This window comes from Streptococcus sp. 2_1_36FAA, from assembly GCF_000161955.2.
Classification (GTDB): domain Bacteria; phylum Bacillota; class Bacilli; order Lactobacillales; family Streptococcaceae; genus Streptococcus; species Streptococcus gordonii.
Map to the genome: position 1 here is coordinate 413,173 of NZ_KI391975.1, position 57,671 is coordinate 470,843.

Genomic DNA, 57,671 nt, shown 5'->3' on the forward strand with positions numbered 1-57,671 from the left:
AAGCCCGATAACCTTGTCCAGATACTTTTTCTTAATCTTTAGCGCCTTGTTAATAGCCATTGCGGATGCGATTAAGAGGAAGAAGGCCAACCAGACCAAGGCAGTAAATTTTGCTGGAAAGCTAGAACCTGCGAAAAAGAGAAAGATAGCCAGGGCTGAGACAAAAATATACAGAACCTGCCAGAAGCCATAAGATTTCACTTCCTGGTAGTAGCGATCTTTTTCATCTTCCGAGAGGACGGGTTTTATTTCCGGCTTGTCGCTGTCTTCTAAAAGCAGATAATCTGTCGTCACTTGGAAAATCTTGCTCAGCTCTACAATTTTTTCCAGCTCTGGCAACGCTTGGCCAGACTCCCACTTGGAAATGCTCTGGCGGGAGACATTGATTTGTTCAGCTAGTTTTTCTTGTGACCAGCCTTTTTCTTTTCTTAGTTCAAATAATTTATCAGCGAGTTTCATCATCGCAGCCTCCTTTTCTTTGCTAACTCTATCCTAACAGCTTTTAGTTATCTTGAGAATACAGCTTCCTGTACATTTTGTCAACCGCTGGTTGCACTTCTGTTTGCAGTTTCCAGACAGAAAATATGATATACTAGATAAGCAAAATGATACAAAAAGAAGGAAGATTATGTACGAATATTTTAAAGGAATTATTAGCAAAATTACAGCCAAATACATCGTATTGGAAGTCAACTCTATCGGCTATATTCTTCATGTGGCCAACCCCTATGCTTACTCAGGTCATCTTCATCAGGAAGCCAAGGTCTATGTTCATCAAGTAGTGAGAGAAGACGCGGAGCTCTTATATGGTTTTGCGGCCGAGGAGGAGAAGCAACTCTTTCTCAGTTTGATCTCAGTCTCAGGTATTGGGCCAGTATCTGCCCTAGCTATCATTGCTGCAGATGATAATGCTGGCTTGGTACAAGCTATTGAGCAAAAAAACATCACCTACCTGACCAAGTTTCCTAAGATTGGCAAGAAGACGGCTCAGCAAATGGTGCTGGACTTGGAAGGTAAGGTGGTAATAGCTGGTGACGATCTTTCTGCCAAGGATGCAGTGCAAGCTAGCAATGAAAACCAAGAACTGGAAGAAGCCATGGAAGCCATGCTGGCTCTGGGTTACAAGGCTGCTGAGCTCAAGAAAATCAAAAAATTCTTTGAAGGAACGACGGATACAGCAGAGAACTACATCAAGTCAGCCCTTAAGATGTTGGTGAAATAGGAGAAAGTTATGACCAAACGCTGTGGCTGGGTAAAAATGAACAACCCCTTGTATGTGGCCTATCATGATGAGGAGTGGGGCAAACCCCTCCATGATGATCAAAAGTTATTTGAATTGCTCTGCATGGAGACCTATCAGGCTGGACTTTCTTGGGAGACCATTCTGAATAAACGTCAGGCTTTTCGGGAAGCTTTTCATTTCTATGATGCCCAGAAAATTGCTCAGATGACGGATGAAGATCTGGACGATTTGTTGGATAATCCCGACATCATCCGTAACAAGATGAAGATTTATGCGACCAGGGCTAATGCCCAAGCTTTTTTGGCTGTTCAGAAGCAGTTTGGCTCTTTTAATGACTATATCTGGTCCTTTGTAGATTTCAAAACGATTGACAATCAAATTACGAACTACAAGGAAGCGCCAGCTAAGACAGAGCTGTCAGAAAGCATGTCCAAGGCTCTGAAAAAGCAAGGTTTCAAATTTGTCGGTCCTGTTTGTGTCTATTCATTCCTAGAAGCAGCAGGCCTTATCAATGACCACGAAAGTGATTGTGACTGGAAGTAGAACGATGAAAACAAGAAAATTTCAGCTCATTTTTATTTCACTATATACCATTCTATTTATAGCTAGAGGGTTGCAGTTTATTAGACAAAAATGGATGACCTATCCGGTTTACTCTCTTTTGTTTACATTGGGGCTCTTGGCTTATCGGGAGGAATTGCAGGAGCAATTTTCTTTGATTCTGCCTAAGAAGAAGGAGTTCCTTAAAACAATCTCCTTGTATATGGTTCTTATTTTTCTCCTGACAATTGCTTCGAATCTACTATCAGGATCTCTTAAACAGAGTCTAGGATTGCCCCTCCAGGGACAGAATGATGCTCGGATTCAAGCTGCGCTTTTAGAAAATCCTTATCTGTTCTTGCTTGTTGGTTGTTTTGTTGGACCAGTTGTGGAAGAACTTTTCTTTCGTCGCTTTTTCTTAGGGACTTTCTTGGCAAAATATTCAGATAGGCTCGGCCTTGCTTTGACTGTTTTTCTGTTTGCTACTCTTCATATGCATAGCTTGGTTTTGTCAGAGTGGCTGACAGCCATTTCCTATTTTGGTGGAGGATTCGTTATTTCTTTAATTTATCTGAAAAAGGACAAAAACATCTGGTATCCAATTACTCTTCATTGTTGTAACAACATTATTGCTTTTACTATTACCTTATTGACTATAAATAAATGAAAACCTAGAAGTTCAAGACCTCTAGGTTTTTTGTTGTTCTCTATATCTCCTCATTCTTCCTTCTGCATCCAAATCTTTTCCTTGATAAAGATGCGAAGCTCATAGAAAAGCACGAAGAGGGTAGAGACGAGGAAGCCAGCCATAAAGATATGGTGGAAGTAAGCAAAGACACCAATATAAACTAAGATGGAAAAAAGGTAGAGGATGACTAAATAGTGCCATTTCTTGGCCTTGCTATCTTCGATGACCTTTTTCTCCAAGCACTCATCCTCCCTGATGAGTGTGTCCAGGCTGATATCAAACTCCCGACTGATAGTAATGAGATTTCCGATATCAGGGATACCTTTTTCACTTTCCCAACGGGCAATGGCAGAGCGGGAAACCTTGAGCCTTTCCGCCAAAGTCTCCTGAGTGAGTTGATTTTGTTGACGAATGTCTTTGAGCACTTGTGAAATTTTCATGATGATCTCCTTTCTTCAAATAAAAAATTCAGATGATTTCCTTGTTCATCTTCATTATAAAAATAATGAAACCATTTGCCAATAGCATTTTCCTAACAATCCAGTTATTCTCCATAACAGATAACTTTTCAAAAGTTTTCCACAACATGTTGACAAGTCTGTCAAGCAAGTTGACAAACTATTTAACTTCTTAAAATGAAAATCAACTTTTTTGCTTGTTTTTGTGATAAAATAAAGCCAATTCCGAATAGTAAGGTAGGAGGTTCTATGAAAGCAGAAATTATTGCTGTGGGCACCGAGATTCTGACGGGTCAGATTGTCAATACTAATGCCCAATTTTTATCTGAGAAACTGGCGAGTCTGGGGATTGATGTCTATTTTCAGACAGCTGTGGGGGACAATGAAAATCGTCTCCTTTCAATCCTAGAGATTGCTCAAGGACGTAGTAATCTAATTATCTTGACAGGAGGCTTGGGGCCAACAGAGGATGATTTGACCAAGCAGACCTTGGCTAAGTTTTTAGGTCGAGAGTTGAGTTTTGACCCTGATGCTGTGGAAAAGCTGGATCGCTTTTTTGCTAGTCGACCAGATTATGCCCGAACGCCCAACAATGAGCGTCAGGCCCAGCTGGTTGAAGGCTCAACTCCTTTACCAAATGCGACCGGCTTAGCTGTCGGAGGATTGTTAGAAGCAGACGGAGTGACCTATGTAGTCCTGCCTGGTCCGCCTAGCGAGCTCAAACCTATGGTCAATAACGAGTTGGTTCCCATCTTATCCACAGGTCAAAAGTTGTACTCACGAGTGTTGCGCTTCTTTGGTATCGGCGAGAGTCAGCTAGTGACTATTTTGTCAGAGATGATTGATCAGCAAAGTGACCCCACCATTGCTCCTTATGCAAAGACAGGGGAAGTTACCCTACGACTGTCCACCAAGGCCTTGAGTCAGGCAGAAGCCGACACCAAGTTTGATGCTGTGGAAAAGGAAATTTTGTCACATAAGACTTTTGAAGACCAGTCTCTGTCAGAGATTTTCTATGGTTATGGGGATGATAATTCCTTGGCTCAGGTGGCTTTTGACTTGCTCAAGAGTCAAGGAAAGACGATTTCAGCAGCAGAGAGTCTGACAGCAGGTCTCTTCCAAGCGACTTTGGCAGATTTTGCTGGAGCTTCAGCTATTTTTTCAGGTGGCTTCGTCACCTATAGCATGGAGGAAAAGAGCCGGATGCTGGACATTCCGCTGGGAGAGCTGGAGGAACATGGGGTTGTTTCAGCTTTTACGGCTGGGGAAATGGCAGAGCAGGCTAGAAAGCTGACCGAAAGCGACTTGGCTGTCAGTCTGACAGGCGTGGCTGGACCAGATTCACTGGAAGGCCATCCAGCAGGGACCGTTTTTATCGGTTTAGCTAGTGCTGCAGGAACGGAAACGATTAAGGTCAATATTGCTGGACGTAGCCGGCGAGATGTACGAAAAATCGCTGTTCTGCACGCCTTTAACCTAGTGCGAAAGACTTTATTAAATAGTTAATTTTTGGTATAATTAAAAGATAGCCAAAAGATATTTTTAGAAAAAATAGGAGAAATTAATGGCAAAGAAACAAAAGAATCTAGATGATATTACAAAAAAATTTGGAGACGAACGCCAAAAGGCTTTGGACAACGCCCTGAAGAACATTGAAAAGGACTTTGGTAAGGGAGCGATTATGCGCCTTGGCGAGCGAGCAGAACAAAAGGTTCAAGTCATGAGCTCAGGATCTTTGGCCTTGGATATCGCCCTTGGTGCTGGTGGTTATCCTAAGGGACGTATCATTGAAATCTACGGTCCAGAGTCTTCTGGTAAGACGACTGTTGCCCTTCATGCTGTTGCTCAAGCGCAAAAAGAGGGTGGTATTGCAGCCTTTATTGATGCAGAGCACGCTTTGGATCCATCTTACGCGGCTGCTCTAGGTGTAAATATTGATGAGCTGTTGCTATCTCAACCAGATTCTGGTGAGCAAGGATTAGAAATTGCTGGGAAATTGATTGACTCTGGTGCAGTTGATTTAGTTGTCATTGACTCTGTTGCAGCTCTTGTACCACGTGCGGAAATCGATGGAGATATCGGTGATAGCCACGTTGGTTTGCAGGCTCGGATGATGAGTCAGGCCATGCGTAAACTGTCTGCTTCTATCAACAAAACAAAAACAATTGCCATCTTTATCAACCAACTTCGTGAAAAAGTTGGGGTTATGTTCGGAAATCCTGAAACAACACCAGGTGGCCGTGCTTTGAAATTCTATGCTTCTGTCCGTTTGGATGTCCGTGGGAATACTCAAATTAAAGGAACTGGCGATGCTAAGGATACAAATGTTGGTAAGGAAACCAAGATTAAGGTCGTGAAAAACAAGGTAGCTCCGCCATTTAAAGAAGCCTTCGTGGAAATCATGTATGGAGAAGGAATTTCTAAGACTGGTGAACTGATCAAGATTGCAACAGACTTAAATATCATCAAAAAAGCAGGCGCTTGGTATTCTTATAATGATGAGAAGATTGGTCAAGGTTCTGAAAATGCCAAGAAATATTTGGCTGATCACCCAGAAGTCTTTGACGAAATTGACCGTCAAGTCCGTGTCCGTTTTGGCTTGATCGAAGACGATCAAGAAGGAGAAGCAACTGCGACTGAAACTGCAGGAAAAATCACTGAAAACATTGAAGAAGTAACTCTTGAACTAGACGATGCTATAGAGATCGAGGAATAATTTTTCCAAAATAGGTCGCAAGACCGATGGTTTTTATGGTATAATAGACTACGATAGTAGTATCGGGTAGTGAAAGGAGTCCTTACATGATTACAATTTACACAGTTTCAAGTTGTACAAGCTGTAAGAAAGCAAAGACCTGGCTTAATGCCCATCAATTAACTTATAAAGAACAAAACCTCGGTAAAGAGGGAATCACAAAAGAAGAAATTTTAGATATTTTGACCAAAACTGAAAATGGCGTTGCGAGCATTGTCTCTTCTAAAAATCGCTATGCAAAAGGTCTTGGTGTTGATATTGAAGATTTGAGTGTGAGTGAAGTGATTGATATTATCATGGAAACCCCACGTATCTTGAAAAGCCCTATCTTGGTTGACGATAAACGCCTCCAAGTTGGCTATAAAGAAGATGACATTCGTGCCTTTCTTCCACGTTCTGTCCGTAACGTTGAAAATGCAGAGGCGCGTTTGAGAGCAGCTCTATAAATAGCCCATTATAAAGAAAAAGGAGTCTGAACAAGCCGATTTGCTAGTAATAGTGAATGGGCGGCTTTTCAGACCTTTTTTACTTTACAAATCTAGCGTTGACAGGAGTTATGAGTGTGGTAAAATAGGCGTAGGAGGCTAAAAAATGAAAAAGATAGTGCTATTGTTGGGCCTTGTTTTGCTTACGCTGACGGCTTGCGGTCAGAAAAAATCACATACTGCTTCGTCCGCTTCAACTTCTGAGGATAAGTTGGATACAACCTTGCCGATTATTTCAAATGCGGAAAAGAACACAGTAGTAACAAAGACCTTGGTCTTTCCAAAAACTGAGAATGGCTCGCAGCAAAAGCAGGTAGTGACTTATAAAGACGATCAGTTTTTAAGTTTAAGTATAGAGCAGGTTAGTCCAAATGCGGATGATTTAAAGCAAGCTATAAAGGAATATGGTGTAGAAGAAGCTCAAACAGTACTCAATAGATCCTTGGAAGCAGATGAACATTATCAACAAGTGAAGGATTTGCCAGGTTTCTCTATGTCCTTGCAGATTTTAAATGAGAATGAGCTCAAGCGTGTGACTAATCTGGATTTTCAAACCTTGGATGTAGATAAGTCTGCAGAAACGGAATATTTAAAAGCTTTAAAACTGAAAGAACTGCTGAAGATGAACCCAGCCCAGTATGTTGAAAATCAACTTTTGAATGGTGCAAAAGAAGAATAGTAGAAAAACGCCATTTTTGCTTATTTTATGGGCTGATATTGATTTGTAACATTTGTGAAAAGATCTGAAATATGGTATAATGATAATATTCTAACGAAAGAGGGTGTAATTGTGGGATTTACAGATGAAACAGTACGTTTTAATCTCGACGATTCAAATAAAAAAGAGATTAGCGAAACGTTGACGGATGTTTATACATCACTGAATGAAAAAGGCTACAATCCAATCAACCAAATCGTTGGGTATGTTCTCAGTGGGGATCCTGCGTACGTACCTCGTTATAACAATGCTCGCAATCAGATTCGCAAATATGAACGCGATGAGATTGTTGAAGAATTGGTTCGTTATTATTTGAAAGGGCAGGGCATCGATCTTTAATGAGAATTATGGGATTGGATGTGGGCTCTAAGACAGTGGGAGTGGCTATTAGCGACCCGCTTGGGTTTACAGCTCAGGGTTTGGAAATTATCCAGATCAATGAAGATCAGGAAGAGTTTGGTTTTGAGCGCCTTGGTGAGCTTGTTGCCGAATACAAGGTTGATAAGTTTGTCATCGGTCTTCCTAAAAATATGAATAATACTAGTGGTCCCCGTGTAGAAGCCAGTCGGGCCTACGGAGCTAAGGTGACAGAGTTGTTTGGCTTGCCGGTTGAGTATCAAGATGAGCGCTTAACAACAGTGGCAGCTGAGCGAATGCTAATTGAGCAAGCAGATGTTAGCCGGAACAAACGCAAAAAAGTGATTGATAAATTAGCGGCCCAGCTGATTTTACAGAATTATTTAGATAGAAATTATTAGAAAGATTGAGGGAGATGAATATGGCACATGATCATAACCATGACCACGAACATGAAGAGCGCGAATTGATTACTTTGGTGGATGAGCAAGGCAATGAAACCTTGTTTGAAATTCTCTTGACCATTGACGGTATGGAAGAATTTGGAAAGAATTATGTCCTTCTTGTACCAGCTAATGCTGAAGAAGATGAAAATGGTGAAGTTGAAATTCAAGCATACTCATTCACAGAAAATGAAGATGGAACTGAAGGTGACCTTCAGCCTATTCCAGAAGATGCTGAAGAAGAATGGAATATGATTGAAGAAGTTTTCAACAGCTTCATGGAAGAGTAAGAGTATTTCTGCCTTTGTCAACTAAAAAAGCAAGGCAAATCTAGAGACTGCCTCAGTTCGCTCAATGAGCGAGGCTGGTATAGATGTCCTGGATATATTTATTTCGTTCTGGTTAAAAGGAACGAATACCTAAATTTGTTAAACAGATAGTTTATTGTTAACTCGGAGTCTCAAACGTAAGCTATATGATTAATTGAAAAAAGAGAGCTGGTTGATCATTCACTCGGCTCTCTTTTTACTAGGAGTAAAGATGGAGAAGATAGAAAACTGGCTGGACAGCCGAATCGGACTAAATTTTCGGACTGGACTTGGGAGAATGGAGCAGGCAATCCGTTTGCTTGGTCATCCAGAAAAAGCCTACCCAACCATTCATGTAACTGGAACGAATGGTAAAGGATCAACAGTGGCCTTTTTGCAAAACTTATTTGACCAACATCAAAAGAAGGTTGGTACCTTTACCTCGCCTCATATGGAAACTGTTCATGATCGGATTTGCTTAAATGGGAAGCCGATTTCGGAGAGTGATTTCTCTAGGTTGGGTGATCAAGTGCGTAAGATGGAGCAAAACGCACTGTTGCCCCAGGATCAACTTTCTTATTTTGAAATCCTCAGTTTAATAGCCTTTTTGTATTTTGCAGAGCAAGAGGTGGATGTGGCCTTGATTGAGGTGGGGATAGGTGGTTTGCTAGATACAACGAATGTCATCACAGGAAGTGTCTCAGTCATTACATCTATTGGCCTTGATCATCAGGAAACCTTGGGAACGACACTTGAGGAGATTGCAGAGCAAAAAGCAGGGATTTTTAAAGTAGGCAGTCCTGCTGTTATCGGTCCTTTGCCAGAAGTTGCACGACAAGTTTGTCGAGAGCGGGCAAAGGAGTTGAATATCGACTTATATGAGTATGGCCAAGATTTTTCTCTCGAGAACAAGGAACTTCGGGCTCGTGACTTCTCTTGGCTAGATGTAGAATTGGGCTTGTCAGGGACCTACCAGGAAGAAAATGCGGCTGTGGCTGTGGAAGCTTTTCTTTTATTTATGGAGCGTCAGTCATGGAATCTAGATCTGAGTTTAGTAAAAAAAGCTTTAGCTCAAACTAGCTGGGCGGGCCGTTTGGAAAGAGTCTGCGATGGCATTTATTTAGATGGAGCTCATAATCTACCTGCAGTTGAGCGCTTGGTCGAGTTTATTAAGCAAGAAAAGGACAAAGAGATTCTGATCTTGTTTGGGGCATTAAAGCGAAAAGACTATTCGGAAATGCTTCATTATTTGCAAGAGGAACTACCTCAGGCAAGTTTGTCGTTGACTAGTTTTTCATATGGTGAAACGATAGGCGAGCAAGAAGCAGGACAACTCCCTTTTATCAGGGATTACCAAGCTTTTCTAAAAGACTATTTGCAGGATGATAATCCTCATCGTTTATTGTTTGTAACTGGGTCTCTCTATTTCATTGCGGAGGTACGTCAGTTTTTAAAAGGAGAGATAAATTGACGGTTGGAAAAGGTCTTTGTTATAATGAGGATGGAACTAACAAAAAGTAGGCAAAACATACTTCTGTGCCAGCTCTAAAACCCCCTATGATTAAAGGAGGAAGGATTATGACTTTTTCAAAAAAAGCGACGATTTTATCCCTAACAGCTATAGTAGCTCTTGCTTTGGCAGCTTGTAGCAATGGCAATAGTCAAACTCAGCCATCTCAAGCCAGTCAAGCTTCAAACTCTTCGGCATCTTCAAGTTCGACGTCAACTTCAACTTCTGCTTCAAGTTCAAGTAGTGCAACGACTTCGACCTCTTCTTCGTCAGCAACAACCACTACAAGTACAGAATTGGACGGAACCTATACAGCTACGCATGAAGGTGATCAATTGACCTTAACGATTTCATCTGGTAAAGGAACCTTGACTACCTTGGAGCGAGATGGTGAGAAAGAGATCGAGCAAGTCGAAATTGATAGCACGAATCAGCGAATGATTATTGGCGACGATGTTCATCGCTACTATATCAATGGCAATCAACTGACTGTGGAAGATATTGATCAAGAGCAGGATCAAGATGACACAATTATCTTCACTAAACAATAAGACTTCACAAGACTGGGTACTCCAGTCTTGTTTTTTTATATCTATCAGAAGACCAGTCTGTTTTTGCTTGATTTATTGAGAAGGCCCCGCTATACTTAAATATAAGAAAATTGAGGAGTAGGTGTGTGAGAAAGTTTCGCTTATTGATGTCAAAATATGGTTTCAGCATCATTGTCATGCTACTGGAACTCTTCTTTATATTTTGGCTTTTCTTTTATTTAGGTGAAATTAATAAGGATTTATGGATTCTTGTAGTCACCTTATTAACAGTTGGTACGATTTTTTCGATTGTCAATCGTTCTATGACACCTGAAAGCAAAGTAACCTGGCTTTTGGTTACTTTTATTCCAGTTGTAGGGCCTCTGATTTATCTCATGTTTGGAGAACGCAGGCTGTCTCGGAAAGAAATGAAGCAGTTGCGTAGCATGGATTCCATGAAGTTTCGTGAGGACAATAGTTATGAGCTGAGATTGGACCTGAAAAAGAAAAACAAATCAGCTTTTGGGATAGTTAAATCCTTGCTCAGTATGGACCATAATGCGGATGTTTACGATGGGACTGCTTCTCAGTATTTTGCTTTGGGAGAAGAGATGTATGCTACCCTTTTAGAAGACCTGAAATCAGCAGAAAAATTCATCTTTCTGGAATACTATATTATCGAAGAAGGTAAGATGTGGAATAGTATTCTGGAGATTTTGAAGGAAAAGGCTACTCAAGGAGTAGAAATCAAGCTTCTCTATGATGACATCGGCTGTATGGCGACTTTACCAGGAGATTATACAGAAACTTTACGTTCCTTTGGGATTGATGCACATAAGTTCAATAAGGTGATCCCGCGTATGACGGTGGCCTACAACAACCGAGATCATCGTAAAATTCTAGTGATTGATGGTCAGATTGGCTACACGGGTGGTATCAATATGGCTGACGAATACATTAATCATATTGTCCGCTTCGGCCATTGGAAAGATGGTGGGATCCGCTTAGATGGTCGGGCCGTTAAGGCGTTGACCAGGCTTTTTCTAATGAATTGGTACATCAACCGAGGTGAAATTACGGATTTTGATAAGTATCATTTAGAAAACAAAGCAGTAGAAGGTGATGGCCTCTATATTCCATATGGGAGTGGACCTAAGCCTATGTACCGAACACAGGTCGGGAAAAATGTTTACCAGAATATTATCAGTCAGGCAACGGACTATGTCTATATCACCAGTCCTTATTTGATTATTGACTATGACTTAACTGAAAATATAAAAAATGCTGCCATGCGGGGAGTGGATGTTCGGATTGTCACGCCTTATATTACAGATAAGAAGCTTATTCAACCGATCACCCGAGGATCTTATCGTGAGCTTTTAGATGCTGGGGTGCGCATTTACGAATATACACCGGGCTTTGTTCATAGTAAGAATGTGATCGCGGACGATGAACTAGCAGTAGTAGGCACCATAAACTTTGACTACCGTAGCTTGGTCCATCACTATGAGAATGCTGTACTTTTATATAAAGTACCGGCTTTAGCAGACATAAAAGCCGATTTTGAAAATATTTTTGAGGTGTCAACAGAGGTTCATGACGGTATCTTTAAGTCTACTTGGTACCAAAATCTTCTGAAAGAGATTGTTCAGCTTTTTGCGCCAATGCTTTGATCATGATAAACCTAATGAGAAGGATTTGTTTTACTCTATTGAGGGTACAAATTTCCTTCTCATTTTTTTACGAATAAAAAAGTAAAAGGAGTTTTTCATGAAATTAGAGTTTGTTCAAAGAAAGTCAGAAAGGCCGTTTTCAAAAATCTACCTAAGATTTCGGGAATTAGAAACCTTGGCAAAGTCTAAAGCGACCAAAGACAAGCAGGCCTTAAAGCTAGAAGTAGAATCTGCCAAGTAGGTCAGTCTTTCGAGAGGAGTGTAAATGGAAAACTGACAGACAGAAGACTTTTTGATATACTAGTAAAGACTATATTGAGGAGAGTTATTATGTTTGATGAATTCGACAATCAAGAGGCAGAAGTGCAACTTGAAACGAAAATAGAAGAAAAGAAAGAACAAGAAATCCAGCCAGAAGAAGCGAAAGCGGGAACGCAACTTCAAGAAGAGAGCTTGAAACCTGCGAGTGCTCCTTTTGGACAATTGTTGCTCTGGAGTTTCATAGCTAGCTTTTTCAGCGTGGCCAATCCCTTATTTGCTTCGTTGGCGACAAATCTACAGACGCAAAATCTGTATGCAGGCTGGGCAATGACCCAGGGTCAAGTAGCTTACGGTCAATTTTATGGCACGAGTGGCATGTTGTATTATGTGATGGCATGGTTGGGAAACCTCTTTATGGGAAGTCTTCTTTTTGCTGTCCTGCAATTTTTAGCCCTCTTTATAGCTGGAATTTTCCTTTTTCAGTTTATCTATCAAATGACTGGAAAAAAGGTTCTGGCGCAGCAACTGCTTCCGCTTTTTTATCTTTTGGTCATAACTCTTGGTTTTGGTGGCCTATATGCAAGTATTTTTGTTCTTCCTTTTATCGTGTGGAGCCTAAATTTCTTAGCTCGCTATGTCAATGATCAAGTAGGAGATAATGGTTTTATCTTGCTGGGAGCTATTGGAGCCTTGGCTTTCATGGTGGATCCGTTCACTAGTATTGTGTTCTATGGTTTGGTGTTTCTTGTTTGGACCATTTTTCACATTGCCCGTAAACGTTTGGCACGAGGATTTTATCAGTTTTTAGCTAGTTTACTTGGCTTTTCACTGGTCTTTTATCCGCTGGGATACTACACTGTTTGGAAGGGAACTTTTGGTGTAGCTATTAGCCAAGTGACGCATATCTTTGAAAGTCTGAGCTTACAAGTATCTAATCTTCCTGCTTTACTCATAATGAGCGGACTGTTCATAGGTCTTGGTTTCCTAACAGCCTTGGTTATGGGAATGGTATCTTTGGTAGAGAAAAATGCAAAACCTTTCCGATATTTGGGGGTTTTAGGAATTTTAACTCTGTTCCTAGTCAATATCTTTCTGCCAAGTCAGGGGAATTTCCAGTTGTTGCCGATGATTCCCTTTGTGGTAATTCTCTTGGCGATTTGGTTTAACAAGAATTTTTCAGAAGGACGTCATACGAGAAAAAGACGGACTCCTTCTATTTGGAAAAATTATTTTGTTGGAAATTTATTTTTACCTGTGTTAGCGATGGCCTTTTTAGTCGCATCACCGGTTGTTCAACGCTATCTATTATCTGGTGAGGAAGAAGCAGAACGCGCTGTGGTTAGTAAGTATATCCGTGAGGAGTCAGCTAAGGACGATAAAATCTATGCTTGGGACAGCACAGCCAGTCTCTACCAATCAACCGGCCGTTTGTCTGCGGCAACCATCTTAAGTCCTAAATTATACTTAGATACCGAAGAGAATAAGATTTTATTGGGAAATCAGTTAGATGCGAATCTGCCACGCTATATTGTGGTCAACAAAAAAGTCCCTCTACTAGGGAAAGTCAAAAAAATAATATCTTCAAATTATAAGAAAATTGGTCTAGATACTAGCCAGTTCAAGCTTTACGAGCTTAAATAATTCAATCAATATGTTGTGCCTAAAATAAAAAAAATAAAATTTTGGCACAACATATTGATTTTTTATTTTATAGTGTTATAATGTGTCATGTACGATTGGAGGATAGGAAATGATTACTTTAAGAGAAGAAACAGTGACCTGTATTCCTAATATTTATGTAGTTAAACGCGATGGACGGCGCGTGAATTTTGACGTTGACAAGATTTATAAAGCCTTGGTCAAAGCGGCCTGTGAAGTGACGCCCATGTCTCCTTTGCTTGAAGCCAAGCTTGAAGGAATTACGGAGAAGATTGTTGCTGAAATCACTCATCGTTTTTCTCAGGATGTGAAGATTTATGAAATCCAAAACATCGTTGAGCATGAGCTTTTGAATGCCAATGAATATGCTATTGCCAAGGCCTATATCTCGTATCGAACCCAGCGTGACTTTGACCGTTCTCAGGCAACCGATATTAATTTTACTATTGACAAATTGCTCAATAAAGATCAAACAGTGGTCAACGAAAATGCCAACAAAGACAGCGATGTTTTTAACACCCAACGGGATTTAACAGCGGGTATTGTTGGTAAGTCCATCGGTCTTAAGATGCTACCTCCTCACGTAGCCAATGCCCATCAAAAGGGCGATATCCACTACCATGATTTGGATTATAGCCCTTATACACCAATGACCAACTGCTGCTTGATTGATTTTAAGGGCATGCTAAAAAATGGTTTCAAGATTGGAAATGCCGAAGTAGAGAGTCCTAAGTCTATTCAGACTGCGACAGCTCAAATCTCGCAGATTATTGCCAATGTAGCTTCTAGTCAGTATGGAGGCTGTTCAGCTGACCGAATCGATGAAGTCTTAGCTCCTTACGCAGAACTCAATTACGAGAAGCATTTAAGAGATGCCAAAGATTGGGTGCTAGCTGATAAAAGAGCTGATTACGCTTGGGAAAAAACTAAAAAAGATATCTATGATGCTATGCAGTCCTTAGAGTATGAGATTAACACGCTCTTTACCTCTAATGGACAAACCCCCTTCACTTCTTTAGGTTTTGGTCTGGGAACCAATCGCTTTGAACGCGAGATTCAAAAATCAATTCTCAACATCCGTATCAAGGGCTTGGGAAGTGAACATCGGACGGCTATCTTTCCTAAGTTGATTTTCACTCTTAAGCGTGGCCTTAATTTAGAGCCAGGAAGTCCTAACTACGATATCAAACAGCTAGCGCTGGAATGTGCGACGAAACGGATGTATCCGGATGTCTTATCTTATGATAAAATCATTGACTTGACTGGCTCTTTCAAGGTTCCGATGGGTTGCCGTTCCTTCCTCCAAGGTTGGAAGGATGAGAATGGCCAAGAAGTCAATTCTGGCCGTATGAATCTGGGAGTTGTGACTGTCAACCTACCTCGGATTGCACTGGAAGCTGAAGGAGATAAGGATAAATTCTGGTCCTTATTCGCTGAGCGACTGGCTATTGCTAAGGATGCTTTGGTCTATCGGGTAGAGCGGACCAAGGAAGCAACGCCAGCAAATGCTCCAATCTTGTATCAATACGGTGCTTTTGGCAAACGCCTAGGCAAATATGATCAAGTTGACCAGCTCTTTACTCACCGCAGAGCAACAGTTTCACTTGGTTATATCGGTCTTTACGAAGTTGCAACTGCTTTTTATGGTGGAGAATGGGAAGACAATCCAGAAGCCAAAGAATTTACAGTGGATATTGTCAAAGAAATGAAGCGTTTGGTTGGTGAATGGTCAGACGAATATGACTATCATTTCTCTGTTTATTCGACGCCATCTGAAAGTCTGACCGACCGATTCTGCCGGTTGGATACTGAGAAGTTTGGCCTTGTTCCAGATATTACAGACAAGGAATACTATACCAACTCTTTCCACTACGATGTGCGTAAAAATCCAACACCTTTTGAAAAATTGGACTTTGAGAAAATTTATCCAGAAGTGGGGGCCTCAGGTGGTTTTATCCACTACTGTGAATATCCTGTCTTGCAACAAAATCCAAAAGCCTTGGAAGCTGTCTGGGACTATGCTTATGACCGGGTTGGTTACTTAGGTACAAATACGCCAATTGACCACTGTTACAAGTGTGACTTTGAGGGAGACTTTACACCGACCGAGCGTGGTTTCACCTGTCCAAATTGTGGTAACAGCGATCCTAAGACAGTTGACGTGGTCAAACGGACCTGTGGTTATCTAGGAAATCCGCAAGCTCGTCCGATGGTTAATGGCCGTCACAAAGAGATTTCTGCTCGGGTCAAGCATATGAATGGCTCAACAATTAAGTTTTCAGGAAATGAGATCTGATTAAAACTAAATAAGAAGCGGGAGTGATACAGAACATCGGTGTGATGTATCGCTCTTTTTCATTAATCATTAGGAGAAAAAATGGGAAAATATCAACTAGACGATAAAGGTAAGGCTCAAGTAAGACGTTTTCATGAAAAACATTCTACAGGAGCTAGCAATAAAAAGGCGCGAGTGACTAGCCTGCGGGAGCAATTTCTGGCAAAGGCTAGCAAGAAGAAGTAAAGTATGGTAGAAAAATGGATGTAGAATTAAGGAAACCAAGACTAGAGGATAAGGCCACTATTTTGGAAATGTTAGCAGATTTTGAAGCGACTGGTGGCCGGCATGACGGATTCTTTGGCGGAGCTGATTTTGTCTACGAGGATTGGCTGGAAACTATTCAGCTGGCTGAAGTCGGGCTGGGTTTGCCAGAAGGTTTTGTGCCTTACATTCAGCTTGTGACTTTTACTGCGGATGGTCAGGCTGTGGGTTTTCTTAATTTACGTTTGCTACTCAATGACCATCTGCTCCAAGAAGGTGGGCACATTGGTTACAGTATTCGTCCGTCTGCGCGTGGCAAAGGACTGGCAAAAGAGCAACTGAGACAAGGCTTGCAAGTAGCTAAAAGTAAAAATATAAAACGGGCTCTAGTGACCTGCGATAGGGATAATGCTGCCAGCCGAGGGGTGATTCTTGCTAACGGTGGAGTATTAGAGGATATTCGAGGTGGGAAAGAGCGTTATTGGATTGATATAGATTGAGGAAAGCCTATGAAGTTACGACGACCAACTTTGGAAGATAAAGACGCTATTTTGGAGATGATTGCTGAATTTGATGCTGCGAAGTCTTATATGCATGGTGGCATGGGCTCCGCTTGGAAGCGAGCAAAGGATTATGAGGATTGGTTAAAGATTGTAGAACAGCAGGAGGATGCGGCCAATTTGCCAGCAAGCTGGGTTCCCGCAATCAAATTTTTATCCTTTGATGAGACCGGCTTGCCTCTGGGTTTTTTAGCTCTGCGCTTGTCCTTAAATGACAAATTATTTGTGGAGGGTGGACATATTGGCTATTCTATCCGCCCCAGTCAACGCAGAAAGGGCTTGGCCAAGTTGCAACTAGAGTTAGGGCTGGCAGAGGCTAGAAAGCAAGGATTAGAACGAGTGCTGATTACCTGCGATGAAGACAACGAAGCCAGCCGACGCACGATTCTCTCTGCTGGCGGTGTTTACGAAAATACAATCGACAGAAGTCAGCGTTATTGGATTGATATAGATTGAGGAAAGCCTATGAAGTTACGACGACCAACTTTGGAAGATAAAGATGCGATTTTAGAGATGATTGCTGAATTTGATGCTGCGAATTCTTATATGCATGGTGGTGTGGGCTCCACTTGGAAGCGGGCCAAGGATTATGAGGATTGGTTAAAGATTGTAGAACAGCAGGAGGATGCTGAAAATCTGCCAGAAGGATGGGTACCAGCAATTCAGTTTATCTCGGTTGACGAGGAAAACCACCCACTGGGCTTCCTAGCATTGCGTCTCTTGTTAAATGAAAAACTCTTTGTTGAGGGTGGGCATATTGGCTATTCAATTCGACCGGGGGAACGAGGCAGGGGCTATGGGCAGGAGCAACTGCATCTGGGCCTTATAGAGGCGAAGAGAGCTGGTTTGGACTTTGCTCTGATTACCTGCGATGAAGAAAACGAAGCTAGCCGGCGAACGATTCTTGCTAATGGTGGCGTCTATGACAATACCATTCAAGGAAGCGAGCGCTACTGGATAGAGCTAGATGGAGAAGTGGCATGAACAATCCCAAACCCCAAGAATGGAAAAGCGAGGAGCTGAGTAAGGGGCGAATCATTGACTATAAGGCTTTTAACTTTGTGGATGGCGAAGGTGTCCGCAACTCCCTCTATGTCAGTGGCTGTATGTTTCACTGTGAGGGCTGCTATAATGCAGCAACCTGGTCCTTCAACGCTGGTATTCCCTATACCCAAGAGCTGGAGGAGCAAATCATGAAGGACTTGGCGGAACCCTATGTGCAGGGGCTGACCCTTCTAGGCGGCGAGCCTTTTCTCAACACAGGCATTCTCCTGCCCTTGGTCAAGCGGATTCGGAGAGAGCTTCCAGACAAGGATATCTGGTCCTGGACGGGCTATACTTGGGAGGAGATGATGCTGGAAACGGAGGATAAGCTGGAGCTGCTGAGCCTGATTGATATCCTAGTAGACGGCCGTTTTGACATTACCAAGAAGAATCTCATGTTACAGTTTCGCGGCTCTTCCAATCAGCGCATCATTGATGTGCAGAAGTCCCTTCAGTCAGGTCAAGTAGTCATCTGGGATAAGCTGAATGATGGGAAAGAAAGTTTTGAACAAGTTGATCGGGATGGCCTCATCTGATCATGGTCAAGTAGATCAAAGATGCCTATGATATAATTTTAAAAATGGTTCCTGTTATATGGGACCATTTTTTGTAAACAAATCCTTGAAACCTCTATAAAATACTCTATATTTATGCATTTTGGTTTGTTCATGACGTATTTGCTTTCTTTTTCTTAAGTTAATAAAAGATGAAGAGAAAATGGTTTGGCTCTTTACTATGATTTCTTAAAAATTTCTTAAAAATAAGGCGGAATCTAAATATTTTTGTGATATAATAGGATGGAGTAATTATGTATAGGAAGTGTTTTTAGCATGTCTCGTAAAAAAAGTAATGGAACTACTGCTAAATCAAGGCGTTTTAAAATCTTAAATGTTAGTTTATTCATCATTTATGTTTTATTAATCTCTGTCTTGATATTTTATATTTTCAGGTATAATATTTTAGCTTTTCGTTATTTGAATATTATTTCAACCTTTGTGATGATATTAGTAGCAGTTCTAGCAGCTCTTTTCATTTGGTTTAATAAGGCTCGGATTTTTACAACAGTATTATTGCTTCTGTCCTTGCTGATTGGGTCAGGGACCATGTACGCTGTCAAGGAAATGGTGGACTTGTCTACTGGTTTGAATTCTACTTCTAACTATTCTGAGTATGAAATGAGCGTTGTAGTAGCAGCGGACAGCGACATTAAAGATATAAAAAAAGTAACCAATGTTTTAGCTCCAACCAATAATGATGGTGAAAACATTGCAGCCTTAACAGATGAACTGGCCAAGACCAAGAAAGTCCAATTGACAGTGGACTCAGCAAGCTCTTATCTAGCAGCTTATAAGTCCTTGCTTGCTGGAGATGCAAAAGCTATTGTTATCAATAGTGTTTTTGAGGATACCCTACGAAATGAAGATCCTGACTATGCCTCCAAAGTTAAAAAATTGTATTCTTACAAACTAACGAAAAAGGTTGAGACTGCAACTAAGAAGCATGATGTCAATGCAGATGTCTTTAATATCTATGTCAGCGGGATTGATACCTATGGTGGCATCTCATCTGTCTCTCGTTCGGATGTGAACATCATTATGACAGTTAACCGTAAGACCAAGCGCGTGCTTTTGACAACTACACCGCGTGACGCCTATGTACCTATTGCGGATGGTGGTGCGGATCAGCCTGATAAACTGACCCATGCGGGTATTTATGGTATAGATGCTTCGGTTCATACTCTAGAGAAACTTTATGGTATCGATATTCAGTATTATGTACGTTTGAATTTCACTTCCTTCCTCAAATTGATTGACCTTTTGGGTGGTGTTGATGTGTATAACGATCAAGAATTCACAAGTCTTCATGGGAATTACCACTTCAAGGTTGGAAATGTTCATCTCAATTCTGAGCAAGCACTGGGCTTTGTCAGGGAACGGTATTCATTGACGGGTGGTGATAACGACCGCGGAAAGAATCAGGAAAAAGTCATCGCTGCTGTTATTAAAAAGCTGACCTCAACAGATGCTCTGAAGAATTACAATAGTATTATTTCAGGCTTACAAGATTCTGTTCAGACAAATATGAGCTTAGAAACCATGATGAATCTTGTGAATACCCAGTTGGAAACAGGTGGGAACTATACAGTTACGTCACAAGCTTTGACTGGAAATGGAAAAACTGGTCTGCCTTCATATGCTATGCCAGAAGCTGCCCTTTATATGCTGGAAGTTGATCCGGCAAGCCTGGATCAAATGAAGTCTGCAATTCAGACCGTTATGGAAGGGAAGTAAGCCATGATTGATATTCATTCACATATCGTTTTTGATGTTGATGATGGCCCAAAAACAATAGAGGATAGCAGGGCCTTGCTGGAGGAAAGCTACCGCCAAGGGGTGCGAACGATCATTTCAACTTCTCATCGTCGGAAAGGGATGTTTGAGACTCCAGAAGCAAAAATTGAAGAAAACTTCAAACAAGTCCAGGAACTGGCTAAAGAAATTGCGGATGATTTGACTGTTCTCTACGGGGCTGAAATATATTATACAAGTGATATTTTGGATAAGCTGGAGCAAGGAAAGATTCCACGCTTGGCAGATAGTCAGTATGCTTTAATTGAATTCAGTATGATCACGCCTTACAAGGAAATTCATACAGCTCTGAGCAACGTTTTACGCTTGGGCGTTACACCTGTCGTCGCTCATATTGAACGCTATCATTGCTTGGAAAATGATGAAAAGAAGGTGCGCGACTTGATTAATATGGGTTGTTACACCCAGATTAATAGTTCGAGTGTTTTAAAACCAAAGCTGTTTGGAGACACTTATAAATTCATGAAAAAAAGGGCCCAGTTCTTTCTGGAGAAAGATCTGGTTCATTTCGTGGCTAGCGACATGCACAATTTGAATCCGCGACCGCCTTATATGCAAGAGGCCTACCAAATCATCTCCAAGAAGTATGGGGAATCTCATGCAGAGCAGTTGTTTAGAAAAAATCAGGAATTATTGCTAAGAAGTGAATACATATAAGCTTCGCTCTTAGTATAGAGGAAGAGGAACATGAATAAAGAAAATCAACTAGTCGAAATTGACGTACTGTCTTTAATCAAGACGGTATGGAAAAGAAAATTTATCATTCTGTTGACAGCTTTAGTGGTAGCTGTCTTAGCTTTGGGTTACAGCCTCTTTATTGCTAAGCCCTCTTATCAAAGCACGACACGGATTTACGTTGTTAACCGTCAGCAGACAGATAATAACACTCTGACCAACCAAGACCTACAAGCGGGATCTTACTTGGTTAAGGACTATAAGGAAATCATTTTATCACAGGATGTATTGTCTACGGTTATTTCAGAATTAAAACTACCTGGGACAACAGCTGAATTAAGCAAGTCTGTAAGTGTTTCGGTGCCTACAGATACGCGGATTGTGTCCATTACTGTCAAAAATAGCGATCCTAACCAAGCTAGCCGAATCGCCAACACCTTGCGTGAAGTGGCAGCTGAAAAAATCATTGCTGTTACCAAGGTTTCAGATGTAACAACCTTAGAAGAGGCAGAAGTTCCAAAATCACCCTCTTCTCCAAATATTCGCCGGAATGTCATCCTAGGCTTCTTGGCAGGAGCCATGGTGATGATTGTTATTGTCTTGATTGTAGAGATTTTAGATGATCGAGTGAAAAAGCCAGAAGACATCGAAGATGTGATGGGAGCTACACTACTAGGTGTTATTCCAAATCTAAAGAAATTGTAAGAAAGGGACCTCATGGCAACGTTAGAAATTATTAAAAATAAATTGGCAGAGATGCATCAGGCGGAAGAATACTTTAATGCATTGAGTACAAATATTCAGTTGAGTGGTTCTGATATTAAGGTTGTAGCGGTTTCTTCTGTTCAGCCAAATGAAGGAAAGTCAACTATTTCCATCAACTTAAGCTTGGCCTTCGCGCGGGCAGGTTATCGAACACTCTTGATTGATGCCGATATTCGAAACTCCGTTATGACAGGGGTTTTCAAGAGCCAAAGAAAAGTAGAAGGTTTGACAGAGGTCTTGTCTGGTAATGCTGATATTAGCCGAGCTTTGGCGGACACTGATTATCCAAACCTAGATGTTTTCTTGTCAGGACAGGTATCTCCAAACCCAACAGGGCTCTTACAAGGGAAAAATTTTGAAGTCATTATGGGTGTATTGAGAGAACATTATGATTATATTGTTGTCGATACACCACCAATCGGGATGGTTATTGATGCAGCGATTATTGCTCAGCGTTGTGACGGCAGCTTCTTAGTATCAGCTTCAGGCGCAGTTAGTCGCAAAGCTGTACAAAAAGCTAAAGAGCAGTTGGAACAAACAGGAACTCCATTCCTCGGTGTTGTTCTAAATAAATTTGATGTTAAATCAGAAAAATATGGTTCCTATGGTAATTATGGCAATTACGGGAACTATGGGAATTATGGGAAAAAATAGATTATAAGGAAGGTTACTAATGGGAGAGGAGAGAAGAGAATTTGAGAATTTCAAAATTGTTATTTTTCAAAGTCTAGCCGTTTTATTTTCAGCTTATATAGTTAGCCTTTTCAAAGAAGCAGAATATACTTCTCAGACCATTGCCATTTTATATCTTCTGCATTTCATTGTTTTTTATATTAGTAATTTCTCTTTTAAATTCTACACAAGGGGTTATTTAGAAGAATTACTGCAGACTATAAAATATAACCTGGTATTTTCAATTGCAATTACCTTTACTTCTTTTATGTTGAAGGAACCTTTTTCTATCTCAAGAAGAGGAATGGTCTACTTCTTTTTGATAAATTCACTAGCTATTTATCTGATGGACTCTATCATCAAAAAATATAAACAGTCCATTTACTCAAGATTTAAAAATCGGAAAAAATTGTTTTTGATTACAGCAACCAGTCGATTGGAAAAGGCTTATGAACGTCTAACTTCATCTAAATACTCTACCCGGGAATTGGTAGGCGTGACCATTATGGATGATACGACATTTAGCCAAGCCCAGGTGGCCATCGTTGCTCCTCAAGATATGGTAGACTTTGTAACACAAGAGGTTGTCGATGAAGTCTTCATTAATCTGCCGAGTGAAGATTATGATATCGGAGATTTAGTTTCTCGTTTTGAAAGTATGGGAATAGATGTTTCGGTCAATCTAAATGCATTCGACTTTTTATCTCTAGGTGAAAAGCGGATTCAAGAAGTTGCTGGAATGAGTGTGGTAACATTTTCGACAAACTTTTATAAGCAAACCCATGTTATAGCTAAACGGTGCTTGGATATTGTTGGTGCCCTGTTTGGTCTTTTGGTTTGTGGTTTGGTTAGTATCGTTCTAGTCCCAATCATTCGTAAGGATGGAGGCCCAGCCTTCTTTGTTCAAAAACGAGTTGGGAAAAATGGCCGTTTCTTTAAATTCTATAAGTTCCGTTCTATGAGAGTGGATGCCGAGGAAATAAAAAAAGAATTAATGGAACATAACACCATGACTGGCGGTATGTTCAAGATGGATAATGATCCTCGAGTGACACCGATTGGTCGTTTTATCAGAAAGACGAGTTTGGATGAGCTCCCTCAATTTTATAATGTTTTGATTGGAGATATGAGCTTGGTAGGTACTCGTCCGCCTACTGTAGACGAATATCGTAACTATACGCCTGAGCAAAAAAGACGTTTGAGCTTCAAGCCTGGGATTACAGGTCTTTGGCAGGTCAGTGGTCGTAGCGCCATCACAGATTTTGATGAGGTTGTAAAGCTGGACCTTGCTTATATGGACGGTTGGACCATTTGGCGGGACATTAAGATTTTGCTCAAAACCATAAAAGTTGTATTTAGGAAGGAAGGTGCTAAGTAGAAGCGCCTTCCTCTGATTATATATATTTGAGGAATAAATGAAGAAAGCTGTATATATTATAGGTTCAAAAGGAATCCCAGCCAAGTATGGTGGCTTTGAAACCTTTGTTGAAAAGTTGACGGCCTGTCAGCAAAGTCAGCATATCCAGTACTATGTCGCCTGTATGCGGGAAAATTCAGCAAAGTCAGGCATTACAGAGGATGTATTTGAGCACAATGGTGCTATTTGTTATAATGTGGATGTGCCAAACATTGGACCAGCTAGGGCGATTTTTTATGATATCGCTGCGCTCAATCGAGCGATTGAAATGGCTAAAGAACAAAAAGACAAGGAGCCGATTTTCTATGTATTGGCTTGTCGAATCGGCCCTTTCATAGCAGGGATTAAAAAGAAAATCAAGGCTATTGGTGGCACCCTCATGGTCAACCCAGATGGCCATGAATGGCTACGTGCTAAATGGAGCCTTCCTGTTCGTAAGTACTGGAAGTTTTCTGAGCAACTGATGGTCAAGCATGCGGATCTTTTGGTTTGTGACAGCAAAAATATTGAATCCTACATCCAAAAGGATTATGCCAAGTATCAGCCCCAAACGGCTTACATTGCTTATGGGACAGATACCAGTAAGTCCGTCTTACGCCAGGAGGATGAGAAGGTTCGGACCTGGTTTAATGAAAAGCAAGTTTCAGAAGGCAATTACTACCTAGTGGTTGGACGATTCGTTCCAGAGAATAACTACGAAGCCATGATTCGTGAATTTATCAAGTCCAAGTCCAAAAAGGACTTTGTCCTCATCACAAATGTGGAGCAGAATAAATTTTACGATCAGTTGTTACAGGATACTGGTTTTGATAAAGATCCTAGGGTTAAATTTGTTGGGACTGTCTATGACCAAGAGTTGCTCAAGTACATCCGTGAGCATGCCTTTGCCTATTTCCATGGGCATGAGGTTGGAGGGACCAACCCTTCTCTACTGGAAGCCCTAGCATCCACAAAACTGAATTTGTTGCTAGATGTTGGCTTTAACCGTGAGGTTGGCGAAGACGGGGCCATTTATTGGAAAAAAGATGAGTTGGCTCGTGTCATTGAGGAAGTAGAAGGATTTGATCAGGCAGCAATAACTGACTTGGATTTCAAGTCAAGCCAAAGAATCCTCTCAGCTTTCACATGGGAAAAGATTGTGTCAGATTATGAAGAAGTGTTTAAAGGATAGGGAATGAAACGGATTTTATACTTGCATGCTGGTGCAGAAATGTATGGAGCAGATAAGGTTTTACTGGAGTTGATCAAAGGATTGGATTCCAAAGAATTTGAAGCTCACGTCATCCTGCCAAATGATGGTGTTTTAGTCGAGGCCTTGCGTCAAGTTGGGGCTCAGGTCAGTGTGTTGGATTATCCGATTTTACGAAGGAAGTATTTTAATCCCAAAGGCATTGCCGACTATATTCGCTCTTATAATTTCTATGCTAAGCAAATCGCCCTCTATGCTCGAGAACACAGTATAGATATGGTTCACAATAATACAGCGGCTGTTTTGGAGGGCATCTATTTGAAACGCAAGCTCAAGCTGCCTTTGATTTGGCATGTTCATGAGATTATCGTCAAACCCAAAGCTATTTCTGACTTTATCAATATGCTCATGGGACGATATGCAGACAAGATTGTGACGGTGTCCCAAGCGGTCGCTAATCATATCAAGCAGTCTCCCTTTATCAAAGATAGCCAAGTGGAAGTGATTTATAACGGTGTCGATAATACTGTCTATTATCCAATGGATGCGTCTTCTATTCGTGAAAAATTTGACATTGCGCAAGATGCAATTGTGATTGGCATGATTGGTCGGGTCAATGCTATCAAAGGACAAAATGATTTCATAGAAGCAGTCGAGCCACTTTTGGAAAAGAATGAGCAAGCGGTGGCTTTCCTAGCTGGAGGTGTTTTTCCTGGTGAAGAATGGCGCTTAGAAGAACTAGATAAGAGAATAGCTTCTTCATCTGTTGTGTCACAAATTCATCGTATTGATTACTACGATAAGACTTCTGAACTTTATAATATGTTTGATATCTTTGTCTTACCAAGTATAAAACCTGATTCCCTACCTACAGTAGTCCTAGAAGCCATGGCTTGTTCAAAACCAGTTGTTGGTTATAACAATGGGGGAATAGCTGAAATGGTAGTAGATGACAAAAGTGGTTGCTTAGTCAAACCAAATCGTCCTCAAGAACTTTCTAATGCCATTTCTCTCTTACTAGATAGTTCTGAAAAAAGAGAAAAATTTGGGCGAGTAGGATATCAGAGACAAAAAGAGCTGTTTTCTTTGGAGAGTTACATCAAGAACTTTTCGGAATTTTATGATAATTTACAATAAGGGGTATAATGGAAAATTTAATCATTTTAGACAGTGAGCTACAAAAAAAGAATGAAGAGCATTATCAGTCTCTTCATGGCGGGAGCCGAGTAGTTTATACCAACTATGAAAGTCCACTTATAAGAAGAGTACGTAATTTCAAATACATCGGTAGTGCTTTGTATCATTTTTTAATGTGGAAAATGTCCTATGATTATGCTCGGAAATTCATAAAATATGATGTCAAGAAAATTATTTGTGTAAATCCTCTTGTAGGTATCTTTTTAGGAATTTTAAATAAAAGTGGCAAGGAAATTACATTAGCAGGATTTTTGTTTGAGAATAAGAAAAATAAAATCTATTATTATTTACGAAAGCAACTTGTGAAAAAGTCTTTCCAGAATATCGGTAATATCATAGTCTATGGTTCAAAAGAAATTCATTATTATTCGGAACTCTTTCCAGAATTTCAGGAGAAATTTAAATTTATTCATTACGGCTTAGATTATGATAATCAACTAACTTATCAAGGTTCTTTACCAACTAAGTATATCTTTTCAGGTGGAGGTAGTAACCGAGATTATGAGACTTTAGTCAAGGCAGTGGAGACTTCAAACCTTTCAATGCCGTGTGTGATTGCAACTCAGCCATGGAGAGTTCCTACGCATGGTTCAAACATTCAAGTTTTATCTGATGTAGTAGTAGAAACCTTTGGAGATGTATTAGCTAAGTCTGATTTCCTTGTCCTATCGTTAAAAGATATTGATTTATCCGCTGGTCATATGGTTATGCTTCAAGCAATGTCTCTAGGAGTTCCTATCATTGTGAATGATATTCCCTCTGTTCGAGATTATGTTGATGAATCTCTGGTGACTTTCTATCCTTCAGGGGATTTTGAAGCACTAGCACAGCTAATAGAAAATTTCAATCCTATGGTTGATGATATTATTCAAAAAGTTCATAAAGCAAAGGCACTATACTTTGAACAATATACCTCTATAAAATTGATGGAAAGACTGTTAGATTTTAAATAGGAGAGACTGAATGGTAGAAAAGATTGATTTTGTTGTCGCATGGGTTGATGGGAATGATTTGGTTTGGAGAGAAAAGAAAGCCCAATACGATGGCTCAATAAACACTTTTAAAGAGGGTATGAACTCAGAGAAATCCTATCGTGAATGGGGAACTTTTAAGTACTGGTTTAGAGGTGTGGAAAAATTTGCTCCTTGGGTCAATAAGATCTACCTTGTGACTGACCAGCAAAAGCCAAGCTGGTTAGATATAAACAGTGAAAAATTGGTCTTGGTAGATCATACAGAGATTATCTGTAATGACTATCTACCAGTTTTTTCTGCCAATCCTATTGAAAGCAATATCCATCGAATCCCTGGACTCTCTGAGCACTTTGTCTTTTTTAATGATGATATGTATTTGACGGCTCCAGTTGAGCCGATAGACTTTTTCTCGGAGGATGGTTTGCCAAAGTATGTTACAGCTTTAGCTCCTATTACAACGGAGAGATATGGAACTGGTCATTTCCAAATGAATGATATGGGAATTATCACTAGTCATTTTTCGAAGAAAGAAATTTTAAATAATGGTCACTTTTTTTCCTTTAAGCATGGGATTAAACAATTAATCAAGACTTTACTTTATGGGACTACTAAGTTTATCTGTGGTTTCTGGGAGAGTCACCTGCCCTATCCCCTACTAAAATCAACAATGGACTTGGTATGGGAAAAGGAAAAAGCAGTTTTGAAGACAACCTCAGCGAGTCGCTTCAGAAGTCCCTCTGATACCAATGTTTGGCTCTTTAAATATTGGCAGATCGCTAGTGGTCAATACGCTATCGGAAATCCTAAGTTAGGGGGACTCTTTTCTTTGGATAATGCCGGACCAGATTTTTGGAAGCTACTGAATTCTGGTAAATACCAAATTATGTGTATCAATGACGGACACAACGTTCAAGATGAGGAACAGGTGATGACAGACTTCGTCAAGGCTATGGACCAACTGCTTCCAGATAAAAGCTCATTTGAGATTTAAACTGAAAAAATAAGTAAGAGAAAGAAAAAATAGATGATTTCGGTAATTGTGCCTGTTTACAATGTGGAGGACTACCTTCATTATGCCATGGAGAGTTTAGAAAATCAGACTTACAAGGATATGGAAGTCCTCTTGGTCGATGATGGATCGAGTGATGGTTCAGGTCTCTTGTGTGACCAGTATGCCCAGCAGTATGATTGGGTGACTAGCTACCACAAGGTCAACGGTGGCTTGTCTGATACTCGGAACTATGGGGTCTTGAAAGCCAAGGGTGACTGGATTACCTTCCTAGATCCAGACGACTATTTGGAACCTTGCGCCTTGGAATTGCTAGCAGAGCTACAAGGTCGTACCCAAGCAGATATGGTTAGTGGTAAAGTAGAGCCAACAGCTCACTATCATCGTTCTCAAAATTTTCACTTGGATCAGCTTGATCTAGACCAAGTTAAGGTCTATGACAAGGCAAAGGCTCTAACTGAGATGCTCTATGGAGATCTTGTAACAGTCTCTGCTTGTGGGAAACTCTATCGGAAAGAGCTTCTTGAGAAAGCTCCCTTCCCCAAGGGGCGCATCTACGAAGACCTCTATGTCATCAGTGAGCATCTCAACCAAGCCCAATCCGTGGCCTTGTTTCATCTTCCGATTTACCATTATTACCACAGACCAGGTAGCATTACTGCCTCGGCCTTCACGCCTAAACAATACGAGTTTTATGAAGCAATCGATCATTTAAAAGAGGTTGTGAATGCAACCTATCCTGAGAATTCGGAACTCCAAGCAGCCATTATTTCTCGCTTCTTTACAGGAAGTCTTCTTATCTTTACGATGATTCGTGACGGAGATCCAGCAGAGTTCAAGCGACTTCAGGAGAAGATAAGACCATATTTACCTCTTGTCTTGAAGAATGCTAGAGTTAGTAAGAAACGTAAGATTCTCTATGTCTTGATTAGCAGGTATCCACGCCTCTATTATTACTTTAAAAAGTGGAAAAAATAAACGACTGAATGAAAAAAGTTCAGAAATTAGAAAAGGAAAATGAAGATGTTAAAGATAGAACGTGATAAATTGCTCGTGACAGCAGTTTTATTTGTGATAATTTCTATAGATATGATAAACACTTCAATGTTAGCACCTGTATTACCTAGTATACCTAATTTTGTTCCTTTCTTTGCAATCATGTTACTAGCTGTGCGTTTTTTATATATTCGTAACTATTCTTTGAGTTTTTTAATATTTGCACCTACCCTCATTTTAGTTGGAAGTATGGTTTATTATAAGGCAGGAAACTTAAATGGTTTAATGTTTTTGCTGTTGATTGTTTTTCTTTATAAAGCAGATTTAGAGTCTATACTTAAAATTTATACTTGGACGAGTTTATCTTTTATAGTGCTTATTATTTTACTATCGTTAGTCAATGTAATTCCTAATTTACAGTTTGTTCAAACTCGCCCCGTGGGAGTGGTTGTACGAAACTCTTTTGGTTTTATCTATCCAACCGACTTTGCCTCTCATTGTTTCTATCTCTTTACCGCCCTTTCCTATCTCCTTAGAAAGAAGTTTATCTTCCTAAGAACCCTATCAGGTGTAGCCTTGGCGGCCTTTATTATTGTTTATTGCGATGCCCGTTTAAATGCAGGCTCCATCTTAGCAGCAACAGGAATTTTTCTATACTTTTATTATCGTAACAAGACTGAATGGCGTTTATTTTCCCTACTGCCTTTTTCGGCTGGTATCGCTTCTTCGGTCATGATTTATCTATCCAACAAATTTAGTTGGTCTCATCCAATATATGTTTCTCTGAATAACTTTTTCGGCATGCGATTGTATTTGGGACATGAAGCGCTTAAGAAATATGGCGTACAGTTATTTGGAATTCGTGGAATTTCCTTTGTTGGATATGGAGGAAAGACAGAAACGGTTTTGAACTATGACTATGTAGATTCGTCTTATGTACAAATGTTATTTACTTACGGTTTGATTCCAGTTGTTATGTTGGTATGCCTATACATGGTTCAGTCTTGGACTCTCTATCGTAGGAAGAACTATTTATTGTTAACCTGCCTGGCCTTAGTAACAGTCAATTGTATGTTTGAGGCCTTCTGGGTTCGCCCGTCTTATAATATTTTTATGTTTACTCTGTTTGCAACCTTGCCAGTTATTGAATTTGAATCGAAGAAATCTACAACGAGGAACTCCTTGTGAAAGTATTAAAAAATTATTTATATAATCTTTCTTATCAGCTGTTAGTAATCGTTTTACCAGTCATTACTACACCCTATATTACTCGGGTTTTTTCATCCAATGACTTGGGTTCCTATGGTTACTACAACTCAATAGTAACCTACTTTATACTCTTAGCGACACTTGGGGTGGCCAATTATGGGACCAAGGAGATTTCAGGACATCGAAACAATGTTCAGAAAACCTTCTGGGGTATCTATAGTTTACAGGTTTTAGCAACCTGTTTGGCCATTGTTCTCTATGTTATTGTGTGCTTCCTTATTCCATCTATGAATAATCTGATTGCCTATATTTTAGGATTCAGTTTGTTGTCTAGAGGGCTAGACATTTCCTGGCTCTTTCAGGGGATGGAGGATTTTAAAAAGATTACCGTTCGAAATACAATGGTTAAACTTCTGGGTGTTGCTTCTATCTTTCTGTTTGTAAAGAAACCATCCGACTTATATCTGTATATCATTCTTCTGGTTGGCTATGATTTGCTGGGACAGCTAAGTATGTGGCTTCCTGCTCGCGAACACATTGGAAAACCTCACCTAGATTTAGCTTATGCTAAACAGCATATCAAACCAGTAGTTCTCCTGTTTTTACCGCAGATTGCCATATCGCTCTATATCACGCTAGATCGGACTATGTTAGGTGCCTTATCTTCGACAACAGATGTGGGGATTTATGATCAGGCTCTTAAACTCTTAAATATTCTGTTGACAATTGTGACTTCTCTTGGGAGCGTCATGTTGCCTCGAGTATCCAACCTCCTATCATCAGGCAATCAAAAGGCGGTTAACAAATTGCATGAAATGTCTTTCTTAGTGTATAACTTGGTCATCTTCCCGATGATTGCAGGGATTTTGATTGTTAATAAAGATTTTGTCAATTTTTTCTTGGGACAAGATTTCCAAGATGCTCGCTATGCGATTGCTATTATGGTCTTTAGAATGTTCTTTATTGGCTGGACAAATATCATGGGAATTCAAATATTGATTCCTCATAATAAGAATCGTGAATTTATGCTATCAACAACCATTCCAGCTATTTTTAGCGTGGGTCTGAATCTACTCTTAATCCCGCCTTTAGGTTATATTGGAGCTTCGATTGTGTCTGTTGCGACAGAAGGTTTAGTGTGGGTAATTCAACTCTACTTTACACGTTCTTATCTAAAAGAGGTTAAGATCCTTCCATCTATGCTAAAAATATTTTTAGCTGCTCTCTTGATGTACGGCGCCTTGTATTCTGTACAAGCTTTTATCAATTTCTCATCCGTTGTGAATGTCTTGATCTATGCTGTGCTTGGTTTCTTTGTGTATGGTGGCTTAGTTTTAGTCTTACGTGTCTTGGATTTTCAAGAACTAAAAAGTGTTTTAAAGAAATAAGGAGATTTTATGTACGATTATTTGATTGTCGGTGCTGGCTTGTCAGGTGCGATCTTTGCCTACGAAGCTAACAAACGTGGCAAGAAAGTGAAGGTGATTGATAAACGAGAACATATTGGTGGGAATATCTATTGCCAATCTGTTGAAGGAATCAATGTCCACAAGTATGGAGCTCACATCTTCCATACATCCAATAAAAAGGTCTGGGATTATGTCAATCAGTTTGCGGAGTTTAACAATTACATCAATTCTCCTATTGCCAACTATCAAGGACATCTTTACAATCTGCCTTTCAACATGAATACTTTCTATGCTTTGTGGGGGACAAAGACACCCCAAGAAGTAAAGGATAAAATTGCTGAGCAGACGATGCACATGCAAGATGTTGAGCCAAAAAACTTAGAGGAACAAGCCATTAAGTTGATTGGTACGGATGTTTATGAAAAGCTAATCAAGGGCTACACCGAAAAGCAATGGGGGCGTTCTGCTACTGAACTACCACCTTTTATCATCAAGCGTTTGCCTGTTCGATTGACCTATGACAACAATTATTTCAACGACCGTTACCAAGGGATTCCAATTGGTGGTTACAATGTCATTATTGAAAAGTTGTTGGAAGGAATCGAAGTAGAGCTCAATACAGATTTCTTTGCTGATCGTGAGAACTTGGAGGCTTCAGCAACTAAGATTGTCTTCACAGGGATGATTGATCAGTTCTTTGACTATAAGTTTGGTGAACTTGAGTATCGTAGTCTCCGTTTTGAGCATGAGGTTCTGGACCAAGAAAATTATCAAGGAAATGCCGTAGTCAACTATACTGAGCGTGATATTCCCTATACGCGTATCATCGAACACAAACATTTTGAGTTTGGGACTCAGGACAAGACGGTTATTACTCGGGAATATCCAGCAGATTGGAAGAGAGGAGATGAACCTTACTATCCAATCAATGATGCCAAAAACAATGCTATTTATGAGCAGTATCTAGCAGAAGCTGAGAGAAATGGACGCGTTATCTTCTGTGGCCGCTTGGCAGATTACAAATACTATGATATGCATGTGACTGTTGAACGTGCGTTAGATGTGGTAGAAGAAGAACTAGGGAGTATCTAAGAACATCACAGATAAAGGGGAGAAAAGGTGAAATATTATCTGAAGGATTCATTTCTACATAATGAACACGAAAAGAATGCAGGGAGTAAGGCACGAAATGATGTGGAAGCTATTCTAATCTCAGAGGGTTATGAAGGATTGGAACTCAAGGTTGAGAATTGGTATAAGATGAATTTCTTTAAAGCTCAGCAACACAAATATCGTGCGACCAAGTCTGTGTTTGATCAGTTGGGGGCTGGAGATGAATTGGTCATTCAGTTCCCGATTATCCACCATACATTTTTCATTTCACAACTCATCAAGCAGGCACAAAAAAGAGGAGCTAAATTCTATCTCTTGATCCATGATGTTGAAACCTTACGCCATGCAGCAGGTTCGGAAGTAAAATTTCGTCATAAAGTGCGTAATTACTTCCAGGAAAAGAAAGCTTTGATGTCAGTGGATGGTATTATTGTTCATAACGATATCATGAAAAAAGTTTTGGTAGGTCAAGGAGTGCCAGCAGATAAAATGGCTAGCTTGGAGATTTTTGACTATCTGATTCCAAACTTTGAGGTACAAGCTCTTCCTCAAAAAGACCAACCTATTATCGTAGCTGGAAATTTGAACCCTGCAAAGTCAGGTTATCTTTATAACTTGCCAGACCAGCCAGCCTATAACTTGTATGGAGTGGGCTATGATGAAAGTCGTGCGTTGAAAAACACTAGCTACTTTGGTTCCTTTATGCCAGATGATCTCCCAGCTGCTCTTGAAGGTAGTTTTGGTTTGGTATGGGATGGTGATAGTTCGGAAACCTGCCAGGGTTCTTATGGAAATTACTTGCGTTTCAACAACTCACACAAGGCGTCGCTTTATTTGGCTTCAGGATTTCCTGTCGTAGTTTGGAAAGAATCGGCGTTGGCTCATTTCATATTAGAGAAAAGTTGTGGTATAGCTGTGGCTTCTCTGCATGATTTAGAAGCAGTTTTGGAAAATCTAACTGAAAAAGAGTATGCAGACTTGTCAGAAAATGCTAAGAGAATTGGAAAGGACTTGAGGGAAGGTTATTACCTAAGGTCTGCCTTAAAAAAGTTGAATGATTAATTTTTGTATTAAAGATATCCATCACAAAGATCCTATGAAGAATGGGATTGCTGAGATGTAATTTTTGTAGAAATAGAGTCATTAGAGTCCGCGATTAGTGGGCTTTTTTTGATTATAGAAACCTTAGGTGAATTGTTAGTAATTTCCCTTTTCAGCTCAAGTTTCTTGTGCTACAATGGAGGTATATTGAAATTCGTGTCAAAGAGGGAGTTACATGAAAAAGAAGGATTTTATTTATTATGCTAGTGCGGCATTGCTACTAGCTGTTTCAGTTCAACCTGCTTATGCAGATGAACAAGAGTCTACTGTACAGCCTATCCAAGTAAAAGCTGAACAAGCTCAGGATACAGTGGCAAAGACAACTTCAGATGATTCAGAAACAGCCGAGTCAAAGGGAGAGACCAGCACTGATCATCAGGAAGAGCAAGAAAAATCACAAGCTGAACAAAAGACTGAAAATAGTCAGTCAGTACCAGCTTCTCTTCCAAAACAGTCGGAAACTAAGGTTGAGAACCAGTCGGCTAGTATTGAAGAAACTGCCCAAAGAGAAGAAGCTAGCAAGGTTGATGAGGCTGCATCGAAAAAAGAAGCTGTTGGGAACACAACCTTCTATAGCACTGGACATGCTGGGCCGGCTAGTCGTTCAAGTGATGTGGCCGTTCAACCCAAAACATTTGTCGATGTCAGCAGTCATAACGGAAGCATAAGCGTCAATGACTATCGCACTCTTGCCAACAAGGGAGTTGGTGGAGTTGTCGTGAAACTAACAGAAGGCACCACCTATAGGAACCCTTACGCAGGAGAACAAGCTCGCAATGCCCAGTTAGCTGGTTTGCAAGTGTCTGCCTATGCTTTTTCACATTATACTAGTGAAGAGCAGGCAAGAGCAGAAGCTCGCCACTTTATCTCAGAAGCTAGAAATCTTAATCTTCCAAAGAATACGGTCATGGTTAATGATATGGAAGATGCTAAAATGAAGGATAACATCAACCGTAATACCCTTGCATGGGCTGATGAAATGCGTAAGAATGACTATACAAATCTTATGTATTATACCAGTGCCAGCTGGATTGATGAAAATAATCTAAGAGGGAAAGGGCCTGTCAAGACAGCCCAGTTTGGTTTGGAAAATTTCTGGGTAGCTCAATACCCAACAGCTAAACTCTCAACTAACGACGCGAAGACTCTCCGCTATAATGGGCGGGCAGGGGCTTGGCAGTTTACCTCCCAGGCTGAATTGTTGCCAGGTAAGCATGTTTTTGACCATAGTGTAGACTATACTGGCCGTTTCACTTCTCAAGCTAAACCAGCACCAGAAGTACCCAAAGGACCTCTGAGCGGGAAGATTACCATTGAAAATAACGATTCTCTTGCAGGTCGTTTTGACGTTGTTATTTCAAATGTCTTGGCCCCTCAAGGTGTAGCCGGTGTTTCTGTGCCAGTTTGGTCGGATGATAAAGGCCAGGATGATTTGGTTTGGCATCATGCGACTCGTCAACAAGATGGTCGCTATCGCGTAACAGTGAAAGCTAGTGACCATAAGAATACTACAGGTAAGTATCATGTTCATCTCTACTATACTCAACTAAATGGTGAGCAGATAGGAGTAACTGCAACAACTACTGAAGTTTCTATTGGAAAGACAGCAAATAAAGAGAAGCCTAGTGGAAGAGTCACGATTGAAAATAATAACCCTACCACTGGCACTTTTGATGCCGTCATTCGCGATGTCGTTTCTCCAAATGGACTTAAGGAAGTACTAGTTCCAACCTGGTCAGAAGTCAATGGTCAGGATGACCTAGTTTGGCACAAGGCAGTGAAGCAGGCAGATGGCAGCTACCGAGCTACTATCAAGTCGAGCGAGCACAAGAATAGTCAAGGCAAGTACCAAGTGCATGTCCATTATATTGATGGCTCGGGCCAGCGTAGATATGTGACTGAGACGGTGACGGAGGTTCATCAGTCTCGTCCAAGTGGTGTGCTCAGTATTGAAAATCAAAACCAAATTTCTGGTACCTTTGATGCGGTCATTCGTAATGTAATCGCTCCAAATGGCCTCAATGAAGTATTAGTTCCAACCTGGTCAGAAGTCAATGGTCAGGATGACCTAGTTTGGCACAAGGCAGTGAAGCAGGCAGACGGTAGCTACCGAGCTACTATCAAGTCGAGCGATCATAAGAATAGTCAAGGCAAGTACCAAGTTCATGTCCATTATGTTGATGGCTCCGGCCAACGTAGGTATGTGACTGAGACAGTGACGGAGGTTCATCAATCTCGCCCAAGCGGTGTGCTCAGTATTGAAAATCAAAACCAAGTTTCTGGTACCTTTGATGCGGTCATTCGTAATGTAATCGCTCCAAATGGTCTCAATGAAGTATTGATTCCAACCTGGTCAGAAGTCAATGGTCAGGATGATCTGATCTGGCACAAGGCGGTGAAGCAGGCAGACGGTAGCTACCGAGCTACTATCAAGTCGAGCGATCACAAGAATAGTCAAGGCAAGTACCAAGTTCATGTCCATTATGTTGATGGCTCCGGCCAACGTAGGTATGTGACTGAGACGTCTACCCAATTAAAGCTGTCTCAACCAACAGGTAAGGTCAACATTCAAAACAATAACAAAGAGACTGGCACTTTTGATGTTGTTGTGACCGATGTCTTCAGTCCTAAAGGAGTTCAATCGGTTCAAGTTCCCGTTTGGTCTGACCAAGGCGGACAAGACGACTTGATCTGGTACAATGCGACTCGTCAATCAGATGGTAGCTATAAGGCTAGCATCAAGGCAGAAAATCACAAGAATTCTACTGGTACTTATCACGTTCATCTATACTACATCCAGAATGATGGCAGTCGTATAGGAGTTCATTCGACTACAACTCAGGTAGAGTACCACAATCTAACGCATAAGACGAAAGCTTATATTAAAGACGTAAATTCCCAGACGGGCACATTTACCGTTGCGGTTGATCAATCTTCCCAAGGGAAACGAATTAAAAATATTCGCGCGGCCGTGTGGTCTCAAGCGCATCAAGAAAATTTATCTTGGTATACGCAGACTCCTGCTGGTGGTCATACTGAGATTGGGATTGCGGCTGTAAACCACGGCAATAAACAAGGTGATTACACCACTCACGTTTATGTTGATTATACGGATGGCAGTGTGGAAGGATTTAACCTAGGGCAAACCAGATTGATTCCACAACAAGTGACAGATCAAAAAAATAGAGTTATTCGTGCAGCTGCAAATCTGGTAGGTACGTCAACGGGTAGTCCAGCTCATCAGCGCATGGTAGCGGACTATAACAGTGTGAAACCTCTACCAGTCGGCTACGCTGTAAAGAATACAGATGATTGGTGCGATGTATTTGTTACAGTTGTTTTCCAACGAGAAGGTCTTAGTTATCTAGTTGGACGAGAATGTGGAGTAGAACGTCATATTCAGATTTTCAAAAAATTAGGAATTTGGAATGAAGATGGAACTACGACTCCTCAATCAGGTGATATTATTACTTTCAATTGGGATAAAGATACCCAGCAAAATGATGGCTGGGCGGATCATATAGGTATTGTTGAGAGAGTAGAGAATGGATGGATTCATACAATCGAAGGAAATTCAAGCAACGGAGTTGTGAGAAGAAATACCTATCGGGTTGGTCATGGTAATATTCGAGGATTTGCAAGACCACATTATCAATAAACAAAGGGTTGAAGAAAGTTGCTCTAGGGTACACTTTCCTCGGCCTTTTTATAGGTCTGAAAATCTCTAGAAGTGCTATTTTGGGACTTGATAGGGCAGGTTTTTCATTGATTTCATTACTTGTAGGTGCTATAGAAAATGATGGTTTATAGGATAAGAAGAAAGGTGGCTGTCATCAAATGATATGATTCTTAATGCTTGTGTCATCTGGTCTTGACAGATTGTAACATTGAACGTGCTATAATGTCTGCATGAAGACAGAAAATACAACTTTACATGCTGTTAAGGCTCTAGCCTGTTTTAGTATCGTTTCTTTGCACTTTTTGTTACCAGGGGAATTTGGTGTTTTTTATCAGATTGTGGCCCGTTTTGCAGTGCCCTTTTTCATGATGTTGTCGGGCTATTTTTCCTTTAATATTTCTAGGGAAAAAGTCAAGTATCGCCTCAAGCAGATGTTGCTTCTGACAATCGCTAGTCTGATATTTTACTCGATTGTGCATTTTATTGACTTAGTACTGTCGGGAGAGCTGGCGGAAAAGATAGCAACTATAGAGCTGTCTGATTTTACCAATTTCTTCTTTTTTAACAGTCCCAGAGATTTGATTGGCTCAGCTGCTACCCCGACTTGGTATTTGTTGGCTATTTCCTATATTTACGGGATTTATCTCCTTTTTTATAAGTATTTCCACCGCCTGACCACCTTTGGAGTGTCTCTGATTCTGCTAGCTCTGGCCTTTTGTATCGAGTTCAATACCAATAGTACACTATACTATCGAAACTTCCTGTTTATGGGTCTTCCCTTTTTCATTATGGGGATGCAGTTCGCCAAGTATCGGGAACGGATTTTAGCCTACGACTTATCATCTGCCAGGAAATGGGCTATTAGCTTGGGTATAGTAGGCTTGATTTTGCTTGAATACTGTTTTATGGGAACAGAGCACGACCTCTACCCCAGCACTCTTTTATCATCTAGTGCGATTTTCCTCTATGCGATCAGAAACGGGACCAATATTGATGTTCCGATTTTGAACAATATCGCCAAGCGATATGCCACTATGATTTATATTATTCACCCGTTCATCATCTTCATCTTTAGGCAATTAATGCCTCGGAATGGCATATACAGTTTTGGCTTTTTTATCATTCTCTTGCTGTCATATCTTCTGAGTATGGCCTTTCAGAAAATCATCAGACCCAGAATTATCAGCCTGCTTCCAGCTTAGTAAGGCAAGATAGGAGATAGAATCGTTTTCTGACACCAAAGAAAAAGCAACAGATTTTTCTGTTGCTTTTTCTTGCATCTACTAAGTCGAAAGAAGTAAGGTCTCTGTGTGCTTGGTCATGATGGCTGGAGGTTTAGTCCGAGTGGGTTTGAGCTTACTAGTAGTATCTTCTTATGCTTTCAGCTTTTCTAGCCCTTCTTCAAAACTTTTAGATGGGGCTTCAAGACTGATTTTTTCTAAAGTAAAGGGATGGACAAAGCTCAGTCGGTGGGCGTGAAGCATGAGGCGACCTTGGGGCTGCGGATGATATAGAGGATCACCGACCAAGGGAAAGCCGTGGCGGGATAGGTGGACACGGATCTGATGGGTACGACCAGTTTTGAGTTGGCATTTGATAAGAGTTTTTTGACCAAAGCTTTTTAGCCGAGTCACGTGCGTTTCGGCGTATTGGCCATGTTTGCTGTCAACCAGCCGTTTTCTCCGATCATGGCGATCGCGGCCGATTTTGTCCTTAAAAACCCTGTTTTTGACGGGGAATTTTCCATCTACTAAGGCCCAGTATTCTCGCTGGATATCCTTGTTTTCCAGCAGACGATTGAGTATAGGTAAGACAAAGGGGTTTTTAGCAAAGAGAACAGCACCACTGGTCTCCTTATCAAGCCTGTGAACTACATAGCAGGTCTCTCCAACATAGGCAGATACATGATTGAGCAGAGCCAATTCGGTCGGCTCATTGGCGTGAGTTTTCATGCCCTCAGGTTTGTTGACGATGATGAGATGCTGGTCTTGGTAGAGTTCCTGGACAAGTTCCGGATGGCCCATAAGGATATCTTTTGCTGGGTAATCTTCTTCATCAAAGGTCAGCGACAAGAGATCCCCCGCCTGGATCTTGCTTTGCCAGTTGATAGTTTGATTATTGACCAAGACATGCTTTTTTGTCCGAAGGAAATGGCGGATTTTTCTGGGAATGAGGAAATAGTCTTCCAGTAGTTCTTTTATGCTCATAGTAGGCATTTTTTCAGGGATTTGAAAGTTAAATTGCATGATTTTATTTTAACAAAAAGAGCAGAACTTTGAAAGCTAGCATCAAAAAGAGGGTAGAAGCTCTGCTATTTCTTAAAAAATTCTAAAAGGAAGGCCCTATGGAACAGCACTTTCTTGTATAGTCTCTGGGAAGGTGATAAAATAAGGGTTATGAAAAAGCTAAATGATATTTTTGAAACCTTAATTCAACATTTTAAGAAAGAAGATTCACCGGCTGAGTCTGCGGAGGAGACAGATACAAGTGCTGAACCACGTCTGTCTCGATCAGGTCGCTCGGCTAAGCGAACATCTTCAAAAGGCCAAGGACCCTTCCGACATTTTTGGCGTAGATACCATCTGACCAAGATTATCTTGATTTTAGGTCTGGGTTTTGGGCTGGTGACGGGAGGCTATCTCTTTTATGTTGCCAAGACCACCAATGTCAACGACTTGCAAAATGCCTTGAAGGCGACTACGATGATCTATGATAAAGATGGTCAAGAAGCGGGTAGTTTGACAGGTCAAAAAGGGACCTATGTCGAATTGGATCAGATCAGTAAGGACTTGCAGAACGCTGTCATTGCGACCGAAGACCGCTCCTTCTACAAAAATAGCGGAATCAATTATGGCCGTTTCTTCTTAGCAATTTTGACAGCGGGCCGATCAGGCGGTGGTTCGACCATCACTCAGCAGTTGGCCAAAAATGCTTATCTTTCTCAGGACCAGACCATCGAGCGGAAGGCCAAGGAGTTTTTCCTAGCTCTAGAATTGACCAAAAAATACAGTAAGGATCAGATTCTGACCATGTATCTGAATAATTCTTACTTTGGCAATGGTGTCTGGGGAGTAGAGGATGCCAGCAAGAAATACTTTGGAGTGTCGGCTAGCCAACTGTCTCTCGATCAAGCAGCCACACTGGCCGGTATGCTCAAGGGGCCTGAGATATACAATCCCTTGTACTCAGTTGAAAATGCGACCAATCGCCGGGATACAGTTCTGAATAATATGGTTGCAGCCGGCTATATTGACAAAGCAACAGCTGATCAAGCAGCAGCGAATGGTCTTGGTAGTCAGTTGGTAGATGCTTATGCTGGCAAATCCGAAGATTATCGCTATCCATCCTATTTTGATGCTGTCATTAACGAAGCCATTCATGACTATGGTCTAAAAGAAGAAGATATCATCAAAAATGGCTATCGCATCTACACTGAGTTGGATCAAAATTACCAGGCCAGTATGCAGGTTATTTACAGTAACGAGAGTCTCTTCCCTGTTTCAGAAGTAGATGGAACACGGGCAGAATCGGGAAGTGTGGCCTTGGATCCCAAGACTGGAGGGGTGAGAGCCCTGGTCGGTCGAGTCAACAGCCAGGCGGCCGGTTTCCGTTCCTTTAACTATGCAACCCAGTCAGCTCGTAGTCCAGGTTCGACCATTAAACCACTGGTTGTATATAGCCCTGCGATCGCAGCTGGTTGGTCAACTGATAAAGAGTTAGACAATACTACAACGACCTATGGATCTTATACTGTCAATAACTATGGCGGCATTCAAAGTAGCCCGACAGTGCCTATGTATCAGGCCTTGGCTGATTCACTGAATATCCCAGCAGTTGCAACAGTTAAAGAGTTGGGTCTAGAGAAAGCCTTTGAATACGGTCAAAAGTTTGGTCTGAATATGAAAAAGGTTGAGCAAAATCTCAGTGTGGCGTTGGGAGCAGGTGTGAATACCAATCCTCTCCAAATGGCTCAGGCATACTCCGCTTTTGCGAATGATGGTGTCATGCATGATGCCCACTTGATCACTAAGATTGAAAATGCTAGTGGTCAAATCGTTAAGACCCACAAGTCTAGCTCCACTCGAGTGCTCAATCAGTCGACTGCGAAAAAGATGACCAGTATGATGTTAGGGACCTTCTCAAACGGAACGGGGATCTACGCAGCGCCATATAATTATACGATGGCAGGTAAGACAGGGACGACTGAGACAGACTTCAACCCTGACTTATCTGGAGACCAGTGGGTTATTGGCTATACACCAGACGTTGTTATCAGTCAGTGGCTAGGATTTCCAAAGACAGATGAAAACCACTACCTGACAGGAACCAGTGCTAACGAGGCTTCTGTGATTTTCCGAAATGTAGCCAATAGCGTCCTGCCATACACGGAAGGAACCAAATTCTCTGAAAAGAATACCTATGCTCAAAATGGTATTGCTCCGGTAGACACCTATGGCACTGGAAATACCGAGAATCAAGGCGGCAATGATTTCTTACAGGATGTACAGGACAAGGCAAAAGAAATAGTCGATCAGGCTAAAAATGCTATCGAAGAGGCAGATATTCCAGGTAAAGCTAAGAATGCTTGGGATACAGTCAAGAGCTGGTTTGGTTGGTAAGTTTCATATCTCAATAGATGGATTATTTATAGAAGTGCATGTCTTGAGACTCTAGCTTGCGCTCATCAATCAAGAAGCATATGCCACAGTAAATCAATCAGATAAAAAGACCTTTAGGATTTTCCTAAAGGTCTTTATCAGGTACACTGAATGTGTCACCGTGTTCAAAATCACCGTATTGGTAACCACGTTTGAACCAACGCATACGTTGCTCCGCACTTCCGTGAGTAAAGCTATCAGGCACAGAATAGCCATAGGCCTGTTCTTGCAAGGTGTCGTCTCCGACTGCATGGGCTGCATTAAGTGCTTCCTCAATATCGCCAACATCTAGTAAGTTTTCTTGTTCAATATAACGAGCCCAGACCCCGGCGTAGTAGTCCGCCTGAAGTTCCAAACGAACATTTAGGGCATTCTTTTCCTTTTCTGATTTTCCTCTCACCATTTGCTGGTAGGATTGAAGAGTCCCTAGTTGGTTTTGGATATGGTGTCCGACTTCGTGCGCGATAACATAAGCCATGGCAAAGTCACCACTTGCCCGATACTTAGTAGTCAGCTCTTGGTAAAAGCGAATATCCAGGTAAATTTTTTGGTCGTTAGGACAATAAAAAGGTCCAGCAGAGGCCTGGCCAACCCCACAGCCAGTCCTAGTTTGACCGGTATAGAAGACCAGTTTAGGCTTATAATAGGTTCTCCCTTCTTTTTCAAAGGTTTGAGTCCAAAAAACTTCTGTAGTCCCTAAGACCTTGCTGACAAATTGGGCGTCTTTGTCATTGACCTGAGTATGGCTTTGCTGGGAAACTTGGGCGGACTCATAGTGGTGGGAAGTCCCTGTGTCAAAAATGCCAGACAAACCAGCACCACCCCCTAAGAAAAGTAAGAGTAGTATTAGGACAAGCTTGCTTTTAAAACTGCCAGGTGCTAACAGGATTCGCAATATTCCGTTTCCCAGTCGAGCATTGCCTGCCCCATAGCTAGCCGATCCCCCTTCATTGCGACGGTCTTCAATGTTATTACTTTCTTTTAAATGATCAGTTTTCACGTTTTCTTCTCCTTTATGACATCTATTTTACCAAATCACCAGCGAAAATAATAGCTGTTCGTTAGATGAAGTAAAAAAGCTTCAAAGGATTGACGCCTAAGTGTCTAGAGTTTTGGGAAAGTGAAAAATTAAATATCATATAACTTAAGAGAGTGAGAAAATTGCTCTCTTTTTTCGTTGCCCAAAACTAAGGAAAGGAGAAAAAATGTCAGATAATATTGAAATTGTTATGGATATTGATTCGTTAGAAATTTTCGATGTAATAGTTCTTGATAAGAATGAAAATATGGTTGATTGTATCCCTGAAGGAAATTCTGAAGAAAAGGTATCTCCATACGATGACCTCAATAGGGTTTGGCTTGGAAACGGCTATTACTATAGACCTTCTAGTCTTCTCTGGATAGTTATGAAAGACGATGTTATTCATGAATTACGTCCTAGAATTAAACTTGGTACATATCCGTACTCCAGAAGAGCGAGAGATGAAACTTGGGGATAAACTAGCCAATTGACTCAGGATGAAGCCTTGTGGTTGACTCTAGAGTTTAATCCAGAATTGATGGGATATGTGTAGGAAGGAAATAAGGAATGTTTAGCAAGAAAGTATTGGTGGCATGCTATATTTATAGCTTTGATTATTCAAAAGAGTCATTAGAACTTAATGAACTGATGTTTAGGAGTGTCCCAGTAAAAAAACGATGGAGAAAGTATTTTTTACTTAGTCTTAGCGATTGTGAAGATTTTAGTTTATCTGTATCGAAAAATGATCTTGAGAAAGTCTTGAATAAAGGTTCTTATCATGTCGTATTTTTTGAAAATCATTCTAGACAAAACTCGTTTAAAGCTTGGAGGTTATTCAATAAATACTACAGAATGAGGAATCCAGATGTCTAATAGACTTAAAAAACTAAGAAAAGAAAAAGGACTGACTCAAGCTGACTTAGCAAAAGTTTTAAATACTAACCAGTCTCGATATGGGAAATACGAAAATGGAAAAACAAATCTTAGTATAGAAAATGCTAAAAAAGTAGCAAAATATTTCGGGGTAACCATTGACTACCTGTTAGGATCAGAATCGGACCAAACTTAGTCCAGTTAGATCCATATTGACCGAGAAGTCACTAAACTACTAGAACATTGAAAATTAAATACAAGGCTTGTCCTGATACAGCGTGGCTATGGATAAAAAAGAAACGGGGGCGAGCAGCAAATTAGAAAATGATATCTAGTCCAGCCACTGAACGAAAAAGCATGATAATGATCATAAGCTGAAGGAGTAAGGGTTCCTAGACTATAAACCCAGCACTTGAAATACCGATGTAAAAATACGTTTTTACACAGCACGGCGTTATTTCGCCTCTCAACTTCAAGGAGAAATCTATAATAGATGAAACAACTGTCCGCTTAAGGGACTTAAAAAACTGATGATTCTTATTGAACGAATTGATCAGCTACACGAGCTGTTTTTTTGGAGTTTGGAGACAAGAGTATGAGGAATTTAGGGATACGGGATTAGGCGTAGGGTTTCGTATTAACCATAAGCCACACGGTGCTGTCATCAGAAAAAGAGGACATAAATAAAATTGGAAAGCAGACAAAAGCCTCTAAAAAAAAGAATTTTTAGAGGTCTTTTTATCATGTTATTAAACAAGATAATTGCTTTTTTACCTAATGTGTGTTACAACAATGGAGTAAATATAAAAAGAAAAAGGTGTAGAAATAGCAACTTCTACAAGAAGAAAATGTTTTAAGGTGAAATGGAAAGGGAAAACATTAATGACAGAAAAAACACAAGGACACGGATATTTCCGTAAGAAAAAATGGGCTAAAGGCCTAGTATCAGGAATTGCAGTTGCAGGTATTGTAGCCTTCTCTGCAGGTTCTGTATTGGCGGATGAAGCAGTTCAGCCTGAAATCGAAAACGACAATAACATGTACGCTACACAAGCTGGTAAAGCAACAGGAAGCCAGTCTGTAGTGATTGATAATACAGCAGTCACAAAGGCTGCTTCAACAGCTAAGCAAGCAGGAGTAGTTGTATCTGAGACATCAAGCATTGATAAGGGTACAAATACTACCTCATCAAGTCTTGAACAGTCTAAGGCTGAGATTAAACAAGACCAGACTAAGCAAATAAAGGCACTTGAAGAAACGACTGCAAAACAAGTCGAAAACAATACAGCCTTCAAGGAAGCGAAGGAAGCCATTCAAGCTAATAATAGCTTTGTGGCCACTGAAAAAGGCAAGCACGAACAGTCAACAACTGTTACAGTGACGAATGATGGTTCGACTGCCACAGATGGGACAGCGACTCAAAACAAGAAAGCCACTCAAACAGCTAAGAAAGTCTTAGCAGAAAACCAGCAAGCTGTCTCAACCTACCTGGAAGAAAAAGAGAAGTACGAAGCTACTGTCAAACAAGCTACCGAATTAAATCAAGCAGTAGAAACTACAACTGTTGAACTGAAAAAGAGCGATGTTGCTGTCAGTGTAGTAACACGTACAGTTTCTTCAGTTGCAGAAGTAGAAGCACTGAAGAAACTAAATGACCAAGCTATTGCGACTGCAAAAGGCGAAGTGGAGCTTAACAAGGCCATCATGGCTGCCTATACAGAGAAGAAGAAAGCTAGTGATCAAGTTAATCAAGATGCTGATCGTAAATCAACAGATTTGAAAAACTCTGGTGTACTTTTAACCTCTAAAACACAGGAAGTTTCTTCAGCTGATGAAGCGAAGCAAATTGGGAAACAAAACCAAGCAGCTTATGACAAAGCTAAGCAGACCCAAGCGGAATGGCAGAAGAAGTACGATGAGCTTCGAGCTAAGACAAGCACGGAAGGCTACACAAAAGAAGTAGTCTTGCAAGCCATTAGTGTTGCGACAGCGAATCCTGAAGCAACAGTGGAGTCCTCTGCTCCAGGAGCGCAGGTAACTACTAAAGGTTACATTGCCTCATCAAAAGGAACCTCAGGCTATACTCGTGTTCTTGACTCGACTAAAGTCTTGAAATACGAGGATGTTGGCACTGGATGGAAAACGGAAGTTGACTACACTAATCTGAAAGATTTGACTGTTTCAACTGCAGATGGTAAAAAGTATGATATTTCTCGTATCCACCGAAAATTTGAAATCCTCAATCAAGGAAAAACTGGATTGAATGATGTCTACGTCTTGAATGATCCAACAGAAGGATTCGTAGTAGCTCGTAATAATGGAACTGGTGGAGTTGAGGACTACATGAATTTCTTGGTTACGGATACCTACTACTACAACGTGGATGGGAAAGAAGTAGCTTTCAAAGCAAGTGAAAAGACGCCCGCAACGTTGACGTATTCCTCACTCAATTACAATCCTGTTGGTTGGGAAGGTGCGAAAGCCATTAACGGAACTCATGTTGAAATTAACGGCTCAACTGTAAGCTATAACAAGAATAATGGTTATGTTCGCGCTGAAGACTACAACCGCCAACAAGATGTGGGGCATCTTTGGGATACATCTGACTCACCTTACCAATACAAGGGAGCTGCACTTGGTGTCTTTAAGGAAGGGACAGCCTTCACATCCGAATTTATCCAATGGGATGGACCAGATAATCCAAGTGGCCAAACTTACTGGTTTGCTTTGAATACGAAGGCTTTAGCGCCGGTTGTTGGAGTTCCAGCTACTGCAACCATTACTAAAACAACCGTGAAGCCAGTTAAGACTGAACCTGTATCAGCTGAATTGGTCAATGCGAAAAATCCAGCCAAACCAACCTTGGCGCTTAAAACTCTATCTGAAACTAAAAATCAGAAGTTATCCGCAAGCTATCACGGTTACAAATTGCAGTATAAACCTACTGTCCGCAAGTCTGTATCTGACACAGATAAAACGAATACAGATGGTCAAACAGTTGCTAAAAACGATACGCAGCTCTACACATTGAATCATGACAATATCTATGCGAACCTTAAAAAAGGTGACATGATTACTATCATTGATCCACTCGAAGCTGGAGCAGTTCCTGATGTAGCTGTGACGAAAGCAACTGCAGAGAAAGCAGGATGGAGCGTTGTCTATGATGCAGGAAAGAATGCTTATACCTTTACTGCAACCTACGAAGGGAAGCGCCTAGAAGCTCCTGTGATTACCTGGAAGCCAATCTATGACAAAGGTTTCTATGACAACACTTATAAAGTGCTAGTGAATAACTACGAAGTTTTCTCAAACACTGTTACGAACTACACACCGAAGCCACCGAAACCAGTCAAAGCGGTTCTGGATCGTGCTGGTAAGGATCTCAATGGTGCGACAACATTTGATCGCAACGTGACCTTCCGCTTGATGACAGATTACGGCCCTTACACCAAAACCCTTGCTTCAACGCAAGCACTTGGTAATAAGTTTGGAATCCTGGACGATGTTCAAGACAAAGCCTTCACAGTTGACCATAGCAAGATCAAGATGACTGCTGCTGGTAAAGACGTGAAAAACCTATTTGACATGTATCATGTACTTTCAGATGCAGGACGTACTGATGCAATCAATAAAATCTTGAAGGAATTGAACTTGCAACCTAAAGGTGAGTTCTATCTCTGGGTAGCCAAGGATTCTAAGAGTTTCTACCAAAACTACGTGAAGAAAAACCAAAACGTGACAATCGAACTTCCAGCCAAGCTTCTGGTTAAAACAGGCGAGAAAGTCGAGAACGGCTTTAAACAAATCGACTTTGGTAACGGCTATAAGTCAAACCTTGTGACTATCGAAGTGCCAGATGTGAAGCCTGAAAAACACGCTGTGGACCAAAAGGACGACAAGAAAGTTTTGGACGGACAAGAAGTACAGATTGGCCAATATATCCGCTATCTACTTGATGGCGTAACTGTTCCAGCTAAACACGATAGCCTCTTCCAATATGACGGTATTGACCAGTTAGATGTGGTTCATGATCGATATACAGGTAAGTGGCAAGGTATTTTCAAGGGTACAGAGTACACAGCTGAGAAAGACTTTACCTTGCCTTATGATGTCATCCTGAAGGATGGTAAAGTAGTCAAAGCTGGTGACAAGATTGTCAAAGGTACAGCTTATGCCTTCTTATTTGAAATGAACCAGGATACAAATCCTGACTTCCTCAAGAAGATTGTAGCCGTCAAATGGGACGAAAAAGCAGGCAAATGGTCGTATGTTATCAATCAAGACTTCCTAAACTCTCTAGGCGTTAAAGGAACCTTTGATGCCGACTTCTACATCGAGGTAGAACGTATCTCGGCTGGGAAGGTTGAAAATACCTTTATCAATACAGTCAATTTACAAGAGATGACGGCGAAAGTGACAACAACAACGCCAGAACCTCCAAAACCAGAACCTAAAGAACCAAAGCCTAAAGAACCAAAGCCTAAAGAACCAGAGCCTGAAGAACCAAAGCCTAAAAAACCAGAGCCTAAAGAACCAGGCAAGCCACAACCGCAGCCATCACTTCCAAATACAGGAACAGCAGCAAGCATGCTTCCAACTTGGGGAATGATTTTGGGATTGATGAGTCTTGCAGGAGCTGGGATTCGTAAGTATAAAAAATAGAACATCTAGAAATCCCCCCTCATCTATGGTATAATGAAGCCATAAAAAATGGTTCTTTGTCAACTGTAGTGGGTTGAAGAAAAGCTAAGCTCGAGAAAGGACACATTTCGTCCTTTCTTTTTTGATGTTCAGAGCGATGAAAATCTGTTTTTTGAAGTTTTCAAAGTTCCGAAAACCAAAAGCATTGCGCTTGATAAGTTTGATAAGATTATTGGTCGCTTCCAGTGTGGCGTTAGAATAGGGTAGTTGAGGGCGTTAACGATTTTCTCTTTATCCTTTAGAAAGGTTTTAAAGACGGTCTGAAAAAGAGGATGAACCTTCTTTAGATTGTCCTCAATGAGTCCGAAAAATTTCTCCGGTTCCTTATTCTGAAAATGAAAAAGCAGAAGTTGATAGAGCTGATAGTGGTGTTTCAAGTCTTCTGAATAGCTCAAAAGCTTGGCTATGATCTCTTTATTGGTCAAGTGCATGCGAAAAGTAGGGCGATAAAAACGTTTATCGTTAAGTTTACGACTATCCTGTTGAATGAGTTTCCAGTAGCGCTTGATAGCCTTGTATTCTTGGGATTTTCGATGAAACTGATTCATGATTTGGACACGCACACGACTCATGGCACGACTTAGATGTTGAACGATGTGAAAGCGATCAAGAACGATTTTAGCATTCGGAAAAAGCTGTTTAGCCAAGTCATAGTAAGGACTAAACATATCCATAGTAATAATTTTCACTTGACATCGGACAGCTCTACCATATCAAAGAAAGTGATTTCGGATGACAGCCTGTGTTCTACCTTCAAGAACAGTGATGATATCGAGCTTTTCAAAATCTTGCTCAATAAAGCTCATCTTTATCTCCCGATTGAAACAGTCACTCCCCTGACTGTTTCAATGTCCCAGGATATAATCTCAGGCAGATTTCTAAAATTACACTCAAAATGGAAATCGTTGAGCTTTCGAATAACAGTTGAAGTTGAAATGGAAAGCTGATGGGCAATATCGGTCATAGAAGTCTTTTCAATCAGCTTCTGGGCAATCTTTTGGTTGACGATACGAGGGATTTGGTGATTCTTCTTGACGAGAGAAGTCTCAGCCACCGCTATTTTTGAGCACTGATAGCACTTAAAACGACGCTTTTTCAGAAGAATTCTAGTAGTAATATCAGTCGTTTCAAGGTAAGGAATTTTCGACGGTTTTTGAAAGTCATATTTCTTCATTTGTTTTCCACAATCAGAACAATCTGGCGTATTATAATCCAGTTTAGCAATGATTTCCTTGTGTGTATCTTTCTTGATGCTATCTAGAATCTGGATATTAGGGTCTTTAATGTCTAGTAATTTTGTGATAAAATGTAATGGTTCCATATGATGCTTTCTAATGATGGTTTGATCGCTTTTCATTATAGATCTTATGGGACCTTTTTTCTACAACAAAATAGACTCCATACTATTCATAGGGGATTTACCCACTACAAATAGTATAGAGCCCATAAAATAGTGCAATATAGTCAAGGGCTGGAGTAAAGTAAGGAACTTTTTTCAGTTTTTTTGTCTGAAAAATCTCGCTTTCTTATTGAGTTATAAGGATATTTGATTAGTCCCAAAAATTTAGACACAAACGATTGACGTCCAGACCTTGTCAAAAGGGAAAAATCCTGCTATAATTGGAAAGATGGAGGCGTTATGGCATTAAAAAAAGCAAGTCTGGCGTGTACGGTTTGTGGATCGAGAAATTACTCAATAAAGCTGAGTAGTACGCCAAAACCAAAACGTCTAGAAGTAAACAAGTTTTGTAAACATTGTAATAAATACACTATTCATAAAGAAACAAGATAGGAGAGAGTTGTGAAATTTCTTAAGGACACTTTTACAGTTTTAAAAGATACAACATGGCCAACGGGTAAGCAAAGTTGGATTGATTTTATTTCGATTATGGAATATACAGCCTTTTTTGTTGTGGTTATCTATTTATTTGACTTATTGGTATCTCACGGACTGCTTCGTTTGTTGAATCTCTTTTAAGTCGATCAGAGACTGGGAAATTTCCCAGTCTTTTTTTATAAAATTGTCAGTAAACTTCTTGGCATTCCCTATTTTTATGATATAATAAAGCTAGAGAAAACGGAAAAAGCCATTAGGCTTTTTTATAGTGTTTTAGTTTATGATTTTTAAACTAAGAATTGCTAACAAAGAAAGGAAATAAAATGGATAGTTTTGATAAAGGCTGGTTTGTACTGCAGACCTACTCTGGATATGAAAACAAGGTGAAAGAAAATCTCTTGCAACGTGCTCAGACATATAACATGCTGGAAAACATCTTGCGCGTGGAAATCCCTACTCAGACCGTGCAAGTAGAGAAAAATGGCAAGACCAAGGAAATCGAAGAGAATCGCTTCCCTGGTTATGTTTTGGTAGAAATGGTCATGACCGATGAGGCTTGGTTTGTTGTTCGGAATACTCCTAACGTAACAGGATTTGTCGGATCTCACGGAAATCGTTCTAAGCCGACTCCACTCTTGGAAGAAGAAATCCGTAACATTTTGATCTCTATGGGACAAACTGTGCAAGAATTTGACATTCATGTCAAGGTTGGTGATACCGTTCGGATTATTGACGGAGCCTTCACAGATTATACAGGTAAAATTACTGAGATTGACAATAATAAAGTTAAGATGGTCATCTCAATGTTTGGAAATGACACCATTGCAGAAGTAAACCTGAATCAAATCGCGGAATTATAATAGAAATAAAAAAGCAGATCACCATCTGCTTTTTTATTTTTGTGTTCAGGTTTTTTGTATAAAGGCAAAAAAATAAGCTTCAACTGGCCTGAATATAGGGTCCAAAAAGGTAAAGAAAAGCGACTTAAAAATTCTGATAATTTTAAGTTTTTGGGCAATCGTTTTCCTTTTAATAAATAGTATCATCTTTGAAAGTATTTTGCATAAATTCCAGTCCAAATGGTTGATATGCTCAAAAAAAACTGGTATAATAACTATATAATTGGCGCATTGTATATGACGGCTTTTTTCTTGGTTTTTTGAGTGAAAAGGACTGATATTTGTACAGTGCTTACTCTTATGTCAAAATTTGATAGAGATGGAATTTAACTAGGAGGGAACATGTTAAAGGAAAAGTGGTGGCTACCCTTTCTGACTGTTGGTGTCATTCTGGTAGCGGTCTTTACTTTGTTTTACATTGCTGGTCCTAACAGGCATAACAAAGGATCAACACAGAAGGATGGTAGTTCAGCTGTAGAACATGAGCTGACAGGACAGCAGTTGCCAGAGTTTGAAATGGTAGACCAAGCAGGGTATCAAAAGAAGAGTACAGAGTTTTATAATAAACCCATGCTGGTAGTAGAGTGGGCTAGCTGGTGTCCAGATTGTCAAAAACAGTTACCAGAGATTCAAAAAGTATATGAAAAGTATAAAGGTAAAATTCATTTTGTTATGTTGGATATGCTTGATTCCAAAAGAGAAACGAAAGAAAGAGCGGATCAGTATATCAGTGAAAAAAATTATACTTTCCCATATTATTATGACACAGATGAGCGAGCGGCGGATATCCTCCATGTTCAATCAATCCCCACGATTTATCTAGTCGATGAGAATCAAAAGGTAAAGAAAGTAATAACAGACTTTCACGATGAAGCAGCGCTTGAAAAACAGCTAGAAGAGATTTTAAAATAAAGAAAGAGAAGGGAGAGCTTGTATAAAAGTTTCTACTATTATATAGGCTTTAAAATAGCATGAAAGATTTTTTGAAAAAGGTTTTAATACTATTTACCGTCCTGTTGATGTCGATGCCATCCAGCGTCTTAAATCTAGGGGCTTCAGTTGTTCGAGCTGATGATCCTCTGAATATTGAGACGAGACGGATTGATGAGCATACAACGATTACACAAAATGGGTGTTATCGTAAGATTGAAAAAACTGACGCAACGGACTGGACAGTTCCGCGGAAACCGATTGACTTGGTTATCTTGCAAGATGCCAGTGGGTCATTCCGAGCAACGATTCCAAGTGTCAAAAGTGCACTTAAACGGTTGACGACTTATGTTAGTCCAGAACAATACGATGAGACAAATCCTCATCTCGTTAAGACTGACGACCCTCGGACAACTGACCGCGTTTTCGTAGCTTCTTACCAAGGTCTTGACCAAGTTCGTTATTTTAATAGCGACAATTACACTGGACAGCCAAATGTATATACCGATCCAGATACAACTGGTAAACACTATACCTATGGAAATAGCGGTTTAACAAGCGACCAACAAACAATTCATAACTTTATTGATAATATTGCTGTTGATGGTGGAACCCCAACTGTCCCTGCGATTGACGATACTATTGCGGCCTACAATCGAGTTAAGGGAAATATGGAAAATGGTCGTAAGACGGTCTTCCTCCTGGTAACGGATGGGGTAGCCAACGGTTATCGTCCACAAGGATCTAACACAGTTGTAATGGATAAGAGCTGGACACGGAATACAGCCCTCCAACGAGCGTGGGGGATTGACAGTTACCCAGAAGCGTCACAAGATATTATAAGCCGTGCAAATGAACTTAAAACTGCGGGAGATAAACTTAAAGCAACTGTAGGAGACGAGGGCTCGGTTGTTGTAGGTTTCTGGGAACGTGTTGATAACTTCACTGAAAAATACTATCAATATGGTCCTGCTTATCTGAATGGTTTCGGTAACACTATCAATATTGGAGATAATCGTTCAGTTCAAGGTATCTTCCACGACGCACTTCAATCCATGGCTTCACCAGACAAGGTTGTAAACGGAAAGAATGTTTCCTTCTATGTCAATGAACAAAATAACATTGATGTATTCTCGCAAAAGATTTTGGAATCAGTAGCGGCAGCTCTAGTTAAAGATGATATCACTGGTGAGTTTGATATTACGGAAGGCTACAAGGTAGATGCTATCCGAATCAATGGCAAGAAGATTGTTCCGAAAGTAACAGACCCTAGCAAGGAAATCCGTGGTACAATCACACAGACTGGTAACAAGGTTAAAATCTCTGTTCCAGATAGTGTCTTCAATCCAGGTAAGAACAGCTTTGACTATGACTTGAGTAAGGAAGCTCGGGCACCTGAGACAGATGAAGATAGCGAAGTAGACCCTCCTGAGAATTATGTTCCAGAGAAGGAAGAAATCACAGTTCCAGAATTGACTGGTAAATTTAAAGCAGGTGACTTCGAAACACGTCAAATCGGTGGTCGGAACCAAACAGTAGAAGTTCAAAAATTGGAATACTGTTATCCAAGTGCAACGAAGACAGTGAAAGATGCGGATGCTAGCAACGATATTGGTGTCATTCCGGATCCGTTAGAGTTGACTAAGAAACCATCTTATTCTGCACAACTAAGCAAGAAAGACGAAGAGTTCACTTACACTGTCGACTACAACTTCAATAACGTTCCTTACGAATTTGAAAAGAACGTTATGTTGACAGACCCAATTGACTACCGCTTGGAAGTGGTGAGTCATTCGGCTCAAGGTCCAGATGGACAAAGCTGGCCAACTCGTGTGGTAACGCAAAAGGATGCTGGAGGTAACTCACAAAGCGTTGTTGTAGCAGACGTTCCACCGCAAGGTAAGGATTATAATTACCTGATCATGAAGAAGGCGAAACTGAAAATGACAGTTCGCCTGAAAGAAGAGTACCGTAAGAACCAAGCCAGCAAGGCTTACTTGGCAATCTTACAAAATAACAATGGTTACGGTTTAGTTAACCAAGGTAACATCATGTGGAATGGTGAAGATGATTCGCCAAACCAAGATGCCCATGCCAAGACAAAAGACAAGGCAAGTACGATTCGTCGTTCAAACCCAATTTATGTCAAACCACCACTTGATACAGAAGTAGACAAGAAGGTTAACGAAAAAGAACACGAAGGTCTACAAGCAGATGGCGAAGAGTTTGAATATAAGGTAACTGCTCCATGGCCAGGTATTGCTGACAAGTTCACCCTGACAGATACAGTTGTAGATGAACTTGAAATTGTACCTAATTCAGCTAAAGTAACAGTAGCAGGTAAGTCTTACAGTGGTTTAACCAAAGCGATTTCAATCAATGGTCAAACAATTGAGATTACATTAGACAAGGATCAATTGACTTCATTGAACCGTTTGATCTCTCGTCGTGGTGGAAGCGAAGTACAGGAAATCGAACTGATCTTCAAGGCTAAGATTCGTCCGGGCGCTGACCTTTCTAAATATAAGAAGAATGGTGCAGTAAACATTCCGAATACAGCTGATGTTATTCTAAATGATAAGAAGAAAACTTCGAAAGAAGTAACGGTTACTCCACCGAAACCAAAAGAACCAACTGTTTCTAAGAAGATTAACAACACCTTGGATAGTCTGGTAACCTTCGATGGTCAACCGTACACTTACAACATCACAACAGCTGTGCCAAGTGATGTAGCAGGCTACAAGAAATTTGTCATTAGCGATAAGCTGGATGCCGATCTTGAACTTGATGGACAAGCAAGCATCAGCGGTCCATTGGCAGACGTCTTTGAAATCCAAACAAACGGCCAAACTGTTACTGCAACAGTTAAAGAAGGTAAGTTCGCAGAACTCGCCAAATATTCATTCGTTGAACTGACGATTCCAGCAAAAGTTAAAGCTGGTGTGACAGGTAAGACTATTGAAAACAAGGCTAAGATTTCATTTACTAATGAAAACAATGTGGCTAAGGAAGTTGAGTCTAATCCAGTAACAGTGACTCCTCCACCAGTAACTAAGAAGATCAACGAAAACTTGGATCACTTGGATATTGCAACTGGTCAGCCATACAAGTACAATGTTAAGACTACACTTCCAAGTGACATCACATCCTACAAAGAATTTGTGATTACTGATACTTTGGAAGATGAGTTGAGCGTTATTAATGAAGGTGCAGACAAACCAGTTATCAGCGGTCCTGCTGCAGAATTCTTTGACGTAACTGTCAGTGGCCAAAAAGTAACGGCAACAATGAAAAACTTTGCCGGAGCAAGTGCCCTAGCTGGTCAAGAAATTGAACTGGTTATCCCAGCGAAAATTAATGACGGCGTCACTCGTTCTAATATTCCAAACAAAGCGACATTTAGCTTCAAGGACAAGAACGACCATAAAGGTGAAAAAGAAACAATTCCTGTAACGGTGACTCCACCAACAGAACCAAATGTTTCTAAGAAGATTAACGGTGATCAAGATAATGCAACGATTGCTGCAGAAACAGATTTCACCTACAATATTAAGACTACTTTGCCAAATGATATTGATACATACAAATCATTTGTCATCACCGATACTCTAGATGAAAATCTTGGAGTGGTGAACCCAGAACCAAGCATTTCTGAAGAAGCCAAGAAATTCTTCGATATTACTGTTTCAGGAAATACTGTTACAGCAACAATGAAGGACTTTGCCAAAGCAAGTGCTCTTGCAAATAAAGAAATCGAGTTGGTCATCCACGCTAAAGTGAAGAAAGAATCTGTTCTTCCAGAAATTCCAAACACGGCTAAGATTACTTATACTAATAAGAATAACGAGTCTAAGGAAAAAGAAACAGAGCCAGTTAAAGTGACTCCTCCACCAATTACGAAGAAAGTAAATGGTAAGGATCAAGAAGAATTGGCAAGCTTAACAAGCAGCTTCAAGTATACAGTGGATTCAAAAGTTCCAACTGTAGCAGATAAGTTTGTACTTTCTGATACCTTGGAAGAAGTCTTGACCTTTGATGGAGATGCGACTGTAACGATTGATGGTCAAGCCGTGACAGATGTGACGGTTGCGAAGAAAGACCAAAAACTGACAGTTACCTTCGATAAGGATCAAGTCAAGAAATATGCAGGCAAGGCTGTTCAAGTAGCCTTCGATGCTAAGATTAAATCTGGCTACACAGTTGACCAATTAGTTGCTAAGTATCCAAATGGAGATAAAGCAGCAATTCCAAACAAAGCTAGCTTTGTGGTCAATGACAATCCAGAAACAGAGAAATTCTCTAACCCAGTTACTGTTACACCGCCACCACCAAACACTCCAGAAATTGAGAAGAAGGTTAACGGTGCAGACAGTTACAATCTGCAAACCCGTCTTGAAGAATTCACTTATAGTCTGAATACAGCGATGCCAACAAATGCGACTGAATTCACCGTAACAGATGAACTGAAGTCCGTTCTTGAATTCGCTGGCAACAAGGGCGATGTCCAAGTGAAGATTGACGGCAAGGCTGCCAATGATCAAGCTACTATTTCTACAGATAAGAATACCTTGACAGTGGCCTTTGCAGAAAAAGCAGTGAAAGCTAATGCTGGTAAGTCTATCGAAGTAACCTTCAAGGCTAAAATCCGTGAAGGAGCAAACCTTCTGGATTACCTAGTTCCTGGTCAAGGCATCCGGATCCCGAACAAGGCTTCTTATGACATCGATCATAATCCTAAGTTCCATAAGGATTCCAATGAAGTACCAGTAACTCCTCCATCTCCAGAACAACCACCAATTGAAAAAGATGTCAATGATAAGGCAGAAGCAACCTTGGAAGCACGTGATGAAGAATTCACTTATCATGTGAAAACCAAGATTCCTTATGAAGCAACAGCCTTCAACATCACTGATACTCTGAAAGACGTTTTGGACTTCTCAGGTGAAAAAGGTCAGGCGGAAGCGACTGTAGATGGTAAGAAACTGTCAGATGATCATATCACGATTAACGGCCAAACAATCACAGTTACACTGAACCAAGAAGAACTGAAAGCCAATGCAGATAAGGAAATTAAGTTAACCTTCAAGGCTAAGATTCGTCCAAATGCGAACCTTGCTGCCTACGTCGTTGGTGATAAAGTTGTTATCAATAACCAAGCTTCTTATAATGTAGATTTACCAGACAATCCTGGAGTTCATAAAGAT

The 57,671-nt window shown here is 40.6% G+C and carries 49 protein-coding genes and 3 pseudogenes (2 of these 52 only partly in view); 47 read left to right on the forward strand and 5 right to left on the reverse strand.

All coding sequences use genetic code 11. The annotated features are described in order from the left end of the window. Window positions 1-459 carry the 5' portion of a helix-turn-helix domain-containing protein gene (locus HMPREF0847_RS07415; protein ID WP_008809977.1) on the reverse strand. It extends 45 nt beyond the left edge of the window, so 459 of the gene's 504 nt are visible here — the first part of the coding sequence; the start codon lies at window positions 457-459; its stop codon lies off the left edge, out of view. Between the two features lie 169 nt (window positions 460-628). Here HMPREF0847_RS07415 and ruvA point away from each other — a divergent pair, with 169 nt between their 5' ends. The 3 genes from ruvA to HMPREF0847_RS07430 are packed head-to-tail and all read left to right on the forward strand — an operon-like array spanning window position 629 to window position 2,450. Continuing rightward, window positions 629-1,222 (forward strand): Holliday junction branch migration protein RuvA, encoded by a 594-nt coding sequence (ruvA, locus tag HMPREF0847_RS07420; protein ID WP_008809976.1) that lies wholly within the window; start codon window positions 629-631, stop codon window positions 1,220-1,222. Between the two features lie 9 nt (window positions 1,223-1,231). Continuing rightward, window positions 1,232-1,786 carry a DNA-3-methyladenine glycosylase I gene (locus tag HMPREF0847_RS07425; protein ID WP_008809975.1) on the forward strand — a complete coding sequence of 185 codons (555 nt, stop codon included), beginning with the start codon at window positions 1,232-1,234 and terminating at the stop codon, window positions 1,784-1,786. A 4-nt stretch (window positions 1,787-1,790) separates the two neighbouring features. Further along, complete coding sequence (locus tag HMPREF0847_RS07430; RefSeq protein ID WP_037622492.1) at window positions 1,791-2,450, forward strand: CPBP family intramembrane glutamic endopeptidase; 660 nt, start codon at window positions 1,791-1,793, stop codon at window positions 2,448-2,450. Between the two features lie 50 nt (window positions 2,451-2,500). On the opposite strand, the gene HMPREF0847_RS07435 is transcribed toward HMPREF0847_RS07430, so the two are convergent. Beyond that, window positions 2,501-2,911 (reverse strand): helix-turn-helix domain-containing protein, encoded by a 411-nt coding sequence (locus tag HMPREF0847_RS07435; RefSeq protein ID WP_008809973.1) that lies wholly within the window; start codon window positions 2,909-2,911, stop codon window positions 2,501-2,503. Between the two features lie 267 nt (window positions 2,912-3,178). Between HMPREF0847_RS07435 and HMPREF0847_RS07440 the strand changes: the two genes are divergently transcribed. The 34 genes from HMPREF0847_RS07440 (at window position 3,179) to HMPREF0847_RS07595 (ending at window position 38,747) form a co-directional block, all read left to right on the forward strand. Further along, entirely contained in the window at window positions 3,179-4,435 is a 1,257-nt protein-coding gene (locus tag HMPREF0847_RS07440) for a competence/damage-inducible protein A (protein WP_008809972.1), read from the forward strand. Between the two features lie 58 nt (window positions 4,436-4,493). Then, window positions 4,494-5,645: a recombinase RecA gene (recA, locus tag HMPREF0847_RS07445; protein WP_008809971.1), complete on the forward strand. Its 1,152-nt coding sequence runs from the start codon at window positions 4,494-4,496 to the stop codon at window positions 5,643-5,645. An 86-nt stretch (window positions 5,646-5,731) separates the two neighbouring features. After that, complete coding sequence (gene spx / locus HMPREF0847_RS07450) at window positions 5,732-6,130, forward strand: transcriptional regulator Spx (RefSeq protein WP_008809970.1); 399 nt, start codon at window positions 5,732-5,734, stop codon at window positions 6,128-6,130. 145 nt (window positions 6,131-6,275) lie between these two features. Continuing rightward, window positions 6,276-6,848, forward strand: coding sequence for an SP0191 family lipoprotein (locus HMPREF0847_RS07455; protein WP_008809969.1), 573 nt, complete (start codon window positions 6,276-6,278; stop codon window positions 6,846-6,848). 111 nt (window positions 6,849-6,959) lie between these two features. Continuing rightward, window positions 6,960-7,226 (forward strand): IreB family regulatory phosphoprotein, encoded by a 267-nt coding sequence (locus HMPREF0847_RS07460; protein ID WP_008809968.1) that lies wholly within the window; start codon window positions 6,960-6,962, stop codon window positions 7,224-7,226. Beyond that, on the forward strand, window positions 7,226-7,645 hold the full coding sequence (gene ruvX / locus HMPREF0847_RS07465) for a Holliday junction resolvase RuvX (RefSeq protein WP_008809967.1): 420 nt from the start codon (window positions 7,226-7,228) through the stop codon (window positions 7,643-7,645). The genes HMPREF0847_RS07460 and ruvX overlap by 1 nt, the downstream gene beginning before the upstream one ends. Before the next feature lie 20 nt (window positions 7,646-7,665). Beyond that, on the forward strand, window positions 7,666-7,977 hold the full coding sequence (locus HMPREF0847_RS07470) for a DUF1292 domain-containing protein (RefSeq protein ID WP_008809966.1): 312 nt from the start codon (window positions 7,666-7,668) through the stop codon (window positions 7,975-7,977). A 250-nt stretch (window positions 7,978-8,227) separates the two neighbouring features. Then, on the forward strand, window positions 8,228-9,466 hold the full coding sequence (locus HMPREF0847_RS07475) for a bifunctional folylpolyglutamate synthase/dihydrofolate synthase (protein WP_008809965.1): 1,239 nt from the start codon (window positions 8,228-8,230) through the stop codon (window positions 9,464-9,466). Window positions 9,467-9,573: 107 nt separating this feature from the next. Then, complete coding sequence (locus tag HMPREF0847_RS07480; RefSeq protein WP_008809964.1) at window positions 9,574-10,056, forward strand: SP_0198 family lipoprotein; 483 nt, start codon at window positions 9,574-9,576, stop codon at window positions 10,054-10,056. A gap of 146 nt (window positions 10,057-10,202) precedes the next feature. Next, window positions 10,203-11,708, forward strand: coding sequence for a cardiolipin synthase (gene cls / locus HMPREF0847_RS07485; protein WP_037622495.1), 1,506 nt, complete (start codon window positions 10,203-10,205; stop codon window positions 11,706-11,708). A gap of 97 nt (window positions 11,709-11,805) precedes the next feature. Continuing rightward, on the forward strand, window positions 11,806-11,949 hold the full coding sequence (locus tag HMPREF0847_RS11270; protein WP_020992760.1) for a hypothetical protein: 144 nt from the start codon (window positions 11,806-11,808) through the stop codon (window positions 11,947-11,949). A gap of 89 nt (window positions 11,950-12,038) precedes the next feature. Further along, window positions 12,039-13,610: a hypothetical protein gene (locus tag HMPREF0847_RS07490; RefSeq protein WP_020992761.1), complete on the forward strand. Its 1,572-nt coding sequence runs from the start codon at window positions 12,039-12,041 to the stop codon at window positions 13,608-13,610. Between the two features lie 109 nt (window positions 13,611-13,719). Continuing rightward, window positions 13,720-15,924 carry an anaerobic ribonucleoside-triphosphate reductase gene (gene nrdD / locus HMPREF0847_RS07495; protein ID WP_008809961.1) on the forward strand — a complete coding sequence of 735 codons (2,205 nt, stop codon included), beginning with the start codon at window positions 13,720-13,722 and terminating at the stop codon, window positions 15,922-15,924. 81 nt (window positions 15,925-16,005) lie between these two features. Continuing rightward, window positions 16,006-16,149 carry a hypothetical protein gene (locus HMPREF0847_RS11380; protein ID WP_008809960.1) on the forward strand — a complete coding sequence of 48 codons (144 nt, stop codon included), beginning with the start codon at window positions 16,006-16,008 and terminating at the stop codon, window positions 16,147-16,149. A gap of 14 nt (window positions 16,150-16,163) precedes the next feature. Next, complete coding sequence (locus tag HMPREF0847_RS07500; protein ID WP_008809959.1) at window positions 16,164-16,667, forward strand: GNAT family N-acetyltransferase; 504 nt, start codon at window positions 16,164-16,166, stop codon at window positions 16,665-16,667. A gap of 9 nt (window positions 16,668-16,676) precedes the next feature. Continuing rightward, window positions 16,677-17,183: a GNAT family N-acetyltransferase gene (locus tag HMPREF0847_RS07505; RefSeq protein WP_008809958.1), complete on the forward strand. Its 507-nt coding sequence runs from the start codon at window positions 16,677-16,679 to the stop codon at window positions 17,181-17,183. Between the two features lie 9 nt (window positions 17,184-17,192). Then, a complete protein-coding gene (locus HMPREF0847_RS07510; protein WP_008809957.1) occupies window positions 17,193-17,711 on the forward strand; it encodes a GNAT family N-acetyltransferase in 519 nt (172 codons plus the stop codon). Then, window positions 17,708-18,307, forward strand: coding sequence for an anaerobic ribonucleoside-triphosphate reductase activating protein (gene nrdG / locus HMPREF0847_RS07515; protein WP_008809956.1), 600 nt, complete (start codon window positions 17,708-17,710; stop codon window positions 18,305-18,307). The genes HMPREF0847_RS07510 and nrdG overlap by 4 nt, the downstream gene beginning before the upstream one ends. 294 nt (window positions 18,308-18,601) lie before the next feature. Beyond that, the gene (cpsA, locus tag HMPREF0847_RS07520; RefSeq protein ID WP_008809955.1) at window positions 18,602-20,062 is read left to right on the forward strand and encodes an LCP family glycopolymer transferase CpsA; all 1,461 of its coding nucleotides are present in this window, start codon (window positions 18,602-18,604) and stop codon (window positions 20,060-20,062) included. 3 nt (window positions 20,063-20,065) lie between these two features. Continuing rightward, window positions 20,066-20,797, forward strand: a complete 732-nt coding sequence (gene cps4B / locus HMPREF0847_RS07525) for a capsular polysaccharide biosynthesis protein Cps4B (RefSeq protein ID WP_008809954.1) — start codon at window positions 20,066-20,068, stop codon at window positions 20,795-20,797. A gap of 30 nt (window positions 20,798-20,827) precedes the next feature. Further along, on the forward strand, window positions 20,828-21,520 hold the full coding sequence (locus tag HMPREF0847_RS07530) for a Wzz/FepE/Etk N-terminal domain-containing protein (RefSeq protein ID WP_008809953.1): 693 nt from the start codon (window positions 20,828-20,830) through the stop codon (window positions 21,518-21,520). Between the two features lie 12 nt (window positions 21,521-21,532). Further along, a complete protein-coding gene (locus tag HMPREF0847_RS07535; RefSeq protein WP_008809952.1) occupies window positions 21,533-22,234 on the forward strand; it encodes a tyrosine-protein kinase in 702 nt (233 codons plus the stop codon). A 19-nt stretch (window positions 22,235-22,253) separates the two neighbouring features. Next, window positions 22,254-23,630: a sugar transferase gene (locus HMPREF0847_RS07540; protein ID WP_008809951.1), complete on the forward strand. Its 1,377-nt coding sequence runs from the start codon at window positions 22,254-22,256 to the stop codon at window positions 23,628-23,630. Window positions 23,631-23,667: 37 nt separating this feature from the next. Continuing rightward, complete coding sequence (gene cps2T, locus HMPREF0847_RS07545; RefSeq protein WP_008809950.1) at window positions 23,668-24,840, forward strand: beta 1-4 rhamnosyltransferase Cps2T; 1,173 nt, start codon at window positions 23,668-23,670, stop codon at window positions 24,838-24,840. A 3-nt stretch (window positions 24,841-24,843) separates the two neighbouring features. Further along, window positions 24,844-25,995: a glycosyltransferase family 4 protein gene (locus tag HMPREF0847_RS07550; RefSeq protein ID WP_008809949.1), complete on the forward strand. Its 1,152-nt coding sequence runs from the start codon at window positions 24,844-24,846 to the stop codon at window positions 25,993-25,995. 8 nt (window positions 25,996-26,003) lie between these two features. Continuing rightward, window positions 26,004-27,008 (forward strand): glycosyltransferase, encoded by a 1,005-nt coding sequence (locus tag HMPREF0847_RS07555; RefSeq protein WP_020992762.1) that lies wholly within the window; start codon window positions 26,004-26,006, stop codon window positions 27,006-27,008. Between the two features lie 10 nt (window positions 27,009-27,018). After that, a complete protein-coding gene (gene wefC / locus HMPREF0847_RS07560; RefSeq protein ID WP_008809947.1) occupies window positions 27,019-28,020 on the forward strand; it encodes a receptor polysaccharide phosphotransferase WefC in 1,002 nt (333 codons plus the stop codon). A 33-nt stretch (window positions 28,021-28,053) separates the two neighbouring features. Then, on the forward strand, window positions 28,054-29,016 hold the full coding sequence (locus HMPREF0847_RS07565; RefSeq protein WP_008809946.1) for a glycosyltransferase family 2 protein: 963 nt from the start codon (window positions 28,054-28,056) through the stop codon (window positions 29,014-29,016). 45 nt (window positions 29,017-29,061) lie between these two features. Further along, window positions 29,062-30,222, forward strand: a complete 1,161-nt coding sequence (locus tag HMPREF0847_RS07570; protein WP_008809945.1) for a hypothetical protein — start codon at window positions 29,062-29,064, stop codon at window positions 30,220-30,222. Then, window positions 30,219-31,631, forward strand: coding sequence for a flippase (locus HMPREF0847_RS07575; protein ID WP_008809944.1), 1,413 nt, complete (start codon window positions 30,219-30,221; stop codon window positions 31,629-31,631). Before HMPREF0847_RS07570 ends, HMPREF0847_RS07575 begins: the two co-directional genes overlap by 4 nt. Window positions 31,632-31,640: 9 nt before the next feature. Continuing rightward, window positions 31,641-32,744: a UDP-galactopyranose mutase gene (gene glf, locus HMPREF0847_RS07580; RefSeq protein WP_008809943.1), complete on the forward strand. Its 1,104-nt coding sequence runs from the start codon at window positions 31,641-31,643 to the stop codon at window positions 32,742-32,744. Between the two features lie 27 nt (window positions 32,745-32,771). After that, the gene (locus HMPREF0847_RS07585) at window positions 32,772-33,827 is read left to right on the forward strand and encodes a sugar transferase (protein ID WP_008809942.1); all 1,056 of its coding nucleotides are present in this window, start codon (window positions 32,772-32,774) and stop codon (window positions 33,825-33,827) included. Window positions 33,828-34,041: 214 nt separating this feature from the next. Then, window positions 34,042-37,524 carry a GBS Bsp-like repeat-containing protein gene (locus tag HMPREF0847_RS07590; protein ID WP_008809941.1) on the forward strand — a complete coding sequence of 1,161 codons (3,483 nt, stop codon included), beginning with the start codon at window positions 34,042-34,044 and terminating at the stop codon, window positions 37,522-37,524. Window positions 37,525-37,775: 251 nt separating this feature from the next. Beyond that, a complete protein-coding gene (locus tag HMPREF0847_RS07595) occupies window positions 37,776-38,747 on the forward strand; it encodes an acyltransferase family protein (protein WP_008809940.1) in 972 nt (323 codons plus the stop codon). A 171-nt stretch (window positions 38,748-38,918) separates the two neighbouring features. Here HMPREF0847_RS07595 and HMPREF0847_RS07600 read toward each other — a convergent pair whose 3' ends face one another. Then, window positions 38,919-39,791: an RluA family pseudouridine synthase gene (locus HMPREF0847_RS07600; protein WP_008809939.1), complete on the reverse strand. Its 873-nt coding sequence runs from the start codon at window positions 39,789-39,791 to the stop codon at window positions 38,919-38,921. Window positions 39,792-39,941: 150 nt separating this feature from the next. Between HMPREF0847_RS07600 and pbp2a the strand changes: the two genes are divergently transcribed. Next, window positions 39,942-42,164, forward strand: coding sequence for a penicillin-binding protein PBP2A (gene pbp2a, locus HMPREF0847_RS07605; RefSeq protein ID WP_008809938.1), 2,223 nt, complete (start codon window positions 39,942-39,944; stop codon window positions 42,162-42,164). 124 nt (window positions 42,165-42,288) lie between these two features. Here pbp2a and ypfJ read toward each other — a convergent pair whose 3' ends face one another. Next, window positions 42,289-43,203 (reverse strand): KPN_02809 family neutral zinc metallopeptidase, encoded by a 915-nt coding sequence (gene ypfJ, locus HMPREF0847_RS07610; protein ID WP_008809937.1) that lies wholly within the window; start codon window positions 43,201-43,203, stop codon window positions 42,289-42,291. A 205-nt stretch (window positions 43,204-43,408) separates the two neighbouring features. On the opposite strand from ypfJ, the pseudogene HMPREF0847_RS07615 reads away from it, so the two are divergent. From HMPREF0847_RS07615 to HMPREF0847_RS07630, 4 genes and pseudogenes are all read left to right on the forward strand, one after another. Continuing rightward, window positions 43,409-43,777 (forward strand): annotated as a pseudogene (locus HMPREF0847_RS07615) (hypothetical protein). Window positions 43,778-44,089: 312 nt separating this feature from the next. Then, complete coding sequence (locus HMPREF0847_RS07625) at window positions 44,090-44,293, forward strand: helix-turn-helix transcriptional regulator (RefSeq protein WP_008809935.1); 204 nt, start codon at window positions 44,090-44,092, stop codon at window positions 44,291-44,293. A gap of 334 nt (window positions 44,294-44,627) precedes the next feature. Next, window positions 44,628-44,784: pseudogene (locus HMPREF0847_RS11585) on the forward strand (ISLre2 family transposase); the annotation flags it as partial. 195 nt (window positions 44,785-44,979) lie between these two features. Then, window positions 44,980-48,762: an SspB-related isopeptide-forming adhesin gene (locus HMPREF0847_RS07630; RefSeq protein WP_020992765.1), complete on the forward strand. Its 3,783-nt coding sequence runs from the start codon at window positions 44,980-44,982 to the stop codon at window positions 48,760-48,762. Window positions 48,763-48,846: 84 nt separating this feature from the next. On the opposite strand, the pseudogene HMPREF0847_RS11110 reads toward HMPREF0847_RS07630, so the two are convergent. Then, window positions 48,847-50,122 (reverse strand): annotated as a pseudogene (locus HMPREF0847_RS11110) (ISL3 family transposase). Window positions 50,123-50,440: 318 nt separating this feature from the next. Between HMPREF0847_RS11110 and rpmG the strand changes: the two are divergent. The 5 genes from rpmG to padA all read left to right on the forward strand — a co-directional run. Beyond that, window positions 50,441-50,593 carry a 50S ribosomal protein L33 gene (gene rpmG, locus HMPREF0847_RS11115; RefSeq protein ID WP_008809931.1) on the forward strand — a complete coding sequence of 51 codons (153 nt, stop codon included), beginning with the start codon at window positions 50,441-50,443 and terminating at the stop codon, window positions 50,591-50,593. Between the two features lie 9 nt (window positions 50,594-50,602). Continuing rightward, window positions 50,603-50,779: a preprotein translocase subunit SecE gene (secE, locus tag HMPREF0847_RS07645; RefSeq protein ID WP_008809930.1), complete on the forward strand. Its 177-nt coding sequence runs from the start codon at window positions 50,603-50,605 to the stop codon at window positions 50,777-50,779. A 182-nt stretch (window positions 50,780-50,961) separates the two neighbouring features. Next, complete coding sequence (gene nusG / locus HMPREF0847_RS07650; protein WP_008809929.1) at window positions 50,962-51,498, forward strand: transcription termination/antitermination protein NusG; 537 nt, start codon at window positions 50,962-50,964, stop codon at window positions 51,496-51,498. A gap of 381 nt (window positions 51,499-51,879) precedes the next feature. Then, window positions 51,880-52,449: a TlpA family protein disulfide reductase gene (locus HMPREF0847_RS07655; RefSeq protein WP_008809928.1), complete on the forward strand. Its 570-nt coding sequence runs from the start codon at window positions 51,880-51,882 to the stop codon at window positions 52,447-52,449. A gap of 59 nt (window positions 52,450-52,508) precedes the next feature. Continuing rightward, on the forward strand, window positions 52,509-57,671 hold the 5' portion of the coding sequence (gene padA / locus HMPREF0847_RS07660) for an LPXTG-anchored isopeptide-forming adhesin PadA (RefSeq protein ID WP_020992767.1). 5,781 nt of this gene lie beyond the right edge of the window; 5,163 of the gene's 10,944 nt are visible here — the first part of the coding sequence; its start codon is at window positions 52,509-52,511; the stop codon falls past the right edge of the window.

Bases quoted from the DNA above. Each gene is read 5' to 3' on its own strand.
- HMPREF0847_RS07655 (WP_008809928.1), top strand. From the start codon at position 51,880: ATGTTAAAGGAAAAGTGGTGGCTACCCTTTCTGACTGTTGGTGTCATT.
- HMPREF0847_RS07590 (WP_008809941.1), top strand. From the start codon at position 34,042: ATGAAAAAGAAGGATTTTATTTATTATGCTAGTGCGGCATTGCTACTA.
- HMPREF0847_RS07630 (WP_020992765.1), top strand. From the start codon at position 44,980: ATGACAGAAAAAACACAAGGACACGGATATTTCCGTAAGAAAAAATGG.
- HMPREF0847_RS07455 (WP_008809969.1), top strand. From the start codon at position 6,276: ATGAAAAAGATAGTGCTATTGTTGGGCCTTGTTTTGCTTACGCTGACG.
- HMPREF0847_RS07570 (WP_008809945.1), top strand. From the start codon at position 29,062: ATGTTAAAGATAGAACGTGATAAATTGCTCGTGACAGCAGTTTTATTT.
- nrdG (WP_008809956.1), top strand. From the start codon at position 17,708: ATGAACAATCCCAAACCCCAAGAATGGAAAAGCGAGGAGCTGAGTAAG.
- HMPREF0847_RS07425 (WP_008809975.1), top strand. From the start codon at position 1,232: ATGACCAAACGCTGTGGCTGGGTAAAAATGAACAACCCCTTGTATGTG.
- HMPREF0847_RS07470 (WP_008809966.1), top strand. From the start codon at position 7,666: ATGGCACATGATCATAACCATGACCACGAACATGAAGAGCGCGAATTG.
- cpsA (WP_008809955.1), top strand. From the start codon at position 18,602: ATGTCTCGTAAAAAAAGTAATGGAACTACTGCTAAATCAAGGCGTTTT.
- HMPREF0847_RS07505 (WP_008809958.1), top strand. From the start codon at position 16,677: ATGAAGTTACGACGACCAACTTTGGAAGATAAAGACGCTATTTTGGAG.
- HMPREF0847_RS07430 (WP_037622492.1), top strand. From the start codon at position 1,791: ATGAAAACAAGAAAATTTCAGCTCATTTTTATTTCACTATATACCATT.
- HMPREF0847_RS07510 (WP_008809957.1), top strand. From the start codon at position 17,193: ATGAAGTTACGACGACCAACTTTGGAAGATAAAGATGCGATTTTAGAG.
- nusG (WP_008809929.1), top strand. From the start codon at position 50,962: ATGGATAGTTTTGATAAAGGCTGGTTTGTACTGCAGACCTACTCTGGA.
- HMPREF0847_RS07555 (WP_020992762.1), top strand. From the start codon at position 26,004: ATGGAAAATTTAATCATTTTAGACAGTGAGCTACAAAAAAAGAATGAA.
- HMPREF0847_RS07440 (WP_008809972.1), top strand. From the start codon at position 3,179: ATGAAAGCAGAAATTATTGCTGTGGGCACCGAGATTCTGACGGGTCAG.
- HMPREF0847_RS07625 (WP_008809935.1), top strand. From the start codon at position 44,090: ATGTCTAATAGACTTAAAAAACTAAGAAAAGAAAAAGGACTGACTCAA.
- cls (WP_037622495.1), top strand. From the start codon at position 10,203: ATGTCAAAATATGGTTTCAGCATCATTGTCATGCTACTGGAACTCTTC.
- HMPREF0847_RS11380 (WP_008809960.1), top strand. From the start codon at position 16,006: ATGGGAAAATATCAACTAGACGATAAAGGTAAGGCTCAAGTAAGACGT.
- HMPREF0847_RS07595 (WP_008809940.1), top strand. From the start codon at position 37,776: ATGAAGACAGAAAATACAACTTTACATGCTGTTAAGGCTCTAGCCTGT.
- HMPREF0847_RS07500 (WP_008809959.1), top strand. From the start codon at position 16,164: ATGGATGTAGAATTAAGGAAACCAAGACTAGAGGATAAGGCCACTATT.
- HMPREF0847_RS07565 (WP_008809946.1), top strand. From the start codon at position 28,054: ATGATTTCGGTAATTGTGCCTGTTTACAATGTGGAGGACTACCTTCAT.
- HMPREF0847_RS07490 (WP_020992761.1), top strand. From the start codon at position 12,039: ATGTTTGATGAATTCGACAATCAAGAGGCAGAAGTGCAACTTGAAACG.
- HMPREF0847_RS07475 (WP_008809965.1), top strand. From the start codon at position 8,228: ATGGAGAAGATAGAAAACTGGCTGGACAGCCGAATCGGACTAAATTTT.
- pbp2a (WP_008809938.1), top strand. From the start codon at position 39,942: ATGAAAAAGCTAAATGATATTTTTGAAACCTTAATTCAACATTTTAAG.
- cps2T (WP_008809950.1), top strand. From the start codon at position 23,668: ATGAAGAAAGCTGTATATATTATAGGTTCAAAAGGAATCCCAGCCAAG.
- nrdD (WP_008809961.1), top strand. From the start codon at position 13,720: ATGATTACTTTAAGAGAAGAAACAGTGACCTGTATTCCTAATATTTAT.
- spx (WP_008809970.1), top strand. From the start codon at position 5,732: ATGATTACAATTTACACAGTTTCAAGTTGTACAAGCTGTAAGAAAGCA.
- ruvA (WP_008809976.1), top strand. From the start codon at position 629: ATGTACGAATATTTTAAAGGAATTATTAGCAAAATTACAGCCAAATAC.
- ruvX (WP_008809967.1), top strand. From the start codon at position 7,226: ATGAGAATTATGGGATTGGATGTGGGCTCTAAGACAGTGGGAGTGGCT.
- HMPREF0847_RS07550 (WP_008809949.1), top strand. From the start codon at position 24,844: ATGAAACGGATTTTATACTTGCATGCTGGTGCAGAAATGTATGGAGCA.
- recA (WP_008809971.1), top strand. From the start codon at position 4,494: ATGGCAAAGAAACAAAAGAATCTAGATGATATTACAAAAAAATTTGGA.
- HMPREF0847_RS07540 (WP_008809951.1), top strand. From the start codon at position 22,254: ATGGGAGAGGAGAGAAGAGAATTTGAGAATTTCAAAATTGTTATTTTT.
- cps4B (WP_008809954.1), top strand. From the start codon at position 20,066: ATGATTGATATTCATTCACATATCGTTTTTGATGTTGATGATGGCCCA.
- rpmG (WP_008809931.1), top strand. From the start codon at position 50,441: ATGGCATTAAAAAAAGCAAGTCTGGCGTGTACGGTTTGTGGATCGAGA.
- wefC (WP_008809947.1), top strand. From the start codon at position 27,019: ATGGTAGAAAAGATTGATTTTGTTGTCGCATGGGTTGATGGGAATGAT.
- HMPREF0847_RS07480 (WP_008809964.1), top strand. From the start codon at position 9,574: ATGACTTTTTCAAAAAAAGCGACGATTTTATCCCTAACAGCTATAGTA.
- glf (WP_008809943.1), top strand. From the start codon at position 31,641: ATGTACGATTATTTGATTGTCGGTGCTGGCTTGTCAGGTGCGATCTTT.
- HMPREF0847_RS07535 (WP_008809952.1), top strand. From the start codon at position 21,533: ATGGCAACGTTAGAAATTATTAAAAATAAATTGGCAGAGATGCATCAG.
- HMPREF0847_RS07600 (WP_008809939.1), bottom strand. From the start codon at position 39,791: ATGCAATTTAACTTTCAAATCCCTGAAAAAATGCCTACTATGAGCATA.
- HMPREF0847_RS11270 (WP_020992760.1), top strand. From the start codon at position 11,806: ATGAAATTAGAGTTTGTTCAAAGAAAGTCAGAAAGGCCGTTTTCAAAA.
- HMPREF0847_RS07530 (WP_008809953.1), top strand. From the start codon at position 20,828: ATGAATAAAGAAAATCAACTAGTCGAAATTGACGTACTGTCTTTAATC.
- HMPREF0847_RS07435 (WP_008809973.1), bottom strand. From the start codon at position 2,911: ATGAAAATTTCACAAGTGCTCAAAGACATTCGTCAACAAAATCAACTC.